Source organism: Saccharopolyspora phatthalungensis, from assembly GCF_014203395.1.
Taxonomy (GTDB): Bacteria; Actinomycetota; Actinomycetes; order Mycobacteriales; family Pseudonocardiaceae; genus Saccharopolyspora; species Saccharopolyspora phatthalungensis.
Genome location: NZ_JACHIW010000004.1, coordinates 115,344 through 172,816, shown reverse-complemented (window position 1 = coordinate 172,816; position 57,473 = coordinate 115,344). Strand labels below are relative to the sequence as shown.

Here is a 57,473-nt window from a genome sequence, read left to right as displayed (position 1 = left end):
CGAACTTCGCCCCCAGCGCCATTCCGAAGTAGGGCTCACCCGCATCACGAGCGCGACGCGCCTCCGCCCGTGCCTCGGTGCGCAGCTGCTCCGAGTCTGCCAACTCCGAACGACTCACATCGTCCTGGGCCCTGATTTCCTTGAGCCGCTCCGCGCCCCAGTCCCGGCCCCTGCCGAACTTCGCTCCCAACGACTGACCGGTGTGCGGCTTGCCCTCGTCGCGAGCGCGACGCGCCTCCGCCCGCGCCGCCTCCCGCAACGGTTCCGCAGGCCGAAGCCGCGCAGCCTCCTTCCCCGCTTCCGAAACCGGGGCAGGCCCCATGAGTCTTCGCGCCGCTCCCTCATCCACCGCGTCGTCGACCCGGCTCCGTTTGCGGCCACTGCTGACACTGATCGGGTCCGTTGCTTCAGCACCCCGATCGGTGTCCGCATTAGACACTGATGGGCCAGCCTCGGGTGGACTAACTTGATCGTCATCCGCCGCCACGTCGACATCCATCTTCGGGAGCAGATCAGGTACGACATGGGGCTCCAGCGTGTTTCGCACCCGCTCGACCAACGCACCAGCATCCTTCACCCGCTTCCGCAGCCCCGCCAACTCCGCACCATCGAACCCGCCCCGCCCCAACATCTCCAGCCACAACTCAACCCGGTCCCGCAACCCAGGCAGATAACCCACCGGCGCACCCACCAACAACCCCCGCAACGCATCCACCGACACCCCCAATTCGGCAACCAACTGCGACCGCTCGGCATCATTTACACCCACCGCCGACTCCCCCACCGACGTGCCAGGAACCAACCCCGCATCCCCCACACTCGACCCAGAACCCAACTGCTCGGCAACCACCGGATCAAGCCACCACGCTTCTGCACCATCCCCGGGACCCACAAAGCCCGGGTCAAACGACCACGAAAATGCGCCATCCGCTGATGCGACCAGCCCCGGGCCGGAGGACCACGACACCGTCTCATCCGCAGACTCGGCGGCCACACCACTAACCGCACCGCCGCCCGCGGCTCGCTGCGACACCGGAACCCCCGCCGGCGTACCAGCAACCAACCCCGCATCCCCCGCACCCCACCCAGTAGTCAACTGCTCGGCAACCACCGGATCAAGCCACCACTTCGCTCCAGAATCTCCGGACTCGGCCAATCCAGGAGCGACCGGTCCCGGCCCCCACTCATCCGCAGACGCAGCGGCCACCTCATCAACCGCACCACTGCCCCCGGAGTCCGCCGAAGCCCGCTCAACCTCGTCCTGGAGATCTGACTCCGTCCACCCCGCCACGCTCGTCGACTCAGTGAGCGAGCGCGACCGTTCGGCTACCGTCACATCCAGAGACGAGCCTCCCGCCGTCGCCACATCGCCCCCAAGGTCAGGCGATCCGGAGACCGAACCATCAACCGCATTCCTGATCTCCCGAAGTCGCGCGGCACCCCAGTCCCGGCCCCTGCCGAACTTCGCTCCCAACGCCTGACCGGTGTATGGCTTGCCCGCGTCACGAGCACGATGCGCCTCCACCCGCCCCGCTGCACGCTCCCGCTCGTCCAATTCCACTCGGCTGACGTCACTTTCCACGCCGATTTCTACAAGTCTCGCGCGAGCCCAGTCCTTGCTCCTGCCGAATTTCCCGGCCAGCTCCTCAACGGAGTACGGCTTACCCGCATCACGGGCGCGACGCGCTTCGGCACGCGCCGCCTCCCGCTCCCGATCGTCCGATACCGTTCGGCTCACACCATCGGAGTTGATCTCACCGAGTCGTCGGAAACCCCAGCCCTTGCTCTTGCCGAACTTCTCGCCCAACGTCCTACCCGAGTGGGGCTCACCGGCGTCACGCGCACGGCGCGCCTCCACCCGCGCCGCCTCCCGCACCCGCTCCTCCAACTCCAGCCGAGGCACACCACCTTCGCCCTTGATTTCCTCAATCCGCCACCAACCCCACCCCCTGCTCTTGCCGAACTTCTCGCCCAACGTCCTACCCGAGTGGGGCTCACCGGCGTCACGCGCACGGCGCGCCTCCACCCGCGCCGCCTCCCGCACCCGCTCCTCCGCCTTCGATGGGGGCGCCGCGTCCTGATCCCTGATTTCCCTCAGCCTCGCAAGCCCCCATTGCTTGCTCTTGGCAAACCTCTTTCCCAACGCCAAACCTGTGTAGTCCTCGCCCGCATCACGAGCGCGACGCGCCTCCTGGCGCGCCGCCTGCCGCAACGACTCCGCACCGAGGCCACTTCCCTGGCCATTCGGTTCCGCGCCTTCACCATCACCCAACATGTCCTCGGTAGACGACGCCGCCAACTCGGAAACCAACCACGACCGCCCAACATCCGCCGAGACCCCATCCGCTGACGCCCCAGCCATGTCGGCAAGAGCCCACGCCGAATCCCCCGCCTGCCAGCCAAAACCCAACGACTGCTCAGCGACCATTGGATCAAGCCGCCGCGACCGCATGAGATCCCCAGAGTCCACCGGGCTCGGGGCAGTAGCAACCGGCCACCAACCCACAACATTCGCAGGCCCAGCCGCCACACCAGCACCGCCCGCAGACTCATCAACCCTCCCCGAACCCGTCCCCGCATCCGGCCCCGCTCCAGCCTGAACCATCAACCCCGACCCCACCGAACCCAACCGCACCGCCAACTCCCGCGAAAACCGAACCCCCTCAGCACGCCCAAACCCACCAACCCTCGCCGCCACCAACGCCACCACATCATCCAACGACACCTCAGCACCCCCACGCGCCAGCATCACCACATCATGCGTACCCTGCACAACCCCCATCGCCACATCACGCGGCCCACCCACCGAATAAGCCCACTCAACCTCGACACGCAAATCCGACACCGACCACTCCGCCACACCCACCGACCCCCCAACCGGCAACGACCGCTCCGCCACATCCGCGTGCTCAACACCCAAACCACCAACCGGATTCTGGATCTCCCGAAGCCGCGCCGCACCCCATTGCCTGCTCCTGCCGAACTTCTTACCCAGCGTCTCGGCCTTGTAGGGCTCACCCACGTCACGGGCACGACGCGCCTCCGCACGCCCCGCCTCCCGCTGACGCTCGTCCAATACCGCTCGGCTAGCCCCGCTTTCCTCGCTGATTTCCGCAAGTCGCGCGCGTCCCCAGTCCTTGTTCTTTCCGAACTTGCTCGCCAGCGCCCTAGTGGTATATGGCTGACCGGCGTCACGAGCACGACGCGCCTCCGCTCGCGCTGCCTCACGGTCACGCTCGGCTGATCCCGCCCGGCTCACATCATTTTTGATCTCATCGAGTCGTCGGCCACCCCACCGCTTGTCCTTGCCGAACTTCTTCCCCAACGCCGTACCCGAGTAGGGCTTACCCTCGTCACGAGCATGCCGTGCCTCCACCCGCGCCGCCTCCCGCTCACGCTCCTCCAACGCCGTGCGGCTCAAACCACGACCTTCACCCCTGATTTCCTCAAGCCGCCACCAACCCCATCCCCTGTTCTTGCCGAACTTCTTCCCCAACGCCGCACCCGAGTAGGGCTTACCCTCGTCACGAGCACGCCGCGCCTCCACCCGCGCCGCCTCTCGCAGCTGCTCTTCGTCCTCCGACTCCGGCCGGCTCGCGGCTTCCTGCTCCCTGACTTCCTTGAGCCGCGCGCCCCCCCATGCCTTGCTCCGGCCAAACTTCTTCCCCAACTCCGCGCCGTTGTAAGCCAGGCCCACGTCACGAGCACGCCGCGCCTCCACCCGCGCCACCTCCCGCAACGACGCCCCGCTGTCAAGGCCCGCACCGTCCTGCACCGATTCCGAGTTCGGCCCCGATCGAGCCGCTTGTTCATCGATCTCCTCGTCGGCACGGCTGCGCTTTCGACCATTGCGCGCACCGGGCGAACCCGTTCCGGCCACCTCACGCGAAACGTCCTCAATAGACTCCAGCAGACGCCAGGCATCCGGGACCGCATGCTCGCTCCCCGCCGTGAGGCCGGCATCGGTGCCCGGAAGAACTCCAGGGGCGGCAAGGTGCCCCAGCTCGCTTCGCACCCGCTCGACCAACGCCCCAGCATCCTGCACCCGCTTCCGCAAGCCCGCCGGCCCAGCACCATCAAGCCCACCACGCCGCCTCAACATCGCCGACCAGCGCTCAACACTTTCCCCAAGCCCAGGCCGGTAACCCTCTGGCGCACCAATTAACAACCCCCGCAACGTATCCACGGCCTCCCCCAACTCGGTAACCAACCGCGACCGCTCAACATCACCCACCGACTCCGCAGCCGCCGACGTCCAAGCCACGTCGACAACACCCCACCCCACATCGCCGGAATCCCACCCAGAGCCCAACTCCTGCTCAGCAACGACCGGATCCAGCCACCACGGCCCCACCTCATTCCCAGACTCCCCAAGCCTCCAGACAGAAGCATCCGACCACCAACCCACAACATCCCCAGACTCATCAACACTCGCCGAACCCGCCCCCACATCCAGCCCCGCTCCAGCCTGAACCATCAACCCCGCCCCCACCGAACCCAACCGCACCGCCAACTCCCGCGAAAACCGAACCCCCTCAGCACGCCCAAACCCACCAACCCTCGCCGCCACCAACGCCACCACATCATCCAACGACACCTCAGCACCCCCACGCGCCAGCATCACCACATCATGCGTACCCTGCACAACACCCATCGCCACATCACGCGGCCCACCCACCGAATAAGCCCACTCAACCTCGACACGCAAATCCGACACCGACCACCCCGCCACATCCGCGGACTCGACACCCACAGTCGGCACATCACCCCGAGAAGCCGAAACCTCACCGGCGGAACCGCCAGCCTCATTCCTGATCTCTGAAAGGCGCGCCGCACCCCATTCCCGGCCCCTGCCGAACTTCTTCCCCAACGTCTCGGCCTTGTGGGGCTTACCCGCGTCCCGGGCACGACGCGCCTCCGCACGCCCCGCCTCCCGCTCACGCTCATCCAATATCGTTCGGCTAACTTCTCCTTCCTCGCTGATTTCCGCAAGTCGCACACGAGCCCAGTCCTTGCCTCTGCCGAACTTCTCGGCCAACTCTCTAGCGGTGTAGGGGCGACCGGCGTCGAGAGCGTGGCGCGCCTCCGTTCGCGCCGCCTCCCGGTCACGTTCTTCCCTTATCGTTCGGTTTACCCCGTCTCCCACGGCGATCTCATTGAGTCGCCGGCTACCCCACCCCTTGCTCCTGCCGAACTTCGCTCCCAACGCCGCGCCCGAGTAGGGCTTACCCCCGTCACTAGCACGCCGTGCCTCCACCCGCGCCGCCTCCCGCTCACGCTCCTCCAACTCCGAGACAGTCACCCCACCCTCATCTTTGAGTTCCTTCATCCGCCGCCAACCCCAGGCCGTGCTCTGCCCGAACTTCGCCGCCAACGCCCCGCCGGAGTAGGGCTGGCCAGCGTCACGGGCGCGACGCGCCTCCACCCGCGCAGCCTCCTGCAACTGCGCCTGGCTCTGCACCGCATGCCGGCCCTCGTCGCTGATTTCTCTAAGTCTCGCGCGCCCCCAGTCCTTACTCTTGCCGAACTTTTCCCCCAACGCCCGACTGGAGTAGGGCTGGCCCGCGTCCCGGGCGCGACGCGCCTCCTGCCGCGCCGCCTCGCGCAGCGACTCCCGGCTGCCCAGGCCCGCATCCTCCTTCCCCGCTTCCACTGCCGATTCCAGGAGCCTTCGCGCCGCTCGCTCATCCGCATCGGCGACGCGCCTTCGCTTGCGGTCACTGCCTTGGCCGATCGATTCGGTTCCGCCAAAACCACCCCCCAAACCACCCGCAGTGTCCTCAGTAGATGCCGACGGAGCCGCCCCGGACAGACTTACATTCTCGCCATCCGCAGTGAAGTCGACATCGATGCCAGGGAATAGAGGAGGCAAGGCGAGATCCGACGGCTCCACAGCTGTCGACTCACGAGCCGCGTGCGAGGTCTCAGCCGAAGCCACCTCAGGTGACGCTACGCGCTCCGTCGCTACAACAGCCTCAAGACCAGGCGCGAGAGCATCAGGTGCACTGCTGATCTCCAAAATTCGCGTCCGCCCCCAGTCCTTGCTCTTGCCGAACTTTCTCCCCAACGCCGGACCGGAGTAGGGCTGTCCCGCGTCCTGAGCACGACGCGCCTCCGCACGCGCCGCCGCACGCTGCTGTTCGACCAGGTCCGGTCGGGGCGCACCACTCTCGTTCCATATTTCCCCAATCCGCTGCCAACCCCATGTCCTGCTCTTTCCGAACTTCTTGCCCAAAGCATCACCCGTGTAGGGCTTTCCCTCGTCCCGAGCACGACGCGCCTCCGCACGCGCCGCCGCACGCTCTTCCTCCCGCTTTTGCTCAATCAGCTCCGACCGGCCCGCACCACCCTCATTTTCGATCTCTCTAAGCCGCGCCTGACCCCACTCCCTGCTCCTTCCGAACTTCTTTCCCAACGCCCTGGCCGAGTAGGGGGTCTCACCCTCGTCCCGGGCGCGACGCGCTTCCACCCGCCCCGCCTCACGCTGTCGCTCCTGCGCCTGCCAACTCGGCGGGGGGCTCTCGGTCGTGATTTCCGCAAGCCGGGTCTTACCCCACAGCACGCTCTTTCCGAACTTCTGCGCCAATGTCCGATGGGTGTATGGCTTGCCGTCCTCATTCGCACGACGCACCTCCTCCCGCGCTGCCTCCCGCACCTGCGCGTCCAATTCCGACGGGCGCGGAACACCCGGGGCCCTGATTTCAGCAAGCCGTGTCCGCCCCCACTCCCTGCTCTTCCCGAATTTCCGCCCCAACGCCGCACCCGAGTAGGGCTTGCCCTCGTCCCGAGCACGACGCGCCTCGGCCCGCCCCTCCTCGCGCACCAGGTCGTCCTGGTCCGCCTGATCCCCGCTGTGGAGCCCCAAGCCGTCGTCCTCATCCACACCCACCGACGCCTCACCCGCCGACGCCTCACCCGCCGACGCCTCGCCCGCCGACGCCTCGGCCCCGTCAGCAACACCCCACCCCACATCCTCGGCATCCCACCCGGAACCCAACGACTGCTCAGCCACCACCGGATCCAGCCACCACGAACCCCTTCCGTCCCCGAAATCCAGCTGGCCCCCGAAGTCCAGCTGGCTCGGGTCAAACACCCATGCCTCCGCCGCCTCAACGAGCTGCGGACCGAACGACCATCTCGCGTCCTCCCCAGGATCATCGGCCTCGCCACCGATCCCATCCGCGGGCTCCGCCGACACCTGGACCTCCGCCGGTGAATCCGGCCTCCCTCCGGCCTGAATGGTCAACCCCGACCCCACCGAACCCAACCTGACCGCCAACTCCCGCGAAAACCGCACCCCCTCGGCACGACCGAACTCACCAACCCGCGCCGCCACCAAAGCAATCACGTCATCCACCGACACACCCGCTGCACCACGCGCCAGCCCCACCACATCATGCGTGCCCTGGACGATCCGTTCCGCCACAGCACGCGGCCCAGTCACCGAATAAGCCCGCTCGACCTCGACACGCAAGTCGTCGGGTTGCCCCGGTATGCCCGCCTCGGAAACCACCGTGTCGGGTTTGCCGGTGGCAGCGTCGGCACCCACCGAAGCCGCCACGGCCGGCCCCGGCTCGGGTACCCGAACGGAGGCCGACGAAGTCCCCAGAACATCTAGCCGGTCGCCACCCTCCCTGGCTTGCCGCGCCGGAATCTGCTCCGGCCCGCCAACCGGACGCGGGCGAGATCCGTCCGGGGCAAACAACGTCCACTGCGGACCACGCCGAGCTTGCCCTGGCATCAGGGCAACAACGTCACGCCCCACACCGCGCGCCACCTCCGACGCCTGACCAGACGACACCACCACACCAGGACTCGAACCGGCTTCCGGCACCAGCACCACCGGACCCGGGCCCGCATCGCCCACGTAACCTCGCACGAACTCCACAAGCCCACCGCCGGAAGCCGTATCCGTCGGCACCGACACCCGCACCCCACCCCCAGGCAACCCAACGGGCCCCGCACCCAAGACCGGAGCATCCGATGGCACCGAGGACCCATGCGGCGCCGACGAATCCGGCTCACCGGTCGGATCAACACTAGAATCGATACCGGAATCCGCCTCCGACGACACATCAAAAACGGCCGGGACCCACTCGCCCCCTCGCAGCGTTATGCCGTCGCCGACATCCGTGTGACTACGGGAGTACTCACCACGCCGCACGGCGTCTACACCGGAGTCCCCCAGCACCATCCCACCTTCAGAACCCCGCACTTCACCCCGGTGCTCATCCGGCCGCATCCCGGCCACTCCGGGCGGTTCGGCAGCGGGTGCATGCGCGTCGCGCTGCGGCGAATCACCGACCGCCAGTCCACTGTCAGAGGCCAATGATCCGCCAGCGTATTCACCACTACTGTCCACAGCAGACGATAAAGCAGTCGAGTGACCATCACCGCCGTCCGGACTGTACGACGGCGGTGGCCCTTCCGCGCCAGAATCCCCTACCGAGAAACCATGACCGGGATTCGGTGCACCGCTGCCGACGCGATGCGCACCTTCGGCCGCACCGTAGGGCGGCGGCGGCGTCTCCGGCCTGTCCTGCTCCCGCAGCACACCCGGAACCGTGGCCTGCCACGACACCACCTCACTATCTCCCGGTATCCCGGACGCACCAGCCTTGGCCCCCTTACCCGCCGAAGCACCGGCATCCTCGCCCGTCGGCCCGCCACCGGACGCCTCTCCATTAGGCATAGCGATCCGGGGTTCCGGAACCGATGCGCCACGAACCAAGCCCCCCACCGACTGCACAGCCCATGCCCGAGGCACGCCATCCACATCCGCCCTGACCACTCCCCCGTCTTTACCATCCGGTACCTCGGAAACGCCACCCAGCAGCGCCTTTTCGGCGCCGGAGCCAACAGTCGGGGTACCCGATTTCTCCGGAAGACCCGGCCCGACCGCACCCGGACCGATGCCCCGTTTCGGTTCGCTGGCCGTGGTCCTAGGACCAGGCACGGGCACTCCTGAATCCACACTGGGAACTCCACCCGGGGAGCCTGGCTTCTCCGCCGTCCGCAAGCCGGACTCCACCTTCAACAAATCAGTCGTATCCGCATACACGACGGCAGAATCTTCAGCCTCGCCGACACTGTCTCGGGCTCGGCCCGCCGGAACCAGCTCCCCACGCAGCGCCAGACCCGCCAGGTTGCCGACACCCGAACCGATCGCCTCCGACACCCCAGCGGTAAACGAGAACGGATTCCACTGCGCACCCTGACCACTCATCGCCCCATACCCAGCCTCGCCCAGCATCTCCGTCAAGCCCTCTTCAAACGCCTCCCCCAACCCATGACCAAACCGCACCGCCCACATCGCCCGCACCGACATCCCCGTGAAATCCTCAATATCCTTCGACACCACATCAGCAAACCTCGCCACCGAAGCCACCGGATACCGCTCCGCATGCTCCTCCGCCGCATGCTTGGCCGCCGCCGCCAACACCTCAACATCGATCTTGTCACCCAAACCCCGCACCAACACCTTGGCGATCGCATTACCCACCACATTGCCCAACGCCGACAGCGGCACCGCCAACAACCCACTAAACGACCCCACCCCCACCGCCATCTCCGACATCGCCGCATCCCACTTCTCCCGCGTCCCCAACGCAAACTGCACACCCTGCGCCCCGGCATCCATCACCACCTGCAACCCCACCCCCACCACCTGGCTCATCGCCAAACGCATGAACAACTGACCCCACCACCGAGTCAGCAACAACCGCATCACCGCAAACCGCGCCGCCAACCACGCCATACTCGCCCCACCAGTAGGCCCCGCCATCGCCACCGCCCACGCCACCTCCGCCACCAACAGCAACAACCCACCCACGGTCACGAACTTCAAATACTGCACCTGCAACGCCAGATTCCGCACAAACCCCGCCAACTCCCGCAAACCCACACCACCCGACTCCAATACCGGTCCGAACGCCGCCAACCGCTGCGCGAACCGATCCGCCGCCTTCCCCGAAAACCCACCCCGCACCCGCCCCACCACCTCCCCCACCACCGGACCCAACGTCTCGACCGCCACCGCACCCGACTCCAACCGCTCCGCCACCGCGAACAACGCATCCTCATCCGCATCCGTCATGTCCTCACCGGTCAACACCTGAAAAAGCCGCCTCACCTCCTCCGGCACCAGCAAGGACATCCGAGATCACCCAATCAGCTCACACGAACCAGGTCAGGCCGCGACTCCGAGGCCGTTGCGCGGGGAGCGGTACGCGTCACTCAACCGTCCCCATCAAGCGGACCGGCATTAGACAACCGGACAGGAATTCGCGCCATCTCTGGGCACACAGATCGTCGCGGCCGGCATCGGCTCATCAGACCCGGCATTACGGCATCCGAGCGGCACCTGCCGCTCGGTCACCAGGGCCAGCCCCTCATCCCTGAGCACCGCACGCAACCAATTCGGTCTCGTGCAGCCAAACACGCGCGCACTCGGCAAGATCCCTCATGGCTCCCGTCGCCCGTGCCTATGCCACCAACCCCCCGAGTATGGCTTTCCCAACGCCGAACACTCAACGCTGCTTTCCCGAAAAGCGACACGATCTTGCCCGCGCGCACCCAATTATCCCGTCGCTGACCGGCCCACCAAATACCCGAAAAGCACCCTGCACCGCCCCAATCAATCCCCCTATCGGGCGGAACCCCCTCGTGGCCGGACACCCGCGTGGCCTGAATATCGCCGCTGGGCACGCCCCGGGGGCAACACCAGCGGATGCGCCGGGTCGCAACCGCCGACGCCCGGGCAGGCACCACGCCCTGGTCGCGTCGGCTACTCCGGCGCCGCGTGACCGGGCGATTTTTCCTGCGACCTCATCCGCACCGGGAAAGTCCCTTCGCCCAGGCGCCACGCATACCTGCCGGGCTGGGGTTCCAGCAGGTCCCACACGTCGGTGGGCAACACGAAACGCCGCCGCGCCCCGTTCTCCCACCGCGCGTTCGTCACCGAGCGCACCAACGACGCCAACTCCGGACGTGACGAGATGAACCGCAACGCCCCCGCCAAGGCCACGTCCGGATTCTCATGCCTGCCAAGGGCCGGCTCGATCGCGAAAAGATGCACGTCGCCGGGCCGGTTGAACAGCTCCCGCACCAACGTATGCACCAACTTCGCAGCCATGTCAACCGTGCCCGCCAGATCATCGGCCGGAATTTTCTGGTCGTGCCCCGGCTGCGGCCGCGCACCGCTAGGAACCCAGCTGGCGGAGCCCCCCATCGTCACACCGCGGAACAACGGAAACTCGCTGTATCCAATCCTGCTTAGCAGGCTCCGAAGCAGCTGCGGCCCGGTCCGCCAGGTGGTCGAGTACCGACGTGGCCTGGCAAACGGGTGATCAAGGTTGTTTTGCACGAAGTCCCGCATGACACCGGGCATCCGGTCGAACAATGCGTCGTGGGTTTCGGCGTAATTTTCCCGAATCTGCTCCCGATAGAAACGCCAGAACGGGTGATCCTTGACCAGTACCAGCGCCGAGTTGTTCACGAACATAGCGGGTTGCCGGCGGTCGTACCGCTCATTGGCTTGGATGGCGAACCCGTGCGGCGACTCAAGCACATGATGAAGCCCGGAAAGATCCTTGACCACTTCGTCACCATCGGCGTAGAAGCCACCGAAGCGCTCCAGGTGGACCCGGAGGATGTCACTCGCCGCGGCCCACCCAGGCCCCGACAGCTTGTACATCTCCATCGCGAAGAACGCCTGCAAGTCCAGCGGCGAATCCCGGTTGGCCACCTCCCACACATTCACCAGGGCGATATCGCGCTCACGCGCCCACTCGACCATCTCCCGCACACCGGCCAACGAATCGCGGCCCTCGGCCGGCGCATCGGTCTCCAGCGCTTGTTCGATCACCGCCCGCGGCACGTCGGTCCACAACACCGGCAACATGTTGTTGAACCTGGTTGCCGCCGCGCCGAAATTGGCCATGAACCGCCGTCGCGGACCGCCGTCGTCCCGTAACGGGCTACCCACCCAGATCGCATGCATGATCAACGGAATCCGCCGCTTGTCGGGAAGGGAGGCGCGCGCAACCCCCAGGCCTTCCCAGTGCGCCAGCTCCTCCTCCGGCCAATCAGACTCCAGCACCTCAACGTCACCGTTGTTGTCCAAGTTCGCCGGGTCGATCTCCTCCCGCGTCGGTGTCGCACCCGACAACATGTCCATCCGCTGCAGGAAACCGATCCCCTGCGCAACACTCAAATTCGAGTAATCCCTACCCCGCAACGCCGCCAACGGCTCCGGAATCACCCGCAACCCCAACACATCCGGCCCCAACAACTCTGTACCCGGCTCGGTACTCACCTCACCGGAGACCTGCGCCGCCAACCCTTTCAAACCATCGACCACGTCCGCCACCGACACCGGCCCGTCAGACGCCAACTCCGCCGGGGTCGAGGGGGCTTCCGAATGCCGCGCGGTCGATGCCGCCGCCTCTTCTCGCCCCGCCGGCTCGCTCTGACTTGCTCCGCCCCTAGGCCAAGAACGACGACGTTTCGCCCCGGTCTTGCCGGTGGAGGTGTCCGTCTGATGTTGCTCCACAACCGTTTCCGGTCGGCGCGCAGCAGCTGCGCGATCTTGGACACCGCCATCGCTCGGCCGGTCACCATCACCCGCATCCACCAACTCATGCAGCCGCTTCAGCAAGGCACGCCGCTCCTGCCCCATAGCGTCGTCGCTACCCAGATCGTCGGCCGCGTGCACCGTTTCAACCGCCGATGCCTCATCATCCGGGTGCGGGACAGACCGACCGTCAATCGGCGCCTGTCTACCAGCCCCACTCACATTCATGCTCGCGGTCATGTACTCGTGCAGTCGCTGCCGCAGCGCCTCGGCAGCCGCCCGATCCCCCGGAGCCCGCAACAATTGATGCGCCATCACCAACCGCACCGAATCCACCGCCCCACCACCCAACACCGCATCAGCAGCAGCAAACAACCCCGCCACCGCATCAGCACCCTGCCAACCCATCACCTCCCGCAACGCCGCATCAGCCTCCACCACCAGCGCATTCAACTCCCGCACCGCCGCATCACGCCGCGCCCGCCGCACCATCCCCACCGCATCCCCAGCAGCCCCCACCTCATTCCGCAACACCCCAACATCCACACCACCCAACACCCCCTCCCGCACAATGTCCGACCACCGCTCCACCCGCGCCCGCAACTCAGGCACATACGACACCGACCCATCAACCAAAAACGGCCGCAACAAACTCACCGACCCCGACAACTCAGCAACCAACCACGTCCGCTCAGCCGCACCTACCTCCTCCGGCGAACCCACCGTCGGCACGGCACCCCCTGAGCGTGATACCGCAGTGGTTAATTCACCGTCCTCCTCTCGCACCTCCCGAATCCGCTGCCAGCCCCACCCTTCGCTCTTTCCGAACTTCTCCCCCAACTCCTTGCCGTTGTAGGAAGTGCCGGCGTCACGAGCACGACGCGCCTCCGCACGCGCCGCCTCCCGTTCCTGCTCAATCGCACCCGACCGGGTCAAACCACCCTCTTCCCGAATCTCCGCAAGCCGCGCTAGACCCCAATCCGCCCCTCGGCCGAACTCCCTGGCCAACATCAGACCGGAGTAGGGCCGACCCGCGTCACGAGCACGCCGCGCCGCCGCGCGGGCGTTCTCGCGCTCCCGCTCCTCCAGATCCTGCCTGCTCACACCCCCCTCAGCCTTGATCTCATTAAGCCGCTCCCGACCCCACCTGGCGCTCTTCCCGAACTTCTCCCCCAACCCCTTGCCGTTGTAGGGCTCGCCCACGTCACGGGCGCGCCGCGCCTCGTCACGCGCCGCCGCCTTCAACTGTTCCGCTTCACGGTGCGTAGGTGCCGTCGTCCGACTCGGACCCGCAGCCCTGCGCGCCGCACCCTCATCGGCCGAATCGTGGGCGCGTCCTCGCTTGCGGGCGCTGCCGTCACCGATCGTTGCGCCAACTCCGTGATCAGTGTCCGCAACAGACGCCGACGGCCGTGACTCAACCAGGTCGCCGCCCGGTCCGAAGTCGGGACCCTGGAGCGACTCAGGCCCGGGACGAGACTGCATCTCACCGCGGACTTGCTCGACCAATGCCGCTGCATCGTGCGCCCGCTTCCGCAAATCGGCCAGCGTCATATCATCGAGACAACGCCCCGCCAGCATCGCCGACCACAGCCCAACCCGCTCCCGCAACGCGGGCGGATAACCTTCCGGCTCATCGGCCACAAGACCCCGCAACGCGGCGACCGACCCCGTCAACTCGGACACCAACCGCGACCGCTCCGCCACCTCCACACCCGACGACCCCACACCCGCCACATCACCTTCCACCGCCTCCGGGAAAGCCTGCACAACCCCCTGCCGACCAGCCTCCGTCCGCCCCGCCAGAACCTCCGACTCAGAAGCCGACCGCGACCCCGCGGCCACGTCCGCAGACCGAACACGCCCCACCCCGTCCCTGATCTCAAGAAGCCGCGCCGACCCCCACTTCACTCCCTTTCCGAACTTCGCCCCTAACGCCGCCGCGCTGTAAGGCTCGCCCGCATCACGTGCGCGACGCGCCTGCACCCGCGCCTGCGTCCGCAACTGCGAATCCCACAGGGTCGTACCATCCTCATCATTGATCTCGTCAAGCCGCTCCCGACCCCACCTCTCGCTCTTTCCGAACTTCCTCCCCAACGCCGCACCGCTGTAGGGTTCGCCCTCGTCGCGTGCACGACGCGCCTCCGTCCGCGCCGCCTCCTGCACGTGGTGTTTCTCCTGGCGCCGCGACGCCACCTTGGTTAAGCCACCCTCCTCGCGGATTTCCTCAAGCCGGTGCCGACCCCACCTGTCGGTCCTGCCGAATTTCCTCCCCAACTCCGCACCGCTGCAGGGTTCACCCGCGTCGCGTGCACGACGCGCCTCCGCCCGCGCCGCCTCCCGCACCTGCTCCCGCTGCGATAACGGCAGTTCGGTATCGGCATCGAAGGCCGTGGTCTCCAGAATCCGGCGGCGACCCCAATTCCGGTGCCTTCCGAACCTTTTCGCCAATGTGACGGCGGTGTAAGGCTCACCGGCGTCACGTGCACGACGCGCCTCCGCCCGCCCCGCCTCCCGCAGCCGCTCCGCATCATCATGCGTCTCCGCTCCGTCACTTGACCCCAGCGAACCCCCCAGCGAACCCCCCAGCGAGCCCTGTGCCGCAGTCACATCGACCAAATCATCGGCATGCCCCCGGTTGCCGTCACTGCCCTCGTCGATCGAAGTGGATCCGCCGACACCGCGACCGGTGTCCGCAACAGAGACCGACGGCCCCGCCGCGTCCGTGCCCGAGTGCGCCTGCCCACCCGGCCCGAAGTCGAGGCCGGCGAGCTGGAACCACCCAGACGCGGAACGAGACGCCAACTCACTTCGCACCCGCTCGACCAACGCCCCGGCATCGTTCACCCGCTTCCGCAGGCCCGTCAGGTCCGCAGCATCGAACCCGCCCCGCCCCAACGTGTTCGACCACAGCTCGGCCCGCTGAAGCAACCCAGGCCGGTAGCCCGGCGGCGCATCGCGCAAAAGCCCCCGTAACTCATCTACCGACACCGTCAACTCAGAAACCAACCGGGACCGCTCGGCCGCCTCCGAAAACCCCGCTGACGACGACCCCACACCCGTTACGTCAGCCTGCCAAAGCCCCCACGCCCACGCCTCGATCGCCAACGAATCAACCGCCGACGCTGCGGACATAGCGCCAATCGCACCGCCGTCCGCCGTCTCCGCCAAGATCGGGAAATCTTCCGGTGGACCGGCGTAGGTGGCCAATTCAGCCACTCGGGTATCAAGTTCGCGCGCCAGTTCCCCCGTCGCCTCCCGCGACTGCTCCGGCAATGCCGACCACGTCACGGCACCCTCGGTGCTGAGCTCGATAAGCCGCTGACGGCCCCAATCCTTGCCCTTCCCGTACTTTTTCGCCAGGTCCATGCTGGTGTAGGGCTCACCGGCGTCACGAGCACGACGCGCCTCCGCCCGCGCCGCCTCCCGCGTCTTCTCCTGCAATGCCACCCGCGTCACGCCACCATCTCCGCTGATTTCCTTAAGTCGCTGGCGACCCCACTCCCTGCCCATTCCGAACTTCTTTCCCAACCCCGCGTTGGTGTAGGGCTCACCGGCGTCCCGAGCACGACGCGCCTCCGCCCGCGCCGCCTCCCGCAATTGCGTCGCGCTATCAAGCCTTTCGGCCCGCTCACCATGCCCCACCGGGCTACTCGCAGCACCTTCATCAACCGAATCATCGGCGCGGCCACGGCCACTGCCTTCACCAACCGAATCCATCGAACCCGCAGCGACCCCAGCGTCCGCGGCAAGACCCCAAGGATCCCAGGAAGGCGCCAACGGATCCAACGACCACCACATCAGATCATCCGCCTGTCCAGCGGCCGTTCCACTGGTCCCGCCGCTGTTCGCAGGTCTAGCGAATACCGTGGGATCCTCCGGCGAATCTTGTCCCGCTCCGGCGTGGACAGTCAGCCCCGTTCCCTCGGTATCGAGCTTGGCGGCCAATTCCCGGGCAAACCGCAGCGCCTGATCACGCCCACGCTCGGCAACCCTCGCCTCGACCAAGGACACCACATCATCCAGCGACACGCCTGCCTCGCCCCGAGCCAGCGCAACCACGTCATGCGTGCCCTGCACGATCCGCACCGCCACATCACGCGGCCCACCCACTGCCTTGGCGCCTTCGATATCCCGACGCAGATCCGAGGCCGTCCACCCCGCCCCGCTCGTCGATGCAGAGGACGCGGGAACAGCAGCAGACGAATTCCCCAAAGCATCCAGCCGGTTTCGCCGCTCGCCGGCTTGGCTCGGCGCCTCAATTGGCCCGGGCCCATCCACGGGACGGGGCCGGGATCCGTCCGGTGCAAACAACATCCACCGTGGACCACGCCAACCACGCGCGGGCATCAACGCAACGACATCACGCCCCACGCCTCGCGCCACCTCCGAAGCCTGATGCGACGACAGCACACCAACCCCCCAGCCCTCGCCGGAGACCAACACCACCGGACCGGCGCCCCCATCCCCCACCCGTCCACGCACGAACTCCGCAACCCCACCACCGGACACCACATCCACCGGCACCGACACCCGCATCGCATCCGCAGGCAACACCGCCGGGCCCGCAGGCAACACCGCCGGGCCCGCAGGCAACACCGCATCACCCGAAGCCGGAACCACGGCGGTCGCAGACGAATTCGTTTCGGCCGCCACGGCATCCGAAGGCGCACCGGGCGCACCGCGACCGTCCACACCGGGCGATCCAACCCCCTCCGGAGCATGACCGAGAGCCGGGCTGTACGCCGGTGGCGACGCCCCGATGTGGGAGCCATCCGGCATCAGCCCGCCATGAAGGAGCGGTGAGCCATCCCGGTACCCACCCGTACTGTCCACAGCAGACGGATTCCCGCCCGAATGACCGTCAGCGGCAGCCGGGCCGTATGCCGGAGGTCGCACATCGACACCGGAGTCCCCCGGCGTTAACCCACCGCTGGGAGTCGGTGAAGCGCTGCCGACACGATCCGCACCGGGAGGCGGGCTGTAGGGCGGTGGCGGCGTGCCCGGCATGTCCTGACCCCGCGCCTTTTCGACGCCGGAGCCGGCAACCGGGAGAGTGGTCTTGATCGGAGTATTCGGCCCCACCGAACCTAGATCGAATGCCGGTGGTGGTTCACTAGCTAGAGCCCGTTGAACAGGTACCGACACCCCGGAGTCCACATCGGAAACGCTCTGCTTCTCGTCCAACTGCGACGCAGACTCCGCCTTCATGTCCTCGGAGGTGTCGGTGTCAGTTTCAACGTTGCCGGAATCCTCATTCTCGCGGGCGGCGTCTCGGGCTCGGCCCGCCGGAACCAGCTCCCCGCGCAGCGCCAGACCCGCCAGGTTGCCGACACCCGAACCGATCGCCTCCGACACCCCAGCGGTAAACGAGAACGGATTCCACTGCGCACCCTGACCACTGATCGCCCCATACCCCGCCTCGCCCAGCATCTCGGTCAGGCCCTCTTCAAACGCCTCCCCCAACCCATGACCAAACCGCACCGCCCACATCGCCCGCACCGACATCCCCGTGAAATCCTCAATATCCTTCGACACCACATCAGCAAACCTCGCCACCGAAGCCACCGGATACCGCTCCGCATGCTCCTCCGCCGCATGCTTGGCCGCCGCCGCCAACACCTCAACATCGATCTTGTCACCCAAACCCCGCACCAACACCTTGGCGATCGCATTACCCACCACATTGCCCAACGCCGACAGCGGCACCGCCAGCAACCCACTAAACGACCCCACCCCCACCGCCATCTCCGACATCGCCGCATCCCACTTCTCCCGCGTCCCCAACGCAAACTGCACACCCTGCGCCCCGGCATCCATCACCACCTGCAACCCCACCCCCACCACCTGGCTCATCGCCAAACGCATGAACAACTGACCCCACCACCGAGTCAGCAACAACCGCATCACCGCAAACCGCGCCGCCAACCACGCCATACTCGCCCCACCAGTAGGCCCCGCCATCGCCACCGCCCACGCCACCTCCGCCACCAACAGCAACAACCCACCCACGGTCACGAACTTCAAATACTGCACCTGCAACGCCAGATTCCGCACAAACCCCGCCAACTCCCGCAAACCCACACCACCCGACTCCAATACCGGTCCGAACGCCGCCAACCGCTGCGCGAACCGGTCCGCCGCCTTCCCCGAAAACCCACCCCGCACCCGCTCGACCACCTCCCCCACCACCGGACCCAACGTCTCGACCGCCACCGCACCCGACTCCAACCGCTCCGCCACCGCGAACAACGCATCCTCATCCGCATCCGTCATGTCCTCACCGGTCAACACCTGAAAAAGCCGCCTCACCCCCTCCGGCACCAGCAAGGACACACAAACCACCCACTCAGCTCACCGTAGAGCGATTCAGAAACGACCACCGCGCCGTAGTATGAGCCGACCATAAGGCTGCATTAAAGCGTTCACTCACAGGCGAAACGACTATGCGCGTTCGTCCATTAACAACCAAGAAAAAGGGCAATGTGCGCACTTCTCTAATTCCGGAACATGCGGGTTCATGTCAGACTGATGCGGTACTGTCCGGCGGCGTGGCCGCCCAACTCGTTCGGCGTCGGTTCGGCACAGAACACAGGCACACCGGTGGCGCGATCACAACTTCCGGATCGTCGAGTTCGAATCACGCGGCGCAGGAAACTCCGAAACGGCCCACCGCCAGTACATAATCCAGAAATCGTGCAGAACCACCAGAGAATGCGACCGTCCGCAATGCTATGGTGAATCAGGAGCGTTAGCGACACCAGATCCCCATCGCGGACGATGTGCAGCGGGGACAGGATTCGTCCGGGATCCAGATCCGGGCCTACCAATGGATTGTCGACATCGCCATCGCGAATGACAACATCCGGCAATGGACCCATCGGCTCGGCGATCACATACCCGCCGTCCGCGCGCTCCAAATGTGTCGCCAGCACCGGATACTTCTGCCGAAGCGCACCGAAGGCGCTGTTCAGACTACGGACATCCAACGTTCCGCGCACCCGGACGGAATAGCCGAAAAATACGCTTGGTGCCGTGAACTTCGCCATCAGCATGCCCCGGCGGGCACAGAACTCCCCCGGCGATCCACCGAAATTCCGCCGATCGGAGCAACCTGCGACCTATTCTTTTCCGAGCGAGCGCCACCGTGCGGGCTCACGCCTTTGATTCGGGAGCGGAATGCGGTCTCGTCGGCCTCGCCCGCAGCGGGAAGCCGGGAAGGTCGGCAGCTACGTCGGCCGGACCGGTCGCGAGGTCAATCGTCCCTTCTCATTCCGCAATGCGGTGCTCCGGGCACTATCAGGTGTCGAGGTTCGGCGCCGCAAGCCGGACGTGCCCTCAGCTCGTCCATCCCGTTTGTCGACGCGGCGAGGCAGCCGATGTCGTCGCGCAGTTTTACCGCTCAAGGCACCACCGTCGATCAACCGGCCGCCTTATGACTGAAGAATCGAAACATTGTGCAACTGCTATCGTCCGCGGCATGAACTTCGCAGCCGTGCGGGCGTTTGTCGCCGTCGCAGAGAAGGGACAGTTCAGCATCGCCGGCGACCAGCTCGGCGTCACCCAGCAGGCCGTGTCCAAACGGATCGCCGCACTGGAGTCGTTCCTGGGCGCCGCCTTGTTCGAACGCGTCGCTTCCGGCGCCGTGTTGACCGCGGACGGGCAGCGCTTCCTGCCCCGGGCCAAGGCGGTACTGCTGGCGGTCGACCAGGCCGTGGAATCGGTCCGGCGGGAGTCCCGACCGCTGCGGGTCGACGTGCTGAGCCGCCGTCTGGCGCCGGCCGAGATACTGCGCGACTTCTACCGCGCCAACAAGGCGATCGACATCGAGATCGTGACCACAACCGGCGGCGCGGACGAGGTGATCCGCGGGTTGCTCGACGGCGAGATCGACGCCGGGCTGCGCTACCTGCGCCAGCCCGTGAACCGGATCGACCCGCAACTCGCACAGGCGTTCGCATACTTCGAGCCGATGCAGATCGTGGTGAGCGATCAGCATCCCCTGGCGGGACGGACCTCGGTCCAACCGGGTGTTCTCCGGCCGTTCAAGGCATGGGTTCCCGGCATCGTCAGCGGCAGCGAGTGGGCCGAATTCTACGAGGACTTCGCCCACGCGTTCACGCTCGATATCGACTCGACCGGGCCGAACTTCGGCACCGAGTCACTGCTGGACAGCATCGCGGACTCGCGGTCGATGCTCACGTTCTTCGGCGACAGGACGCGCGCGGCGTGGCCGCAGCGGCTGGCGCGCATCCCCCTGGCCGGCCCGACGCCGGTCTACCCGTGGTCGGTCGTGTGGCACACCGGCAACCAGCACCCGGGGCTGCGCGAGTTCGTCACGCACCTTCGCCAGTCCTTCACGCCACCCGCTCGCGGCGAGGTGTGGCTGCCCAACCACATGGCCTCGCTGGCGCGGTGACCACCGCAGGAGTCGAGGTCTGACGCGGCCGCCTGGGCAACGGGCCGGAAGCCACGAGGCGCTTGGGCGCGGGCCAAGGCCACCGTGTTGCTGGGCGCGGCGATCGAGAAATACTCGGAGCTTATCCACCTCGGCCGGGTGTCGGTGCCCGAAGACGTGGCCGGGTTCGTGTCCTACCTCGCCTCCCGGGATTCCGACTACATGACCGGTCAGTCCGTGATGATCGACGGCGGCATCCAGTTCTCCTGACCACGGCGGCAGCCGCGGGAGTGAGCAACGCCATCGATCAGGAAGGCCCGAACAGGCGCACACTCGGGGTATGGACGGGCAGTGGACACCACGGGACCACGAGGAGCTGATCGCGGGGTGGCGATTGTGGCTAGCGGTCAGCTCGTCCGCCCGGCCTCCCGCCGACTGGAACGGCAGCCCTGCCGAAGCGGTGCGGGGACTGCGGGAATTGATGGCGACATGCGACGAGATCCTGTGCGACTACCTCGCCGCCGGCGGATCCGACTCTGCCGAGGTCGCCGCGCTCCTGCGGTCCATGTACCCGGCCGCGAGCTGGACGTGCGAGCTGTGGCACGACGACACCGCACCGCTCGACAGCGAGCGCGCCGCGCTGCTGCACAGCGACCTCGCCGGCTTCACCGACCACGTCCTGGGCGTGCAGACCCTGCTGGCCCAAGGCGGCGGCTGGGCATCCCTAACGCTCTAGATGGAGAGTGCTTCAAAAGTGGTTTGCGTATCGGTGCGGGTAGCGGCCCCTGCGCCAGCAGGTTCTTCCTGTCATCCCGGGCTTTGCACTCCAGCTTCACCTTGCCCGACTGAATGAGGTAAAGCCGGCCGCCCGGCTCACCCTCGGCGAAGACCATGTGTCCACATGGGAACTCCACCGGCCCCAGAGACTGGGCCAGAGCCTCTGCCGCAGCCGGCTCAACGCTGTGCCATAGCGATCATCGTCGCCATCCGCGCCGACGTCTCCAATCCCCAACGGTGCTAGCCCCAATGGGGCTTTACAGCGCGGTGACCGCCGCGCCTAAATATGATCGACCGCTGTAGTGGTGCACGGCACACCTCGACCGAACGGGCGTAACGCCGTGGCCCCGGACGAGCACCCGTCCGTCGTTGGAAGGTGAGCCATGAATGGTCCGGGACAACGCTGCCGGTGCTGTGGCACTGTGCTGCGTGTCGGCGTGAATGACGCGTTGTGCGAACCCTGTGCTCGCGCCTCCGGGTTCCGCAAGCCGATCCCGGAGGATTTTTACGAGGATGCGGACCTGCACAACGCGTTGAAAACCTATGACTTCGGCCCGGTATTCGCGGCCGTGCGGCAGCAAACCGGGCTCTCGCAACTGCAACTCGCCGACCTACTGGGCCTGTCTCAATCCCGGGTCTCTGCTGTCGAGCGGGGCGAGCGTCGGCTGACCCACGTCAGGACGGCCGCTCGGTTGGCCACGGTCTTGCGCATTCCGGCTTCCTTGCTCGGATTTCCCACCGGCCATACCGTAACGGGTGACATCACTGACAAGGAGGTGAGTTGGTTGGAACGCAGGGACTTTCTCTCCCTGGTCACAGCCGCCACGTTGGGATCCAGTCTGAATCCCGAACTCGCCCGGCTGGGTTCGTTGCTGCCCGGCCAGGTCGAGCCGGTAACCCGGCCCCGTATCGGCGCGGCCGACATCGACGCCATCGAGGCGGTCACCGAAGGGTTCCGCCGCTCAACCACAGCTCATGGCGGTGGGCTGTGCCGCGCGGCCGCCACTGCGCAACTGCACCAGGTACGCCGCTTGGAAGACGCCCTCTGCACGCCGGAGATCCGCACCCGGCTGCTGGTGGCCCTCGCCAACCTGGCCCGCATAGCCGGGTGGCATGCATACGATGTCGACGATCACGACGCCGCTCGCCGCCTGTGGACCTACGCCTTGGACACCGCCCGCCGCGCCGACGACCACCCCCACGCTCCCGGCCTGACAGTTCACGTGCTCTTGGATATGGCACACCAAGCAATGCACCTCGAACGCGCAGAGGAGGCACTGCGCGTGGTGCAGCTCGCGTCGGCGACCGCAGCCTACCGCAAACACCCGGTCAACACGATCACCCAGGGCTACACTTCCTCGGTCCTTGGCTGGTGCCGCGCAGCGCTCGGCGAGCCAGAGCCCACCCGCCGCGCCATCGGGCAAGCCCAAGAGACCTACGCCGCCGCCGATCCGGCCACCACACCGCCGTGGACAAAGTTCGTCACCGACGCCGAGATCACCGGCCAACAGGGCTACTCCCTGTACCTGCTGTCGCTGTCCCGCCCGGAGTTCGCACCCGAGGCCATCGAGAAACTGACCAGCTCAACCACCAGATACGGCGCGGAATACGAGCTTACCCGCGCGGTGACCCTGCCCCCGCTGGCCTCGGTGCAGTTCCAGGCCGGTGATATCGACGCCGCGGTGGCCACCGGCTACGACGCGGTGAACGCGATCACCGGACTGTCCTCCACCCGTGGCTACGCCCGGCTGCGCGTCCTGGACACCGTCGCCGCGCCACACCACGGCAAACCCGAAGTCGCCGAGCTGCGCCAACACATCCGCACCGCGCTCACCACAACGGCATGAGCCTGCCCACAACACCAGATACCCGCCTGCCCGGCCTGGACGCGCTGCACGCCACCTGCCGCCAGTAATCGCCAACGGCGCGGTCGCCACCTTCTGGCCCCACCGCGCCACTTCCTCGCTTCCTTCGCTGGCCGACCTTTCGGCGAAGACCATGTGTCCACATGGGAACTCCACCGGCCCCAGAGACTGGGCCAGAGCCTCTGCCGCAGCCGGCTCAACGCTGTGCCATAGCGATCATCGTCGCCATCCGCGCCGACGTCTCCAATCCCCAACGGTGCTAACCCCAATGGGGATTGACAACGCGGTGACCGCCGCGCCTAAATATGATCGACCGCTACGGTGGTGCACGGCACACCTCGATTGAACGGGCGTAACGCCGTGACCCCCGGACGAGCACCCGCCCGTCAATGGAAGGCAAGCCATGAATGGTCCGGGACAACGCTGCCGGTGCTGCGGCACTGTGCAGCGTGCCGGCGTGAATGATCCGTTGTGCGGACCCTGTGCTCGCGCCTCCGGGTTCCGCAAGCCGATCCCGGAGGATTTTTACGAGGACGCGGACCTGCGCGCCGCGTTGGAAAACTATGACTTCGGCCCGGTTTTCGCCGCCGTGCGGCAGCACACAGGTCTGACACAGCTCCAGCTCGCCGACCTGCTCGGCTTGTCCCAAGGCCGGATCTCCGCTGTTGAGCGGGGCGAGCGTCGGCTGATCAACGTCAGGACGGCCGCTCGGTTGGCCACGGTCCTGCGCATCCCGGCTTCCTTGCTCGGATTTCCCGCTAGCCATACCGTAACGGGTGACGTCATTGACAAGGAGGTGAGTTGGTTGGAACGCAGGGACTTTCTCTCCCTGGTCACGGCCGCCACGTTGGGATCCAGTCTGAATCCCGAACTCGCCCGGCTGGGTTCGTTGCTGCCCGGCCAGGTCGAGCCGGTAACCCGGTCCCGTATCGGCGCGGCCGACATCGACGCCATCGAGGCGGTCACCGAAGGGTTCCGCCGCTCAGCCACGGCTCATGGCGGTGGGCTATGCCGCGCCGCAGCCCTCACACAACTGCACCAGGTGCGCCGGCTGGAGGACGCGCCCTGCTCGCCGGAGATCCGGACCCGTCTGCTGGTGGCCATCGCCAACTTGGCCCGCATAGCCGGGTGGCATGCATACGATGTCGACGATCACGACGCCGCTCGCCGCCTGTGGACCTACGCCTTGGACACCGCCCGCCGCGCCGACGACCACCCCCACGCTCCCGGCCTGACAGTTCACGTGCTCCTGAACATGGCACACCAAGCGCTGCACCTCGAACGCGCAAGTGAGGCACTGCACCTCGTGCAACTCGCGTCGGCAACCGCCGCCAACCGCAAACACCCGGTCAGCACGGTCACCCAGGGCTACACTTCCGCGATTCTCGGCTGCTGCCGCGCCGCGCTCGGCGAGCCAGAGCCCACCCATCGCGCCTTGGGGCAAGCCCTAGAAACCTACGCCGCCGCCGATCCGGCAGCGACCCCGCCGTGGACTAAGTTCGTCACCGACGTCGCGATCGCCGGTCAACAGGGCTACTCCCTGTACCTGTTGTCGCTGTCCCGCCCGGAATTCGCGCCGCAAGCCATCGAGAAACTGACCAGCGCGGCAACCGGGTACGGCGCGGAATATGAGCGCACCCGCGCCTTGACCCTGCCCCCGCTGGCCTCGGTGCAGTTCCAGGCCGGTGACATCGACGCCGCGGTGGCCACCGGCTACGACGCGGTGAACGCGATTACCGGGCTGTCCTTCACCCGCGGCTACGCCCGGCTGCGCGTCCTGGACACCGTCGCCGCGCCACACCACGGCAAACCCGAGGTTGCCGAGTTGCGCGAACACATCCGCACCGCGCTCACCACAGCGGCATGAGCCTGCCCACAACACCAGATACCCGCCTGCCCGGCCTGGACGCGCTGCACGCCACCTGCCAGATCTTCGGAGCCGACCCCACCGACGCCCACCTGCTCCACCACCGCTCCAACGCCGTCTACCTCCTTCCACACGAGCAGATCGTCGCCAGGCTGGCCCCCGACACCCCGGTACGCCGCCGCCGCGCACAGACCACCATCACGGCCACCCGCTGGCTGGCGACCCAACCCGCACCCGTCGCGCTGCCACCGATGCCCGGCCAGCAGCCAGTAATCGCCAACGGCGCGGTCGCCACCTTCTGGCCCCACCGCGCCACAACCTCGCTTCCTTCGCTGACCGACCTGGCAGTGCTCATGCGGCGGCTACATGCGCTGCCTGCCCCGCCATTCCCCGTGCCCCACTATCAGCCACTGCAACGGCTCTCCGAATCGCTGGAGATCGACCAGCACCGTCAGCAGCCGGCGCTGGCGGCAGCCGACCATACTTGGCTGCTCGACCGGGCCACGACACTGCTCGACACGTTCACCGCCACCCAATTTCCATTAGGGGAAGGGCTCGTCCACGGCGACGCACACAACGAGAACATGGTTCACGACCACGGCGAATGGCTCCTGATCGACTGGGACAACACCTGCATCGGCCCCCGCGAACTGGACCTGCTCACCGCCGTCCCCAACCACTTCCACAAGCCTGAGGCGGACCGGACCCAATTCCTAACCGCTTACGGCTACAACATCCTCGACCAGCCTGGCTGGCCCGTGCTGCGCGACATCACCGAACTGCACTCCCTCGGCTCCTACATCCGCCTCGCCCCCAGCAAACCCGCCGCCGCCACCGAACTGCACCACCGCATCCGGTCCCTGCGCACCGGCGACAGGTCAGCCCGCTGGCACGCTATCCCCTAAACAGCGGCCGCGCCGCCAAGTCCGGCACCTTGGAGAACACGCATCAACGGTAATGGTGATTTCAGCGGCGGACCTGGCGGCCCGTGCCGCGCGCACCGTCGAGTCCCGCAGGTACGTGTCCGTGCCGAACCCGGTTTCGGTTCGCTTGGCGACCGGTCGGCACCCGAGGTCAGTGGCACAGACGTCCGACGCGAAGGCACGGATGGCTTCCAGCGTCGGGTCCTGCACGTAACACCGCATGATGGGGTCTTCATCCGCCAGTCGCCCATATGGCGGCCCTGAACCATAAACGCTGTCGATCTCGACAAGGTAGAACTCCTGCGCGTCCTCAGGTGTGAAGCGATCACGTCCGGGAAGTCCTCAATAGAGCAGAATCCGTACATGGTGGCGGCTGATTCGCTCGTTTTGCTTCGGATACGAAACGGGTTCTCCTGCGTGAGCGTTCTTACCGCCCCAGGGATTCCCTAGACACAGCAAGCATTGCGCTCAAACGAGCACCGGGATCCGTTAACACGGTGTACCCTACTTTCCCCGCGCTCCCGTGCTGTTGCCCGGCCAATTTCTCAACAACACGAGGCACTTTGAGCGTCACTGCCCGGCATCGTCGGTGAAACGCACCACCTTTAGGCGCGGACCAGGAAACTAGACATTCAAGACCTTCGAGGACACTCGCAACACCAGGCGCTGCTTGGCATGTTGCCGCCAAAGGACTCGGTGCGCTCGTGTTTCCGGGCGGGCTTCGTGCTGCGGCAAGCGATGTCGTGCGGGGAACGTCCATAGTGCGCTAGGACACCTGCTCGTGGTCGCAAGCACCTCTTCGGCGGAATCGTCTACGCCGAGAGTGACGGCGGTTTGGTCGGTCCGGACGCAATGCGCGCCAATGGCCATGATCGGGCGTGCCGTGGCCAAGGCTTTGACATTCCTCCGTTCGGGCTTGATCAAGGACACGCCGCTGGTTGGACCGGCTTGCCTGTGGCTACCCTGTTCTCGGTCCGATCAAGCGTCGTGACGGCGACGCCGCGCCTACGGGGTGCACACCTGTGACGAGCAACAGCGTGCTATGGGCCCGATTCAGCGGTAGAAAGGCGATGATCACCCCATCTCCCAACGGAAATCCGGTGTTCATGACCAACAGGACCAACCCGGCCTCGCCCAGCCGGACCAGAAAGTTACTCCCACTGACATGATCAGGCGCCATACCAGTAATGCACGGCGAGCGGAAAACGAGATCGCCTCCGTCGCCTCGGGTCGCGGCTTCCACCGTGCGCTTTTCGCGCGCTTCGCCGTTGGTTTCGTGGATGAGCACGCCGTTCGAGGACTATCCGGCCACGGCGCAGAAATCGCAGTCTGGTGAGCGGCAAGGCGACGCGCCGGTCGGGACGCGGCCCTTAATGGTTGCTTCAGACCGCAACGAATCAGCGCTCCCAAGCGTCAAAGCACTCGACACCACCGTTCCGGCCGCCCGGCCGGGGCCTATTTCAGGGGAAAGGAAAACTCCGTGCCGTTGTTCAGAGAGGCCACCCCACTCCGGCCCGAGCCGGAACGGACGCCGCTGATCTCACTGGATGACATGCCCGCGGCGACCGAACCGGCGGTGTTCCTCGGTCCTGAGTCCTTTGCGGAGATCCCGGGCTACGTGTTCCTGAACTGGGAGACCAACGTCGGCGTGCTCACGGTGGCCTACGACACAGCGGAGCAGGGACACGCGCGTCCGGAATGGGTCCGGGACTTCAAGCCCGATACCCGCTGCTTGCTTGAAGCGGCGCAAACGGGCTTCCACGCACCCGATGGCCCCGACGTGTACGACCTGTCGATCCGCGGCGATGACCGGGGCCGCCTGTGGCGCTATTACTCCCGCGCGATCGGGCAGCCCGCACCGTACTGGCCGCGGGATCTTGGGCACCGCGAGCTGATCGAGGCATGGCGGCCGGGAAACGCCACCGTCGTCGCGGTCCCGCGGCAACGCCCGGATCTGACTCCGCTGCTGGAACTGGCCGCGCTCTATCCAGCCGACTCCGCTGTGCACCGGGTGCTCACGTACTACTACCGCAAATCCGCCCGCAGCGCGGCGGGCGGCAGCCGGATCGCCCTGGAGTGTTTCGGGGACGAGATGGCGTTTCCCGAACTAACCGACAAGCTGACCATCGCCGCTCGGGCCGTCGACATTCCCGAGCCCGAGAAACTCGACGAGCAGGCGATCCGCGCGGTGTTCGCGGAGATCATGGAACGCAAAGACACCCTGGCCGAACGCGTCGTGGAGTGCATCCGCCGCTGGGGTGCGCAACGGTACTTCCCCTTCGCCACGGTCGAGCGCTACCGGGCCGAGGAGTGCGTGATGCTCGGCGAATGGCTCCACCAGCTGGATGAGGTTCCGGTCTATCTGCCGGACCCGAAGTTCGGCTATGCGCTGTCGATCGGCCGGCACCGCGGCGTGAGCCGTCGACTCGTCGACCGCGCCACCGGGGCACCGGTGATGGAGCTCGTCGACCATCACGGCGAGGTCGACGAGTACGTGACCTTACTGCCGCGCCGGTTGCCGGCGACCACACCGTTGGTCGAGCTGATCGTCGATTGCGGTGGGCAGAGCCTGTGGGTGCGCACCGAGGACGGCACCCTCTACCCCGCCCCGGGCGGCGAATACGGGGTCGCGTGGGGGTATCTGGGATCGATGATCGCGCCGCTGGTCGAACGGCTCCTGGACGACATCAACACCGCGCCGATCGACGAACCGGAGAAACCGGCTGACACCGAGCTGACCCGGTGGACGAAGAAGACAGTGCCCAGCGGAACCGTTTTCACCCGTCGACAGCTCGAAAAGGCGCGCCGTCGAAGCTGAATTCTCAGCGTCCGAGTTCCGCCGTGGTTTCCGGTTTTGCCGGAAATTGGGGAATCCCGGCGGGAAGTCGGCGCTGACCGTCGATGCCCGCTCACCTAGTGTCACGACAACACTGGAAGCGGCTCATTCATAGCTCATTTACGAGGTGGACTCTGGGTCGGCCGCCGAGTAATCTTCCCGTTGCCCGGCCATGCATGCAGGGCCGGGTCCAAGCAATCGCCCCGCATCCTTCCGGTTCGCCGGGTGGGTGCGGGGCGTTTTCGCGCGAAATCGCCAACCTGCGACCAAGCTCGGCATCCGCCGCCTTCCCCTAACTACGGAGAGTAATGGGCCGTGAGCCCGACGTTCGGGTGCTCGAAAGAAAGCGGCGTCAGACAAGATTTTTCCGGTCAACCTCTTGCCACGGTGAATGATTAACACGCAGTATTCTCCTCGCGCACACCAAGCGAAGAGTGGGCATGTGCGGCCGAGGTGACGTCGGGGTCAGCCGCCCCGCAACGGAAGGGACTCGCGTGTTCCGAGACGAGCAGAAGCAGGACGGGGCAGCAAACCGGACTGCCGGAATGCGGATCTCCCGCCCGCGAGCACGCACGGTGGGGGCTCTGCGACGCGCCTTCTCCCTCGAATCGTTCACGGCCGCGCGGCGATCGAGCGGCCACCCCCCAGGCAGGCCCCGAACCTAGCCGCGGTCAATCCGGGCTGGTCTGCGGGGCGGCGTGCTGGCGTTGGGGGACGATGGTGTAGCGCGGGTCGCGCGCCGATTCCCGTCCCGCTTCGAAGATCCCGTAGCGGGTCGCTGCGGTCGACGCGGTCAGGCACAGACCGCTACCGATCGTGAGCAACCGCGAGCGGCCCGCGAATATCGCCGTGATGCCTCCGAGGCAAGCCAGGGCTCGCGCCGCGCTGAGCACTTTGCCCGCCCTCCCCCGTCGGTAGACCTCGCCGATCACCGGCCCACTACGCTGTTCCATCTGCCAATGGGCGGCGAGTTCGAGCACGGATCCGGCCAACGCCATGCGCCGTGCCGGCCCCGCCTCGGCTCTCGGCGCGGCCAGCATTCCCACCGCTCCGGCGCTGGCCACCGCGCTGCCGGCGAACACGAACGGCAATTCCCGGTAGATCTCGTGCCAGCCGGGCACTGCGGTGTCGGCCAGCAGGACGGCCGTGTACGTGGTCATGGCGGGGGCGATGATGCCCGCTCCGACGGCGCTGAGCCGTCCGAGCGCGGGCAGGAGTCCGGTGAGATCGCTGGCCGCACCGGCCGCCGCCAACGCCGAGAACGGAGCGAGGATCCAGGACCCGACGCTCAGCGGCGACGTCGGCTTGAACACCCGGAGCATGTTCAGGAACCGGGTCGGCCGGCCGAGGTCGTGGACCAACGCGAGGACGCTGGACGCAGACCCCGCCGCGGCGGCAAGGCGGCCCGCCCTGGCCAGTGCGGGCCTGCCGGTCAGGTCCGCGAGGAGCGCCATGTTCGCGGAGGCACCCGCCATCCCGCCGAGATACAGGTACGCCGGGACGTCCGGCACCTTCCACACCGGTGCTTTGATCACGGGCTTGCCGTAGTAGGAGCGGAACTCGGCCTCTGGTACCGGCCTTGCCTCACGATCGTGCTGCACTGCTGCCTCCGGAAGATGCGATGGCCGGGGCGGACCCCGCACATGTCCGTCTTGGTTTCCATGATGTGCGCCTACGGGCCCAATGCCACGTTGATCACGGCATCGCCGGTGGTCAGCCTTCGCCCGACACGGGTTGCGCGCACACTCCCCGAGCAGGACCAATGCCGCCGGGCACAATGATGAGAGTCCACTCCTCAACGCCTCCGAAGCAGGCCCAGGAGGTGAGATGAGCCAGCCGGACGAGCCCAGCGACAGCCGCCTGACCCGCAATCTCAACGAGTTGCTACAGGAGTTGCGGGTCGCCCAGGCAGGAGTGCAAATCCTCTTCGCATTCCTGCTCTCCGTCGCCTTCACCGAGCGGTTCGAACGTGCGAGCGCCTTCGTGCACACCGTGCACCTGATCACTGTCCTGCTGACCACGGCTTCGGCGGCACTGCTGATCGCGCCGGCGGCATGGCATCGTGTGCTGTTCCGCCAGCGACGGCGGGCAAAGATCATCCGAGTCGGTAACGCCTGCGCGTTGAGTGGCTTGGCCCTGCTGGCCGCCGCCATGAGCAGCACGGTGCTGTTGATCTTCCAGGTAGTCCTGGAAACGCCGTGGAGCGCGGCCGCCGGCGCGCTCGCCGGCGCGCTCTTCGCGATCCTCTGGTTCCTGCTCCCCCTTCGAGCCAGAAGCCGCTAGTAGCGAGTGTTTCAAAGGTGACTACTCGGCGAGTACCGTGCACTTCTTCCGCATCCGCGCCCACAATCGTTGGCGGACAAGGGAATCCGGGTTCACCTTGCGCGCCAACGGGTCCGGTGTAGACATCGTTGATCCGCGCGACGTTCGATGCGGGCGACGTTCGGCGCGGCCGACGAAACATTGAGCGGTGCATTTCGTCCCGGCTGAATCAGCCCACGGCGATCTCGGACCACGGCAGCATCTCAAGCGGGCAACGGGTCATCAGGTACTCGATGTCGCGTCGGGCTTCGGCTTCGTCGTCGAAACCGGCGCGGGCGTGCCGCTCCCCGTGTACCAGGTAGGTCACGTGCCACTTGGCGCCCGCGCGTTCGAGAACGATCTCGTACACGGCGAGGGGATGCCAATCCGATACCCCGGCACACCACCGCGCGACAATCTCCATCAAGGTGTGCCCTATCTGCCGGGTTGAGCCGATAGTGTCTTTGCCTACATATCAGTGTCCCCGCACCGCCCATGCCCCAGCGAGGACTTTCAGCCCTTCTTGACTCGATCTACGAGTCCGCCACCCGCAGCCGCGGATCCTGGCCAGCTATCTCGCGGTCGCGGGGCCCGGCCGACTCCGCCGTGTGGCGGGGCAGCATCGTAGCCGCCGAAACTCGGGACATGCACCTGCTGCTGATCGCCGACACACACCTGCCGAAACGAGCCAAGACCCTACCGGCGGAGGTCTGGGACGCGGTGACGACCGCCGATGTCGTGATCCACGCCGGCGACTGGGTCGATGCCGCGCTGCTGGACGAACTCGAGGGGCGCAGCGCACGACTCGTCGGGGTCTACGGCAACAACGACGGCCCGGAGCTGCGGAACCGGCTTCCCGAAATCGCCCGGGTAGAGCTGGGCGGGGTCCGGCTCGCGGTGATCCACGAAACCGGCTCCGCCCGGGGCCGGGAGGCCAGGTGCGACCGGTGGTTCCCCGATACCGATGTGCTCGTGTTCGGCCACAGCCACATCCCGTGGGATACCACCACGGCCGGCGGTCTCCGACTGCTCAACCCTGGCTCCCCCACCGACCGCCGCCGCCAGCCGCATTGCACGTACCAGACCGCCGAAATCTCCGGTGGGCGACTCCTCGACGTTGTGCTGCACCGGCTACCGCGGCGAGACGCCGAAGGCGACGTCTGAGCCGTTTGGGACCCGTGGGACCGGTGGGACGGCGGTGCAAGCGAGGAGCCCCTCCGTACCGTCCCACGAGCCGGAATAAGGGTTGAGCCAATTCTGTCCCAGCATCCGAACGAATGCCGAGGTAATTTTGTCGTCACGTTGACAGAAAAATTCGATGCTGCCTTACTCGGGGCGTGTCCATGTCGGCGCTGCGTGCCCCCATCCGCCGCACCCATGAGGAGCGGGTGCTCAGCGTGCTGCGCGAACGGGGAGCGCTGAGCCGGGGCGAGATCGCCAAACTGGTCGGATTATCCCGCAGCACCCTCTCGGAGATTACCGGCACCCTGCTGCAGCGTGGCGCGATCGTGGTGGTCGACACCGATGCGGCAAACCGGGCCGGCAGCGGTCGACCCGCCGAGCGCCTAGCGCTGGACCCGGGATCCGGGCAGTTCATGGGTGTCGATTTCGGGCACCGACGGGTGCGTGTCGTGGTCGCGGACGCGGCGCACGAGATCGTCGCCTCCGGCGTGGAGCGCTACGACGACCGAGAAGGCTGGCCGACCAGGTTGGCCACCGCGTTTGCGCTGGTAGACCGCCTCGGGGCCGAGTCGGGAGTGCACTACCGGGCCTTACAGGGCATCGGCATCGGCGTCCCGGGGCCGTACCCGGCGTTCGCGATGTCGGCAAAGCAGGACGTCTTCCCGTTCCCGGTGCGGCACCCGGCCGACGGCGTTGACACGGCGTTCTCCGAGCGGTTCGGCGCTCCCGTCGTCGTGGACAACAACACCCGGTTCGCCGCGCTGGCCGAAGCGATCCACTCCAGCGGGCCGGTGGCCGACCTGCTTTACGTTCGGGTGTCCGACGGCGTCGGTGGCGGCCTGGTGGTCGGCGGCCGACTGGCCACCGGCTCGATCGGACTGGCCGGCGAGATCGGGCACGTCACCGCGGTACTGGACGGCCGACCGTGTCGCTGCGGAAAGCGCGGCTGCGTGGAGACGGTCGCCTCGGTGCCCGCGCTCTTGACGGCCTGCCGGGAGCGCGGTGTCCCCGTTGACTCACTGGACGACCTGCGCGCCGCGGTAGAGCGCGCCCACCCCGTTGTCGACCAGGTGCTGCGGTATGCCGCCACGATACTCGGCCGGGTGGTCGGCACCCTGGTGATGGCGTTGAACCCGGCCGAAGTGGTGGTCGGTGGGGAGATCGCCCAGTTCGCCCCGGTGATCGTCCAGCAACTCGCCGCGGGCGTCAAATACCAACTGTTCCCGGAAGTCCAGGTCGACCCGCAGATTCGGGCGGCCGAACTCGCCGACGACGACGGTGCGCGCGGCGCACTGGCCGCACTGTTCAACGATTACCCGGCCATCCCGGGCCGTTCAGACTTCGACGCGGCATCGCGGGGACCGTCCGGGAAGGAGCCACACCGTGACCGCGCTGAATGAACGAACCGCCGTGCAGACCAAGGCCGCCGGGCAGCCGCGCCGACGCGCGCTGCCCAGAGTGCTCAACGTCGCCTCGATCGTGCTCGGCATCGGGATCTGGTGGGCGCTGGTGGCGTTGGGCCTCAAGATCCCGTCTCCGCCCGAGGTCGTCGACACGGCGCGCGGGTTGTTCTCCGACGGCACCCTCGTCACGGACATCCTGGTCAGCCTCGCGCGGGTGCTCGCCGGATTCGCGCTCGGCACCGCACTGGCCATCCCGGTCGGATTCCTGATGGGCTGGTATCCCGTGCTGCGCGGCCTGATCGAGCCCTGGGTGCAGTTCTTCCGCACCATCCCGCCGCTGGCCATCATCCCGCTGGCGATCGTGCTGATGGGGATCGGCGAGGTCCCGAAGATCTTCGTGATCTTCCTCGCGGCCTTCCTCGCCTGCGTCATCGCCACCTTCCAGGGCGTGGTCAACGTGGACCGCACGCTGATCAACGCCGCCCGGGTACTCGGCGCCAACGATGCGGTGATCTTCCTCCGCGTGGTGGTACCGGCCGGAACACCGTTCATCCTGGTCGGCATGCGGGTCGGGCTCGGCTCCGCGTGGGCGACCCTGGTCGCCGCCGAACTGATCGCCGCCCAGCAGGGCCTGGGCTTTCGCATGCAGAACGCTCAGCTCTACTACGATCTGCCGACGATCTTCGTCAGCCTGATCGCCATCGGCATCCTCGGCCTGCTGATGGACCGGCTGCTCCTGCTCGCCGAACACAAGCTCACCGGATGGCAGGAGCGGCGATGAAGATCTCCGTACAGCACGTCAGCAAGACGTTCACCCTTAACCGCGAGCAAGTCCGTTCGCTGCACGACGTGTCGCTGGACATCGCCGACAACGAGTTCGTCACCGTCGTCGGACCGTCCGGGTGCGGCAAGACCACGCTGCTGAACATCCTCGCGGGGCTGGACGAGCCCACGGCCGGCCGGGCGCTGGTCGACGGCACCGAGATATCCGGCCCCAGCCCCGAACGCGGGGTGATCTTCCAGCAGTACGCGCTGTTCCCCTGGCTGACCGTGCGCCGCAACGTCGAATTCGGCCTCAAGATCGCCGGCGTGCCGCGCGCGGAACGGCGCGAGCGGGCCGAGTACTTCATCAATCTGGTAGGCCTGAGCCAATTCGCCGAGGCGTTGCCGAAGGTGCTCTCCGGTGGCATGCGCCAGCGGTGCGCGATCGCCCGCGCCTACGCGGTCAATCCGGCGATCCTGCTGATGGACGAGCCGTTCGGCGCACTGGACGCGCTCACCAGAGTGACGCTGCAGGAGCAACTGCTGGACGCCTGGAACAAGGAACAGCGGACGGTCCTGTTCATCACGCACGACGTGGACGAAGCGGTCTTCCTGGCCAACCGGGTGATCGTGATGGCCGCACGTCCGGGTCGGGTGTTCGACGTCGTGGACGTCGAACTGCCCTACCCGCGGACCGAGCAGGTCCGCCTCAGCCCCGAGTTCGCTGCACTGCGCAATCGGGTTTGGCACTCGGTGTACCACCAGGAAAACGGCCACGCGGCCACCTGAACCGGAGGACCATGCAATGATTACCCGAAAGCGCTTGCTGAGCCTTTTAATGGCCGTACTGGCGTCAACGCTCGTACTCGCCGGTTGTGGCTCCACCGGAGCCAGCCAGGACGAGGTGAAATTCGGCTACATCGCTGACTTCAACGGAACCAGCCTGCTCGCCATCGCCCAGGACCAGGGCCTGTGGGAAAAGCACGGGCTGAAGGCGACGACGAGCGTGTTCACCAACGGTCCGTTGCAGATCCAGGCGCTGGGCTCGGGTGACCTCGACTTCGGCTACATCGGCCCCGGCGCGATGTGGTTGCCCGCCTCCGGTCAGGCCAAGGTCGTCGCGCTGAACACGCTCGGCAACGCAGACCGGGTCATCGCTCAACCCGGCATCAAGTCGATGGCCGACCTTCGGGGCAAGACCGTCGGCGTGCCGCAGGGCACGTCCGGAGAAATGTTACTCGGCCTCGCCTTACGCAAGGCCGGAATGTCCAAACAGGACATCAAGGTGGTGCCGATGGACCCGTCCACCGTCGTGTCCGCCTTCTCCTCCAAGAGGATCGACGCCGCCGGCATTTGGTATCCGCTGATCTCGACGATCAAGAAGCAGCAGCCCGATCTGGTCGAGCTGGCAAAGAACTCCGATTTCGCCGAACAGGTCCAATTCCCGACCGCGTTCGTCGCCGCGAACAAGGTCGTGGCCGACCAACCGGACAAGACCAAGAAGGTGATTTCCGTGCTCCGAGACGCAATAGCGTACCGCTCCGCGAACCCGGACAAGACCATCGCGCTCACCGCGAAGATGCTGCACATCGACGAGCAGGCGGTGCGGGCCGACGCCGCCAACGTCAACCTGCTCACCGTGCCCGACCTGGACCGGATTACCAAGGACGGCACCGTCGACAAGTGGCTGACCGGGATGAACGACTACTTCGTGCAGGCAGGCACGCTCAAGCAGCCCGTTGACCCCAAGACCTACTACACCGGCGATCTGTTCACGGCGGCCGGCCAATGACCAACATCCTGTTCCTGATGACCGACCAGCATCGGACGGACACCCTCGGCGCGTACGGGAATCCGCACGCGGTGACACCGGTGCTCAACGAGCTGGCGAACACCGGGACCCGGTTCGATCGGTGGTATACGCCGACCGCGATCTGCACCCCGGCGCGGGCCAGCCTGCTGACCGGCCAGGCACCGTTCCGGCACAAGCTGCTGGCCAACCACGAACGCAACGTCGGCTATATCGAAGATCTCCCCGACGGGCAGTTCACCTTCTCCGAAGCATTGCGCGCCAAGGGCTACAACTGCGGGCTGATCGGCAAGTGGCACGTCGGGTCGGCCAAGACGGCGGGCGACTTCGGCTTCGACGGCCCCGACCTGCCCGGCTGGCACAACCCGGTCCACCACCCCGACTACCTGGCTTATCTGAAAGAAAACGACCTGCCGCCCTACGAGATCAGCGACCGGCTGCGCGGCACGCTGCCCAACGGCGGGCCGGGCAACCTGCTCGCCGCCCGGCTGCACCAGCCGGTGGAGGCGACCTTCGAGCACTACCTGGCCACCCGCACCATCGAGATGCTGGAGCGCTACGCCGAGGACGTGCGGACCCGGGACAAGCCGTTCTTCCTGGCCCTGCACTTCTTCGGCCCGCACCTGCCCTACATCGTCCCGGACGACTACTTCGATCTGATCGACCCGGCGGACGTGCCGCTACCGCGGTCGGTGGCCGAGACCTTCCAGGGCAAGCCGCCGGTGCAGCGGAACTACAGCGCGCACTGGACGTTCGACACCATGCCGATCGAGATCACGCGCAAGCTGATAGCCGTGTACTGGGGCTACGTCGCGCTGATCGATATGCAGATCGGCCGGGTGCTCGACGCCATGCGCCGGCTAGGGCTGGCCGACGACACGGCCGTCTTCTTCACCTCCGACCACGGTGAGTTCACCGGCTCGCACCGGTTGCACGACAAGGGACCGGCGATGTATGAGGACATCTACCGCACTCCGGGCGTGATCCGCGTGCCCGGGTGCCCCGAAGGTGTGGTCCGCAACGAGTTCGTGAGCCTGCTGGACTGCACCGCGACGATCCTCGACCTGGCCGGCATCGACCCCACGCCCGCCGTGGACTCGCGGAGCCTACTGCCCCTGGTATCCGGTGCTTCCCCCGTCGCACCGGAAACCGGGTGGGACGCGGTGTCCGGTGCTTCCCCCGTCGCACCGGACACCGGATGGGACGCCGACATCGTCTGCGAGTTCCACGGCCACCATTTCCCCTATCCGCAGCGGATGTTGCGCACCGACCGGTACAAGCTGGTGGTCAACCCGGACTCGGTGAACGAACTGTACGACTTCGACTCGGATCCCGACGAGCTGCTCAACATCTATTCGCATCCGGAGATGGCGGAGGTCCGGGACCAGATGATGCGTCGGCTGTACCAGGTGCTGCGCGACCGGGGCGACAACTTCTACCACTGGATGACATCCATGTACGACGTCGGCGACATCGCCTACGACCCGACCCTCAGCGGCCTGGACGAGGCCACCTACCAGCGGGCCAACAATGAGTGACCATCTGGCGAGCGAGAAACCGTCCCCCGGGCCCGCATGGTTTGGTGGCGGGCTCGGGGTGGACGCAGTGGCCGCCGAGGGCGAGCCACCAACGCACCGGGGACGTCCGCCGCCGGGCGGGATTTGACGCGGCCCACGGACATGGGGAGGTGCCCGAGCCGAACATGACTGTCCCAATCCAGCCGATTTCACCTAGTATTTGCTTCTCGCAACTGGGGGATTTCAGAACGGGGGGTACTGCCGTGCAGGGCGGGACCGCGGAAAAAATCCTGGTCGCCATCCATGCCCCAGACAGCCTGACCCATTCGGGATTGGCCAGCTGCCTGGACGGTGACCAACAACTTACCGAAACCGCAAAGGACGACGCAGACGTTGTCGTGGGCGCCTTCGACGCCGCCAACGTATCCACAATGGACACCCTGCGGTGCCTGCGACCCGGCACCGCCACACCCGTCCTCTTGATCGTGGACAAACGACAGTGGAACCTCAAGATCTCCGCAGCCATTGAGCACGGCGTCCGCGCCGTCATATGGCGCAACAACTTCTCCAGCTCGAACTTCATTCAAGCCATCCGCATCATCGGCGGTGGCGGCGGCTTCCTGCCGTTCTCGTTGCAGGGCGCGTTCATCGAACAAGTCCAGCGAACCCCGCCCAAGAAACTCGCGTACCAAGACGTCCCCCCGACCGGGTTCACCAATCGCGAAATCGACGTCCTCCGCCTGGTTTCCGAAGGCCACGACCTCGAACAGATCTCGCAGAAACTGCACTACTCCGAACGCACGGTCAAAAACACCCTCTACAAGTTCATGAAACGGCATGGCCTCCACAACCGTGCCCATGCCGTCGCCTTCGCCATCCGCAACGGCCTGATTTAGGGTGGTTGCAGAATGGGCTTGCTAGCGGTGGTTGGGGCCGTGGGGGGTTCCGTGTTGGCATGGTTCGTGGGTGCGTTTTCGGGGGAATGCTCGCCTTTCGAGCGGGTTTGGGGCTGTGGGAGGTTCCGGGTTGACATGGTCCCGGGCGCCTTGGCATGATTCGCACGCCTTTTGAGGGGGTTGGGGCTGGGGGAGGTTCCGTGTTGGATCGGCCATCCCCGCGATCGGTGGAGTGTGGGGGCTGTGTTCCGGAGGTCAAGCCCGGCCTGGCGGCCGCCTCTTCGAGGTTTCAGGCTTGACATCCGGCCCACAGCCCCGGTTTGGCTTTGTATCGCGGGGATGGCCCCGGAGTGGGCTGACGCAACCGGCGGGTCGCGTTGCGGGGTGGCGGATTCGGCCGTGGCTGGGACTGGTGCCCGGTCGGCTTGGGGTTGTTCCGTAAGGCTTTTTGATCGGTCGTGCTGGCGGGCGCCTTCGGCGTGTCGTGGATGAGTTTTTGTTGTGGGGTGGGGGTTTTCAGGGTTTTGGTGGGGGTTTTCACCTGATCAAGCGATGCCGAAATGGGTGCGAATGGGTGTTCGAATCTGGGAGAATGAGGGTATGGCACCGTTGACGGACACCCGGGATGCGAGCGTGGAGATGATGTCTTCACGCTCGTCTGTGGTGTCGTGCTCGGATGCCGAGCTCATCGCCCGGATCCAGCGCTGTGAGCAGGCCATGCGGGTGGTGATGATGGAGCAGTTGCAGATCATCGCCGAGGCCGACCGCCGGGGGCTGCACGCCGAACGCGGCGCGAGGTCGATGCAGGTGTGGTTGCGGGAACTGCTCAACATCGACCACCGGGACGCCACAACCCGGGTGACGGTCGCCCGTAACGTCGAGGACCGGGCCTCGCTGTATGGCGAGACGATGCCCGCCGAGCTTCCCCAGACCGCTGCCGCCTTGTCGCAAGGCGCGATCAGTGTCGAGCATGCGCGGGTGATCGTGGCGGGCATTCACCGGCTGCCCGAGTACGCCCGCTGTCACCGGGTGAGTGAGGTCGAGGCGACCCTGGCCGGATACGCCCGCCAGATGCCGCCGCGTGAGCTGGAGACAATCGCCGAACGAATCAGGTACCTACTCGATCAGGACGGCGCCTACCAGGACGAAGCCGACCAGCACGAGGCTCGGGAGCTGCATTACGGGACCTCTCGGGACGGGATGACGGTCATCAAGGCCCGGCTCGACCGCGAGACCGGCGCGAAATTCGTTGCCCTCATCGAGCCGCTGGCCGCGCCCTGCCCGGAAACCGACGGGCAGAAAGACCCTCGCAGCGCCGGGCAGCGCAATGCCGACGGCTTCGCCGCGTTGCTCGATCTGGCCACCGACTCCGACGGGGTACCGCGTGCCGGTGGGCAACGGCCGCACCTGACGATCACCATCGACTTCGAAGACCTCAAACGCGGGCTGGGCTTCCCCGATGAGCACGGCATGCCCGGCACCCTGAACACCGGGCGTGCCATCACCGCCGAGAACGCGCGGCGCATCGCCTGCGACAGCGAAGTACTGCCCATGGTTCTCAACGGAGACGGCCTGCCCCTGGACCTCGGCCGGGCCAGGCGAACCGCACCCGCACACCTGCGCGCCGCGCTACTCCAACGCGACGGCAGCTGTTCCTTCCCCGCCTGCGACCGGCCACCGGGAACCCCCGACGCCCACCACCTCGTGAGCTGGATCGACGGCGGCCCCACCGAACTGGCCAACATGACAATGCTATGCGGCCACCACCACCGCACCGTGCACAACCACCGATGGGAAATCCAGATGCACGACGGCAGACCCGTCTTCATCCCACCACCCACCGTGGACATCAACCGAAGACCACGACCAGGCGGCAAGGCACTGCCCGCCCAGCACCGCCAACACCTCCGGGACCTCATCCCCACCCAACGGGACCCGGCGGGCGAAACGCGCCGCTCGCGTCCCGCAGCGGCGGTCAGCTGACCGGCGCCGTGGAATTCGCGGCTACACCCGCCGCTGGGAGAATCCCGTTACTCGGCGATCCGGTCCCATGCGTTCGCCGGGTCGAAATCTCGCTTGATCGTGGCGCGGTCGATCTTTCCGTTCCCGAGACGCGGCAGCGGGTCGCGCGTCGCGATGATGTAGCGCGGTAATTTCCTGCGGATGAGGCGCTGGCTTGCCACCTCGATCACGTCCGACAGGTCCACTCTCCGCTGAATCACCACCAGGGCCGCCACTTCTTCGGTCCGGATGGGATCCGGCACGCCCATGACGAACGCCTCCGTCACATCAGGATGGTCCACCAGGGCGTTGATGACTTCTTCCGGGCTGATGTTCTCGCCGGACCGCTTGATCATGTCCTGCAGGCGCCCACCGAAATACAGGCCGCCATCGGCATCGACGAACCCATAGTCCCCGGAGCGCACCCAACCGTCGACCAGGGTCGTCCCAGTGGCCTCGGGATTCTTGAAATATTCCAGCATCACGTTGCGGTGCCGCAGTCTGATCTCCCCGACTTCACCGGCCGGCAAACGCTGGGACATTTCATCGAAAATTCCAACCTCGACTCCGGACATGGGCTTTCCCACGTAGCCCTCGGGTTGGTGGCCCGGCGCGCTCCCGGTGGCCATCGCGCCCGTCTCCGTCATGCCCCAGACGGTGGCCAGATTGACGTTGAACCGCCGGTAGAAGTTCTCCAGCCAAGCGTGCGTGATGACCAGCCGCAGGCTCGACTCGCCGGCGCTCGGGCCGTCTTCCTGGGTTTCCATCAAGAGGTTGAGATGCGCGGGGAACAAGATCGAGTAGGTCGCCCCAGTTTCCGCCACCTGCCGCCAGAAGCTCGTCGGACTGAACCTGTCCACCAGGGTGAGAGAGCCACCGGTGACAACCGCCATCGCCGGGCCGACGAGCGCGCCAATGGCGTGCGCCATGGTGAGCGGCAGAAAGTAGTTGTCCGAGGCGGTGATTCCGAAGCATTCCGCGAAGCCGGCTCCCGAGCTGCCGAAAGCGCCCGCATTGAGGACCACCCCCTTCGGCCGACCGGTACTGCCCGAGGTGTAGAGAATCAGGGCCGGGGATTGCTCCTCGTGCCCGTCGATGTGCTCGAACGGTTTCGGCTCCGCGCCGGCAAGCTCGGAGAGCTTCGACACCGGGACGGCGACCGGAACGGAAGGCTCGTGCACGACGACGTGTTCAAGGCCGGGGCACTGGTCGATGTGCGGCAGCACGGTCGAAGCCAGCGGATCGTCGGCGACCAGTAAGGGCGCTTCGCTGTGATTGATCGGGTAGCGCAGCTCGTCGAAGGTCAAGTCCATTTGCAACGGCACGACCACGGCGCCTAGCTGCATGAGCGCGAAATGCACGAAGAAGGCTTCGGGGCTATTCGACATCCCCACCAGAACCTTGGTGCCGAGCCCGACGCCGAGGCTCTCGAAACTGGCGGCGAAACGAGCCTTTTCGGCGTCGAACTCGGCATACGTCCAGCTGCGCCCCGCCGCGTGCAGAAAGGTTCGGTGCGGCGTCTCCTGGACACGGGCCTGCCAGAGCTCTCGACCGGTGAGTGGGGTTGGCTCGCCGATACTGACAGAAGTCATTGCGCAACTCCCTTGCCACGGAGCGAGTGTTTCAAAAGTGGTTTGCGTAGCGGTGCCGGTAGCGGGATCCCCGACTTATGTATGCCCGATCACGTGGGCACGTGACCCACTCACTATGGATGGCGCCCCGGCGGGGCCGGGCCTCGATCCGCCCGGCCCACGTCGCGGGACACGGCACTTCAGTCCAGGTCTAAGAACTCTCGAATCGCTGCCGCTACCGGATCCGCATTCTCCATGTGCAGGTGGTGGCCGCCTGCGAAGGTGACCTGCGTCAAATCCGGCACGCTGTCGATCCGTCGTGGATAGAACTCCTCCCTAAGCGCGGTGCGCGCGGCCTTGACCAGTAGCGTCGGAGCCTTGATGTTCCGCAAGAACTCCAGGATTTCTTCCTCGCTCAGCGCGAGTACTGTGGGGTACTTCAGGCGCACATCGTGCCGCCAGGAATACCCGCCCGGAACTTCCTTCAGATCCCGCTCGATGAGCGTCTCCGCCGTCTCCGCCAGGATGTCGGCCAGCTGGATGCGGGCCTTAACCGCTTGGAAACGGGTTCGGTAAACCGGATGTTCCTTGCCCTTGAGGTACGTGCTGAGGTAGCGGGCCACGTCCCCGCGGGTCTGCTCGGCGCTGGCCGGCAGGGGGCCGATCGCGTCGATCAGCACCAGCCGGGCGATTTTCTCGGGATGGATTCCCGCGATCAGCGAGGCGAGCGTGCCGCCCAGCGAATGCCCGATCAGATGGAACTGCTCCCAGCCCTGAGACTCCGCTAACTCCAACACGTTGGCCGCGTACTCCAGCGGGTTGTAGATGGCCGAGTTGAGGTGATCCGAAAGGCCATGCCCCGGAAGGTCGATGGCAATCAGGTTCGCATCCGCCATCCGCACGGACAACGGGCCGAAACTGGCGGAGTTGTCCAGTACGCCATGCAGACAAAGGATCGGGAGCCCGGCGCGCGCCGTCCGCTGGCCGCGCAGCGTCAGATTCGCGCGCCGGAGCTCGTAAGCAACTTCCTCCACGGTCCGGTTACTCCCCTGCCGTCCCGGAGCCGACCCCGGATACTGCCATCGCCTCGTCCACCCCACTCATCTGGTCCAGGAGTTGGTCGGTGAGTTGCGCGATGCTCGGTCCCTTCATCAACTCCATGATCGTGACCTTCACACCCAGTTCCCGTTCCAGCCAGGAGCTGATCTCGACCGCGAGCAGCGAATCGAGGTAGTCCATCAGCGGCATTCCGGTGTCCAGCGCGTCCAGCGGAATACCGAGGACGGTGGCGACGCGAACCTTGAGCCGATCGGTGAGAATCTCCACCCGCTCCGCCGCTTCGTGCGAGCGCAGCTGCTGACGCAGCGATGTCGCGGCCGAATCGCCGCCCTCGTCCGAGCCGCCGAGCCGGTCGTTGAACAGGGTCTCGTAACGAGGGCTGGTTTCCTGCTCCAGGCCGTGGTGGCGGAAGAACTTGGGCCAGTCCATCGGCAGGACGCCCGCTTGCGGCAGCGCCCCGGTCGATAGCGTTGTCATCGCCTCGAACGCTTGCTTCGCGGTGAAGCCTCGCATCCCGGTCGCCGCTACGAAGCGCTGCACGTCTTCGTGGCTTGCGACATACCCCGCGTCCGATACCGCGCCCCAGTTCACCGAGAGCGCCGGCAGGCCGTCCGCGCGCCGGACGGCGGCGAGGTGGTCAAGGAAGGCGTTGGCCGCACCGTAGTTCGCCTGCCCGACGTTGCCGATGAACGAAGTCGCCGACGAGAACAGCACGAACGCGTCAAGCGGCAGGTCCCGAGTCAGTTCGTGCAGGTTCCACGCGCCCAGCACCTTGACCCGCAGCGCATTCGCGAAGCGCTTCTCGTCGAGATCGGAGAGCAGGGCATCGTCGAGCACCATGGCGCAGTGCAGGACGCCCCGCAACGGCGGGAACGAATCCCCGATCTTGTTGAGCAGGCCTTCCACCTGGGTACGCGAGGTCACGTCGACGGACTCGACGAGCACCTCGGCACCTTGCGCGCGGAGGTCGTCGACCCGGGCCAGCACCTTCTCATCGTGCGTGGTGGAGCGTCCGACCAGCGCCAGATGCCGCACACCAGCCTGCACCAGCGACTCGGCCATCGCAAGACCAACGCCGCCCAAGCCACCGGTGATCAGCCAGGTGCCCTCCGGTGCGACGCGCGCACTCTCGGGTACCGCGACGGGGAAGTCGCGCTGATCCATCGCCACGACGAGCTTGCCGATGTGCTTGGCCGCCGCCATCTGCCGGAACGCGCTCTGGATCTGCGACGGGTGGTAGACCCGGTACGGCAGCGGCCGCAATTTTCCTTCGGCGAAGAACTCCAGCAACTGCTCCAGTTCGGCCCGAACCAGCTTCGGCCGGTCCACCAACGTCTGGCGGAGGTCGAAGCTGAAGTACGCCAGGTTCCGCAGGAACGGCCGCAGCCCGAGCTTGCTGTCGTTCATGAAGTCGGCCTTGCCGATCTCCACGAAACGCCCGTAAGGCGCCAGACAGGCGATGCTCCGGGCGGAGCTGTCGCCGCCCGAGGAGCTCAGCACCACGTCGACCCCGGCGCCGTCGGTGGCCGCCATCACCTCCTCGGCGAAGCCCGGCGACCGGGAGTCCATCACGTGCTGCACGCCCAGCGACCGCAGCAACGCCCGCTTTTCCGGGCTTCCCGCCGTGGCCAGGACCTCGGCACCGGTCATCCGGGCGACCTGGAGTGCCGCCAGGCCGGTACCACCGGCAGCGGAATGGATCAGCACCCGCTCCCCGGCCTCCAGCCGTGCCAGCTTGTGCAACCCGTACCACGCGGTGAGGAAGACGATCGGCACCGACGCGGCTTCTTCGAAGGTCAATTGTTCGGGCTTGCCGGCCACGCAGTTGGCATCGAGGGTGATGAACGAGCCCAGTGTCCCCTGCGCGCTGCTGACCGCGACGACCGCATCCCCGACGGCGACATCGGTGACGCCGTCCCCGACGCGCCTGACGATCCCGGCGCATTCGGCCCCGAACCGGAGCTCGTGCGCGGATTCCAATGGCGGAACCTGACCGAGGGCGGTCATCACGTCGAGGAAGTTCAGACCGGAGGCCACGACCTCGACCTCGACCTGACCGGCGGCGGGTTCGATCCGCCGCGCCGCGACGTAGTTCAGCTCATCCAATGGTCCGGGCGTGGCCATCTTGAGCGCGAAGCCGGTCTCGGCGGGCAGGTCCCGCGCGACGACCGGCGGGTGCACCGCGTCGGCATTCACCCGCGCGACGCGGCGGGTGAAGCTCAGCCCGTCGCGCACCGCGATCTCACGCTCAAAGTCCTGGCGGCACAGCTGCGCCCAGACTGCGTCGGCTTCCCCGGGAGTGGGATCGGCATCCAAGTCGATCATCGTCCACTGGGTTTGCGGCATTTCCAGGCCGGCCACCAGACCCAGTCCCCATGCGGGTGCGCCCTCGATGCGGACCGTGTCGTTGTGGAGAGGGTGCGCGCCACGCGTAAGCACGTACAGGCGCGGCCACTCGTCGGGGGCCTTCCGCACGAGTGCCTGGACGACGCTGGCGACGCCGACACAGCCTTCCTCAATGGCGCGTTCGAGTTCTGTTCCGTCGGCGTCGTCGGCCGCCGGCTTCCAGAGGTAGATGATCCCTTCGGGCTCGATCGACTCGAACAACCGGTCGTGGTCCGCCGCCTGTCCCGAGCGCACTGTCACCCCGGCACCGGACTGGCCGTCCGGGTGTACGAGAACCGCGCGCCCGCCCCGCTTCTCGATGCGCGAAGCGATGTCCGCGCCAAGCCCGGACGAGTCGGCGAAGATGACCCAGTCCCCGAACCACCTCGGTTGGTCGGGGGCCGAGGCCGGTTCTTCCTCGGGGAGCAGGACGCTCTCCGGGGCGCGACCGAGGACGACGGACTGGCCACCGGCGCCCTCGCGCTCCGGGTCGACCAACGCCACGACATCGTCGTAGTCGATCGAGCGCAGCAGGTTCTCCCACTCCGCCGGCTTCAGCAGCGGGCCCTCCGCACGCAGGTTCAGGTCCCGGAAGCTCCACCAGCCCTGGGTGAGCCCGAAGGTCAAGTCCAGCCAACGGTTGCCGGGCTCGGCTTCGATCAGGGCCAGCACGCCGCCGGGCGCGAGCGTCGACTGGAGGTACGACAGGGTCTTCTTGAGGTCGGCCGTGGCGTGCACGACGTCCGCCGCCAGCACGAGGTCGTACGAGCCTTCCTCGATGCCCTGGTCCAGGGGGTCATTCTCGATGTCCAGCGTGCGGTACTCGACGAAATCGTAATCCTGGAACAGCTCGCTGGCGCTCTGCGTGAACGCCGGCGATACGTCCGTGAAGGTGTACTCGCACCGGTCGGCGGGAAGCACCGGAAGCACGGTCGCCGTCAGCCCGCCGGTACCACCGCCCACCTCCAGCACCCGCAGGGTGCGTCGTGGGTCGGCCGTGCGGACCAGCCGCTCGATCGCTTCCTTGGCCAGCAGGTTGTAGAACCGGCTCACCGGGGAGGTCTCGTAGATCGGGCCTACGCCCTCGGCGGCCCCGGCGGGGAAGAGCAAGGTCAGCGGGTCGGCATCGCCGGTGAGCACCTCGTGGAGGTGTTCGCCGGTCCGGCGAACCAGCAACAACTCCCAGACCCGCGACGGGTGCCGGGACAACGCCTCGGACCACTGGCCCTCGGGGTCGGTGTCCAGTGTGGACACGACCTGGAACACGCCGTCCTGCTCGCTCAGCACGCCGTCTTCGACCAGGAACCGGAGGAACCGGGTGAAGGCACGGCTGAACGATGGCAACAGTGCGGCAAAGTCCTCGACCTTGAAGGATTCGCCGATGGTCAGCTCGCGGCCGAACTTGCGCAGCGCGCCCACCACGTACGCGGCGCACAGACCGTGCACGTCCGCCTGGTAGCCCGCCGTTTCCGCCGGCCGAGCAACACGCTGCGACAGCTCGCGAGACACGGGTTCCAGCTCGGACAACAGAGTCTCGTGGTTCAGCGTGAACGCGGTCGGCAACGGGCCGTGTGCCGCAACGGTGTGGCGGTCGGGCTGCCACATCGTGCGGTAGAAGTGGGAATCGATGCGATCGGCCGCGTCCGCTTCGGGCCGCGGTACGACCTTGCCGTGCAGTCCGGCGTACTCGGCGACCACCCGTCCCTGTTCGTCCAGGACGTAGATCTCGATGCGCAGCCCGCTCGCATCAAGCTTGCGCACCAACGTGTAGCACCACAACGGCAGGCTCAGCTCGTCGTGGATCCGCACGTTGTCGATGCCCGTCGGCAGGTACGAGAAGGGCAGGAGTTCGCCCGGCCGGTCCTGGGACGGGTGCAGGATGGCGGACTGGAAGCAGGCGTCGAGCACCGCGGGATGCAACAGGTAGCCATCCAGCGACTTCTTGAGCACCCTCGGCGCCTGGATGCGCGCCAGGGCCTCGCCGTCGCCCATGTGCAACTTGCTGATTCCGCAGAAGGCGGGGCCGTAGGAGTACCCCTTTTCACGGAACACGCCGTAGACGTCCAAGGGCTTGTGGACGGTCGCGCACCGCTCGCGGATGGCGTCCACATCGAAGACGCGAACCACGCTGTCCTGGGGTGTGCGGTAGAACCGGCCGCGCGAGGCGCGCCGCCAGCCGTCCTTGCGAACCGGCCGGTGGTGGAATTCGAACGTGCCCTGGACGGGGTCGAGTTCGAGCCGAGTCACCTGCTGCTCGTCGGCGTCGAGCACGCAGGCGCGCTCGAATTCGAGGTACTCCAGCGCACAATTCTCGCCGGTCAGTTCCCGGGCCGCCGCCAACGCGGCCTCCACGTAGGACGCACCGGGGACGATCACCGAACCCAGCACGTCGTGTTCCTTGACCCAGGTGAGGCGGTGGTCGTCCCACCTGATCTCCCAGGTCGGCCGAACGGCATCCACCCGCTTGAGCATCGGGTGCGCCTGCCCACCGGCCCGGTACTGGCGCGAGGTCTCGCTCTCGTTCCAGTAGGTTTCCCGGATCCAGGGATTCTTCGGCAGGTCGAGCACGGGCGCGCTGGTGGGGTAACGGCGTTCCCACGCCACATCGCGCCGGACGGCCAGGGTCCCGAACGCCTCCAGGAAGCACTCCCAGTCGTCCTTCTTGCGCGCCAGCGACGAAACCACCTGCGCGTCGGTGCCCTCGGCGGCCAGGATTTCCTTGAGGGAGTTGGCCAGCACGGGGTGCGGGCTCAGTTCGACGAAACCGTCGAACCCGTCGGCCAGCATCGCGCGGATGGCCGGCGCGAACAGCACCGGCTGGCGGAAGTTGTTCCACCAGTACGAAGTCGCCAGCTCGTGGCCCTCGATCCGGGCACCGGTGACCGTGGAGTACATCGGAACAGCGGTGTCACCGCCCGTGACGCCGTCCAGGTCGCGAAGCAGCTCTTCGCGCAGGGGCTCCATGTCCGGGCTGTGGCACGCGCAGTTCACCCGGAGCACCCGCGCGAACACGCCTTGCCCGCGGAGCTTGACTTCCAGCTCCTCGATCAGGTCCCGGCGGCCGGAGAGGGTGGAGGCGACCGGGCCGTTTTCCGCGGACACCCACAACTGGTCCGGGTGTTCGGCGCACAGCTTCTGCGCGTCGTCCTTGTTGAGGGCGACGAACATCATGGCCCCGGTGGGGTCCGCCTTCTCCTGGATCGCGGCCCGCCGGCAGATCACCTTCAGGGCGGCATCGAGGTCGAGCGCGCCGGACACGTGCGCCGCGGCGATCTCGCCCATGCTGTGCCCTGCGACGCCGTCGGGAACGATGCCCCACGACTTCCATAGCTCGGCCAGCGCGACCTGGACGCTGAACATCGTGGGCTGTAGGCAGTACGTGTCGTTGACCTTGGAAGACGACTCGTCGGGGGCGAGCAGCTCGTCGTAGATCGACCAGTCGATGTACTTGCGCGCGACCTGGTCGCATTCCATGATCTTCGCGCGGAAGACCTCGCTGGTGTTCAGCAGGGTCCGGCCCATCGCGAACCACTGCGGGCCCTGGCCGTTGAACAGGAACGCCAGCTTGCCGGTCCCGCCCGGCTTGGTGCCGCCGCTGATCGCACCCGGAGTGAGCTCGCCGGTGGCGAAGCCGCGGAGTTTCGTCGCCGCATCCGCGGCGTCCGAGGCGATGACCGCGAGACGATGAGCGTGGTGGCTGCGCCGCAGCGCGAGGTTGGCGCCCAGCTGCTCCAGGTCGACGGGCTCGGCCTCCAGCCAGGAGGCGTAGTTCTCCGCCAGCTGGGTAAGTGCCTGAGCACTCCCCGCGCTGAGCGCAAGCACCGCGGGGCGCGGCTCGGCCTGTTCGTCCACCGTGAGTTGTGCGGACGGGGGCTCTTCCAGCACCACGTTCGCGTTCGTGCCACCGAAACCGAAGGAGTTGACGCTCGCGATGGCCCGGTCGAAATACTCCGGCCAGGCGCGCGTGCTCGTCGGCACCTCCATGCCCCAGCGGTCAAAGTCGATCTCGGGGTTGGGCGCCTGGAAGTGCAGGTTTCCGGGGATCTGCCGCTTGTAGACGCTCAGCACGGCCTTGATCAAGCCCGCGATACCCGCACCGGCTTCGAGGTGACCGATGTTGGTCTTGATCGACCCGACGAAGGCAACCCGGTCGGACTCGCGCTTGTCGCTGAGCACCCGGCCCAGCGCGTTGGCCTCGATGGGGTCGCCCACCGGCGTCCCCGTACCGTGCGCCTCCACGTAACCGATGTCCTGCGCCGCGACCCTGGCGCGGGACAAGGCCGCACGGAAGTTGGCTTCCTGCGAGGCGCCGCTGGGCACCGTGATCCCTTGTGTCCGGCCGTCCTGGTTCACCGCCGAACCCCGGATCACGGCGTAGATGCGATCGCGATCCAGCAATGCCTTGCTCAGCGGCTTCAACAAAACGACGCCGGCACCCTCGCCACGCACGTAGCCGTTGGCCGCCGCGTCGAAAGCCTTCGAGCGGCCGTCTGGCGACAGCATGGACGCCTGGCTCAAGGCAATGGCGAACTGCGGTGTCAGCATCAGGTTGACACCGCCGGCCAGCGCCAGGTCGCTCTCGCCGTTCTGCAGGCTCTGGCAGGCCAGGTGGACGGCCGCCAGCGACGACGAGCAGGCGGTATCGATCGTCATGCTCGGCCCGCGCAGGTCGAACGTGTAGGACAACCTGTTGGAGATGATGCTCATGAAGGTGCCGGTGGCCGAGTGCGGGCCCAGGCCCTCGATCTGGGAGGGCTCCCCTTGGAGCGCACCGTAATCCTGGCTGCAGCCGCCCATGAAGACACCGGTCCGGCTGCCCGCTAGCCCGTGCGGCGAGACGCCGCCGTCCTCGAACGCCTCCCAGCACACCTCCAGGAGGAGACGCTGCTGGGGGTCCATCTGCTCAGCGATGCGGCCCGAGATGCCGAAGAACGCGGCGTCGAAGGTATCGACCTCGTCGAGGAAGCCGCCCTCCCGCGCATTCATTCGTCCCGGCTGCTGGGAACTTGCCGCGTAGTATCGTTCGACGTCCCACCGATCCTGGGGAATCGGCCCGATGGCGTCGACCTGCCCCTCCAGCAACTTCCAAAGCGACTCGCCATCCGTCACACCGCCAGGCAGCCGGCATCCGATCCCGATGACGGCGACGGGCTCCCCTGCGTAATCGTCCGGTTTCGTCATTGTTCGTTCTCCAGATCCACGAGTAATTTGAGGAGCCCGAGCACCTGAGAGGTCGCGTAAACGTCCTGCAAGGCCCGGAAGTCGCGGTAGCTGTCGGTTTCGGGATATGGATACGGCCCCCCATACCAGGAGCCATCTGGCCGGAGCCTGGTCAGCAGCCAGGCGATGCCCTTGCTCACGGCCCGCTCATCGGCGTCCATGCCGGCATGGACGAGCGTTTCGAGCGCGAGCGTCGTGTGCAGCTCGGGCGAGGAGAAGTCAGAGAAACCCTGGACCTGGGTGTACCAGCTGCCGTCCTCGCGCTGCTGACTCAGCACGAAGTCACGGGTGGCGGCGACCGCCGTGTAGTGCCCAAAGTTCGCCAAGGCCGCGGTAACCGGCCGCGTGAGGTAGTAGTAGGTGTTGTAATAAAACCAGTTGATGCCGAAATGCCCGTCGTCGTGCTGCGTGCTGACGAGGAAATTCAGCGCTTCGTCCACGTAGAGCGGTTCGATGTCCAGTCCGAGCAGCGCGCCCAATGCGAACCCGGTCACCGACGGAACGGTCTGAAACGCCTTCGGGACATGCGGATGCACCTCCGACCACGGGCCGGAGGGAAGCTGCTGACTGCGCAACACCATGGCCTTCTTCTTCGCCTCGTCGACGAGGCCAAGGTGGGTGAGGCTGGAGATGTACTCGCTGGTCGTCTCGGTGCAGTACTCGGACGGTGCGGTTTCGAGCGTGCCCCAGCTGATCAGCCCGTTCGGCTTCTCGCAGGACCGCAAGTACTTGAGTACCGCGTCGACGGTGCCGCGGTCGTCGTAGTCGACCTGATCTCGCCACAACGCGATCGCCTTGAGCGCGTTGATCGTGTCCCAATATTTTAGGAGTGTCGCGGTGGGAAACTCCGTGATGGAAGGGTCTGGTATTGATCCATCCGCGAACTGACCCCGTTGAAAGTACGCGAGCGCCTCACTTACCACACCATCGATCGTCATGCCCTGCTGGTCAAAGATACGTTTAAGCATGCGCGCCCAGATCCAAGTAGCAAAAAGCTGACAAACACCAGAAACACGCCCCGCGTGCCCGGAGGAAAGCCCTCCGGGCCGGGCACGGCACGTTCCCGCGAACCTACTTCGCCAGTTCCTGAGGTTGGGACTCGCGCCGCGCCACCTGCTCCGGGACGGCCGCGGCAACGGACGTAACGAATCCGCCGGCGCGCATCAATGCCTGCTCCGCCTCGGCATGAATTTGCCGCACGATTTCGCCCGCCGACAGGATGGATTTGATGCGTCCGATCCCCTGGCCCCCGACCATCATGCCGGTCTCCAGGTCGCCCTCCATCGCACCGCGACGCATTGCCGCACCCTCGATGCGAATTCGCTCCAGATACGGCGCATTGGTGTCCACCAACCGCTGAACCTCCGCGGTGAAGCCGTTCTCGATGAACCGGCCGGGACCGAAGAAGGCCGGGACCACCTCGGTTTGCGTCTCCGACGCTTCGACGATGAACTTCTTGTTGCCGTCGTTGTACTCGCACTCCTCAGCGGCGAGGAAGCGCGAACCGATGTACCCCATCTGAGCGCCGAGCGTGAGCGCTCCGGCGAGTGCCGCACCGTCGACCACGCCGCCGGCGCACAGCACGGGGATGTCCACCGCCGCCGCGATGGAGGGAACCAGCACGAAGGTGTGGACCGGGTGGTGGCCGACGTGGCCCGCGGCCTCGAATCCCGTCGCGATCACGCCGTCCATGCCCTCGGCCTGGGCCGAGAGCGCGTGCCGCACGTTCGAGACCGCGTGGAAGTGGAGCATCCCGGATTCCCGGAAGCTGTCGTTCATTCCGTACATCCGGGGGTGGCCACCGGAGGTGGTGAGCACTCGCAACTGCGCCTTGACCTTGGGGTCGCGCTCGCGCTCCTCCAGGATCGCCTTGAGCACTTCCGGAGCGTCCGGCTGCTCTTGTGCGATCCGCACGTTGATGGCCAACGGCTTGTCGGTGAGCGAAACGGCCAGCCGGATCCCCTCACGCACCTGTCTCACTACGTCTTGCACGAGCTCGGCAAGGCGTTCCCCGCTGACCCCGGGTTCCTCCAGGACGATCGCCGGATGCGCCAAGGTGCCCAGCGCACCCGCATTCGAGATCGCCGCGGCGAGACGAGCAAGCGTGATGGGGCCGATGCCGCCCATTCCGGACTGCATGAACGGCAGCTCGATCCCGATTCGTTCACTCAAAGGAGTGCTCAGTGCCATGCGGTGCTCCGTAACTATCTGTAGCCAAAGGGGGGCGGGCGTTGACCCCGGAGTTCTTCCGGTTCGGCTCCCATCCCGCTGATCGGGATGGTCTGTCGCTGCCAACGGCAGCTGATCTGCACCCGGTTCACGTCGCGCAGGTCGAAAACGCGAAGGTCACTTCTCCTGCCAGGCCCCGAGCTCGTTCACAGCGGACTTGCCCTCCGCCTCACTGATTCCGCGGACAACGACGCTGGCCCCGCAACGGCTGCGGCCCGCGCCGATGTGGGTGGAGCTACCCCTGATGACGAGCGCTATGCCGTGAAAGTCATACTGCACGTCGGACTCCAACCCACGTCGGGCGAACACCAGCGTGATGTCCCTTACGCCAAGTCATCATGGTGTGAAATCAGCCAGTTGCGCGATAGGTCTGCCCGTTCGTACCAAGAAATTAGAGCTATTCGGGCAGCCGGTGATCCGCCGAGGGGCGCTGCCGCTGCTGCCGCGAACGGGCTAGGAGATAGCGAATCCGGGGCGTGCTAACCGTTTTCGGCTGCCGCGCGGCGCGGTGTGGGGCCTGCCCGATCGGCGTGCGCTCGCCGAAGTGGCGAGCGGAGACCGGGATCAGCTGAAATCGACCGAGACTGAAATCGACCGAGACTGGGCGGTGGCCCGGTTGCGACCACCGGACCGACTCGACGGAAAATACCCGCGGAGGCTCGACAATCCGCATGTGCGAGCACACGACAGCGGCGGCAGTCTACAACAGTGATCGTGAATTTTGCGAGAAAGTTTGGTTCCTGGCCGCCAACGGGGCCTCGCCGATGCTCAAGCAGGACAGGTTCACGGGATTGCGAGCTGTCGGCGGGCCGCCCAGATCATTGGGCCGTGGGCCGGGCGTTGTCGGGGACATCCTCCGGTGGCCGCCTTCTGGTAATCCTGGCATCGGCGACCACCACAACTACGCGCTGATCAGCGCGGGATCTTGAGCTGACCGGTCGGCGGCTGTCAGTAACCGCGCCCAGTCCGGTAAGCGACCGCTCACAGCTCGTGCTGCATCAGCCGGCTCAGCGCCTCGTCGACATCCATGAACAGGTGCTCGTCACCGGGCGCGACGACCTCGTAGCTGTCGTTCAAGAACTCCGACAGCAGATCGGCGTCGGCTTCGAAGGTGGCCTGTCCGGCCGGCGAGGTCAACGTGATCAGAACCAGCGCGGTCTCGCCCGCTTGGGGGCTGATCCGCACGTCGCCTTCCCCGCTGTCGATTAACAGGCCGTCGGCCAGGAGATCGCGGCCGAACACCCAGTCGACCGTGTTGGGCTTACCGGTGTTGAAGCTCATCGACACCTCGTAGGGGTTACGGCTGTCGTACCGCAGCTCCACGCCCACCGGCGCGTTCACGCTGGCCGGGGCCACCAGGTGGAAGAAGGTGGCGGTCTGGATCGTCTTGTGGTCGCTGGCCATCATTTTGTGCACTCCTTGGCGTTGACTCCCTAGCTGATTCGAGCTTGACTCAAGTCAGTCAAGATCTTCTTCACGACGTCTTCAGACGTCTGGAGAGCCTCAAGTTCACGCCAAGATCGATAGCGCCGGGCAAGCTCGCGATCAAGCGCGCTGAGCTGCGCTTTCGCCCTGTCCGGCGGTCTCTACGAACGTCGGGGACGACAGGACTGCAACCTGCGTCACACCGCGTGCTACGGACTGTACTGGGAAAAGTACGCAGACCGGAACCCCCATCCGGCCACGACTGCGTCCTCGTGCAGAACCCATGCCCCACCGACTTCCGGCCCGACTCCGACTTCGCACTGTCTCAAGTGACTGCCGACGTCGACAGTGGACTCTCCCGCTATTGCCGAGAGCGCGGGACTACGCAGACAAGAACTGCGGTGGAAGCAACTCCGGAGCGCTCGCGGTCCTCTCCGGCCGATCGGTTGTGGGCGGCTCGACCAACATCGTCTCCACCTCTTCGACCGGTTCCTGATCGATCCGCATTGCCTGCTCCGCGGCGACCTTTTTGTTCAGGTACTCGCGAGTGCGCTGCGCCGCGCCGCGGATCTGCTCGGTCAGGTCCTTGTTGGACCGGCGAGCCTGCTGCTTCGCCCGCACGGCCGGTGCCTTCTTCTCGCCGGGGGCGGGCACGGTGCGCGCATGCTCGATGTGGCGCTCCAAAACGGACCGGAGTTGCTTAGCGTGACGATCACTGAGATCGATCTCGTATGTCACCCCGTCCAGCGCGAAGGTGATGGTCTGCTGGGCTGGCGTCCCGTCGATGTCATCGACGAACTCAACCACGGTCTGCTCGGCCAATGCGCCACCTAAACTACAAGTGAGTGAACTCGTAGCGGGAAACACGCTACGTCGGCATGACTGCCTGCGTGTTCGAGTTTAGAACATCGCCTATCGCACCGCCAGGCAGCGTGACGCGCCCGCGCGCTTGAGTCGATCAGAAGATGACCACGCCGAAGAAACGCGTTATGCGGGATTACTCTCGATGACCGTTGCCGTACAACATGTTTCGCCCGGATCTACACCAGAATTCCGGGTTATCGAAGGGAACGGCGGGCCGAGAAAATCACCGTTCGGCCCGCCGGCGACCTCGAATGCGCACCGTCCTATGGCACCGTCGAGTTCGGCTTCGGGCGGCGTCGGCGGCTCAATCGCGTGTCCGACCACGAGTGCGACCGCCTTTTGCCCAAGACGGTCTGCCCACGGTATCGCCGCACCGGTGCGGGCCCTGACGTTGGTCTATCGGTCCCCGCGGGCGAGGCGTTACCAAGGGGACGGGGCAGCCGCGACGCGCTCTACAGGTCGGTAGATGCACAGGTCGGATCGGTAGTGTGCTAAACCGCAGCAGGATTGCTTGACATATCCCGCCTGGCGGTGTTTATCGTATGCGTTGGCCGGATCAGCGAAGATCTCGTCGTTGCGCTTGGACGCCTGACCACGCTGGCTTCGCACCGGCTGAACCCGCTCGATCAGCGGCATCAGCCCGTACGAGCCGGCCCGCCGACCAGTACGGCAGTCCCGGCGCGGCGATGGCGGCGCTTGGCGAGCTGCGACCCAGGACCGACTCCCTTTGGGCGAGAGCCGTTGCTCCTGGACGATCGACCGTCCACCGCTGCCAGCCGGGCGTGACCTGCCCGCAGGACGCGCCGGCTGGGCCCATTCCGTGGGACGAGACAGAACCGTTATTGCGGATCGCGACGGCGAGCACTATTGTTTAAAGTTTTTCAACCTCTTCGCCCTAGACTTTTGGGCAGTGTCGCGTGGACCTTAAGGCATTCGTCAGCGCTGGGATCTTTTGGAGGCTCTTGCGCTGCGCATACTGTCGGCCGCAGAGAGACAGATCGAGAACAGTCGCGATCGGCAGCATTTCGAAGTATTCGAGCGAGCACGACCGCATTGGCATTTATCGTGCGCAAAATCGGGGTCAAATGAGCTGGGGACAGACCGTCACGCGAGCGGCGCGGAGACTAACGCGCCCAGTGTGAACGAACTGTTAACGAGCGTTGAAAACTCACCAATACCATCCGAAGAGTTTGGGGAACGTGATGTCCAAGGCCGTGGCGACTGCCGATCTTGACACGGACCGGAACTGGACCGAAAGCGAGTTCATCTCCGCCGCGATGGAATGGCACTTCAGCCCCGCAACGGGATCTCCGTTCTGGTTGGAACGGGCGGGCTCGCTGGAGTTCGACCCGCGCCGCGACGTGCGCACCCACGCGGACCTCAGGCTGTTCCCCAACGTTGTCAACGAACTCCGGGAGATCCCGCTCGAAGACCTGATCCCGCGCGGCTACCACGGCCAAGCCGATGTCATCGGTTCCTACGACAGCGGAGGAACGACGGGGGCGCCCAAGCGCGTCGCCCTGCTGGCCGATTGGTTCGAGCGTTCGCTGGCATGGAAATCCGGTCGGATGGACGAGTTAGGTTTTCCCACTGGCGCAAATTGGTTAA

31 protein-coding genes (1 of these 31 only partly in view) are annotated in these 57,473 nt (G+C 66.4%); 17 read left to right on the top strand and 14 right to left on the bottom strand.

The window, feature by feature from the left end; genetic code table 11:
- From BJ970_RS36755 to BJ970_RS36745, 3 genes are all read right to left on the bottom strand, one after another.
- On the bottom strand, nt 1-10,156 hold a 10,156-nt coding region (locus tag BJ970_RS36755), incomplete at its 3' end, for a WXG100-like domain-containing protein (RefSeq protein ID WP_446689114.1).
- 630 nt (nt 10,157-10,786) lie between these two features.
- Nucleotides 10,787-18,910 (bottom strand): WXG100-like domain-containing protein, encoded by an 8,124-nt coding sequence (locus BJ970_RS36750; protein WP_184733204.1) that lies wholly within the window; start codon nt 18,908-18,910, stop codon nt 10,787-10,789.
- Between the two features lie 182 nt (nt 18,911-19,092).
- A complete protein-coding gene (locus BJ970_RS36745; protein WP_184733202.1) occupies nt 19,093-19,629 on the bottom strand; it encodes a hypothetical protein in 537 nt (178 codons plus the stop codon).
- Between the two features lie 425 nt (nt 19,630-20,054).
- Here BJ970_RS36745 and BJ970_RS36740 point away from each other — a divergent pair, with 425 nt between their 5' ends.
- From BJ970_RS36740 to BJ970_RS36730, 3 genes are all read left to right on the top strand, one after another.
- Nucleotides 20,055-20,993: a LysR family transcriptional regulator gene (locus BJ970_RS36740; protein WP_184733200.1), complete on the top strand. Its 939-nt coding sequence runs from the start codon at nt 20,055-20,057 to the stop codon at nt 20,991-20,993.
- Nucleotides 20,994-21,077: 84 nt separating this feature from the next.
- Entirely contained in the window at nt 21,078-21,242 is a 165-nt protein-coding gene (locus BJ970_RS36735) for an SDR family oxidoreductase (RefSeq protein ID WP_312864656.1), read from the top strand.
- Between the two features lie 70 nt (nt 21,243-21,312).
- Nucleotides 21,313-21,708 (top strand): hypothetical protein, encoded by a 396-nt coding sequence (locus BJ970_RS36730; RefSeq protein WP_184733198.1) that lies wholly within the window; start codon nt 21,313-21,315, stop codon nt 21,706-21,708.
- On the opposite strand, the gene BJ970_RS39335 is transcribed toward BJ970_RS36730, so the two are convergent.
- On the bottom strand, nt 21,638-21,886 hold the full coding sequence (locus BJ970_RS39335) for a cyclic nucleotide-binding domain-containing protein (RefSeq protein WP_312864655.1): 249 nt from the start codon (nt 21,884-21,886) through the stop codon (nt 21,638-21,640). The genes BJ970_RS36730 and BJ970_RS39335 overlap by 71 nt on opposite strands.
- A gap of 300 nt (nt 21,887-22,186) precedes the next feature.
- Between BJ970_RS39335 and BJ970_RS36720 the strand changes: the two genes are divergently transcribed.
- From BJ970_RS36720 to BJ970_RS36705, 4 genes are all read left to right on the top strand, one after another.
- Complete coding sequence (locus BJ970_RS36720) at nt 22,187-23,596, top strand: helix-turn-helix domain-containing protein (RefSeq protein WP_221468618.1); 1,410 nt, start codon at nt 22,187-22,189, stop codon at nt 23,594-23,596.
- A 475-nt stretch (nt 23,597-24,071) separates the two neighbouring features.
- Nucleotides 24,072-25,481 (top strand): helix-turn-helix domain-containing protein, encoded by a 1,410-nt coding sequence (locus BJ970_RS36715; RefSeq protein WP_221468617.1) that lies wholly within the window; start codon nt 24,072-24,074, stop codon nt 25,479-25,481.
- Complete coding sequence (locus tag BJ970_RS36710; protein WP_184733193.1) at nt 25,478-26,386, top strand: phosphotransferase family protein; 909 nt, start codon at nt 25,478-25,480, stop codon at nt 26,384-26,386. Before BJ970_RS36715 ends, BJ970_RS36710 begins: the two co-directional genes overlap by 4 nt.
- A 1,498-nt stretch (nt 26,387-27,884) precedes the next feature.
- Nucleotides 27,885-29,222, top strand: coding sequence for a hypothetical protein (locus BJ970_RS36705; protein WP_184733191.1), 1,338 nt, complete (start codon nt 27,885-27,887; stop codon nt 29,220-29,222).
- 689 nt (nt 29,223-29,911) lie between these two features.
- On the opposite strand, the gene nrfD is transcribed toward BJ970_RS36705, so the two are convergent.
- Nucleotides 29,912-30,841, bottom strand: coding sequence for an NrfD/PsrC family molybdoenzyme membrane anchor subunit (gene nrfD / locus BJ970_RS36700; RefSeq protein ID WP_184733189.1), 930 nt, complete (start codon nt 30,839-30,841; stop codon nt 29,912-29,914).
- Between the two features lie 226 nt (nt 30,842-31,067).
- Between nrfD and BJ970_RS36695 the strand changes: the two genes are divergently transcribed.
- Nucleotides 31,068-31,523: a DUF6328 family protein gene (locus tag BJ970_RS36695; RefSeq protein ID WP_184733187.1), complete on the top strand. Its 456-nt coding sequence runs from the start codon at nt 31,068-31,070 to the stop codon at nt 31,521-31,523.
- Between the two features lie 208 nt (nt 31,524-31,731).
- Here the strand turns inward: BJ970_RS36695 and BJ970_RS36690 are convergent, their stop codons facing one another.
- Nucleotides 31,732-31,911 carry a hypothetical protein gene (locus BJ970_RS36690; protein ID WP_184733185.1) on the bottom strand — a complete coding sequence of 60 codons (180 nt, stop codon included), beginning with the start codon at nt 31,909-31,911 and terminating at the stop codon, nt 31,732-31,734.
- Nucleotides 31,912-32,186: 275 nt separating this feature from the next.
- Here BJ970_RS36690 and BJ970_RS36685 point away from each other — a divergent pair, with 275 nt between their 5' ends.
- The 8 genes from BJ970_RS36685 (at nt 32,187) to BJ970_RS36650 (ending at nt 41,094) form a co-directional block, all read left to right on the top strand.
- Nucleotides 32,187-32,705, top strand: a complete 519-nt coding sequence (locus BJ970_RS36685; RefSeq protein WP_184733183.1) for a metallophosphoesterase family protein — start codon at nt 32,187-32,189, stop codon at nt 32,703-32,705.
- 179 nt (nt 32,706-32,884) lie between these two features.
- A complete protein-coding gene (locus tag BJ970_RS36680; RefSeq protein WP_184733180.1) occupies nt 32,885-34,123 on the top strand; it encodes an ROK family transcriptional regulator in 1,239 nt (412 codons plus the stop codon).
- Nucleotides 34,107-34,907 (top strand): ABC transporter permease, encoded by an 801-nt coding sequence (locus BJ970_RS36675; protein ID WP_184733178.1) that lies wholly within the window; start codon nt 34,107-34,109, stop codon nt 34,905-34,907. The genes BJ970_RS36680 and BJ970_RS36675 overlap by 17 nt, the downstream gene beginning before the upstream one ends.
- Nucleotides 34,904-35,677, top strand: a complete 774-nt coding sequence (locus tag BJ970_RS36670) for an ABC transporter ATP-binding protein (protein WP_246472291.1) — start codon at nt 34,904-34,906, stop codon at nt 35,675-35,677. The genes BJ970_RS36675 and BJ970_RS36670 overlap by 4 nt, the downstream gene beginning before the upstream one ends.
- A gap of 16 nt (nt 35,678-35,693) precedes the next feature.
- On the top strand, nt 35,694-36,680 hold the full coding sequence (locus BJ970_RS36665) for an aliphatic sulfonate ABC transporter substrate-binding protein (RefSeq protein ID WP_184733174.1): 987 nt from the start codon (nt 35,694-35,696) through the stop codon (nt 36,678-36,680).
- Nucleotides 36,681-36,697: 17 nt separating this feature from the next.
- Nucleotides 36,698-38,236 carry a sulfatase family protein gene (locus BJ970_RS36660; RefSeq protein WP_246472290.1) on the top strand — a complete coding sequence of 513 codons (1,539 nt, stop codon included), beginning with the start codon at nt 36,698-36,700 and terminating at the stop codon, nt 38,234-38,236.
- Nucleotides 38,237-38,385: 149 nt separating this feature from the next.
- Entirely contained in the window at nt 38,386-39,111 is a 726-nt protein-coding gene (locus BJ970_RS36655) for a helix-turn-helix transcriptional regulator (protein WP_312864654.1), read from the top strand.
- 600 nt (nt 39,112-39,711) lie between these two features.
- Nucleotides 39,712-41,094, top strand: coding sequence for an HNH endonuclease signature motif containing protein (locus BJ970_RS36650; protein ID WP_184733170.1), 1,383 nt, complete (start codon nt 39,712-39,714; stop codon nt 41,092-41,094).
- Between the two features lie 47 nt (nt 41,095-41,141).
- Here BJ970_RS36650 and BJ970_RS36645 read toward each other — a convergent pair whose 3' ends face one another.
- The 8 genes from BJ970_RS36645 to BJ970_RS36610 all read right to left on the bottom strand — a co-directional run bounded on the left by BJ970_RS36645 (nt 41,142) and on the right by BJ970_RS36610 (nt 55,823).
- Nucleotides 41,142-42,704 carry a class I adenylate-forming enzyme family protein gene (locus BJ970_RS36645; protein ID WP_184733168.1) on the bottom strand — a complete coding sequence of 521 codons (1,563 nt, stop codon included), beginning with the start codon at nt 42,702-42,704 and terminating at the stop codon, nt 41,142-41,144.
- Nucleotides 42,705-42,883: 179 nt separating this feature from the next.
- Complete coding sequence (locus tag BJ970_RS36640) at nt 42,884-43,717, bottom strand: alpha/beta fold hydrolase (RefSeq protein ID WP_184733166.1); 834 nt, start codon at nt 43,715-43,717, stop codon at nt 42,884-42,886.
- 7 nt (nt 43,718-43,724) lie between these two features.
- Nucleotides 43,725-51,308 carry a type I polyketide synthase gene (locus tag BJ970_RS36635; protein WP_184733163.1) on the bottom strand — a complete coding sequence of 2,528 codons (7,584 nt, stop codon included), beginning with the start codon at nt 51,306-51,308 and terminating at the stop codon, nt 43,725-43,727.
- A complete protein-coding gene (locus BJ970_RS36630) occupies nt 51,305-52,315 on the bottom strand; it encodes a prenyltransferase/squalene oxidase repeat-containing protein (protein ID WP_184733161.1) in 1,011 nt (336 codons plus the stop codon). The genes BJ970_RS36635 and BJ970_RS36630 overlap by 4 nt, the downstream gene beginning before the upstream one ends.
- A 103-nt stretch (nt 52,316-52,418) precedes the next feature.
- On the bottom strand, nt 52,419-53,537 hold the full coding sequence (locus tag BJ970_RS36625) for an NAD(P)H-dependent flavin oxidoreductase (protein WP_184733159.1): 1,119 nt from the start codon (nt 53,535-53,537) through the stop codon (nt 52,419-52,421).
- 156 nt (nt 53,538-53,693) lie between these two features.
- A complete protein-coding gene (locus tag BJ970_RS36620) occupies nt 53,694-53,855 on the bottom strand; it encodes a hypothetical protein (RefSeq protein ID WP_184733157.1) in 162 nt (53 codons plus the stop codon).
- 702 nt (nt 53,856-54,557) lie between these two features.
- A complete protein-coding gene (locus tag BJ970_RS36615) occupies nt 54,558-54,983 on the bottom strand; it encodes an SsgA family sporulation/cell division regulator (protein WP_184733155.1) in 426 nt (141 codons plus the stop codon).
- Between the two features lie 399 nt (nt 54,984-55,382).
- Entirely contained in the window at nt 55,383-55,823 is a 441-nt protein-coding gene (locus BJ970_RS36610; RefSeq protein ID WP_184733153.1) for a histone-like nucleoid-structuring protein Lsr2, read from the bottom strand.
- 1,244 nt (nt 55,824-57,067) lie between these two features.
- On the opposite strand from BJ970_RS36610, the gene BJ970_RS36605 reads away from it, so the two are divergent.
- Nucleotides 57,068-57,473, top strand: the 5' end (the start) of a protein-coding gene (locus tag BJ970_RS36605) for an acyl-CoA synthetase family protein (protein ID WP_184733151.1). The gene runs 695 nt beyond the window's last position; the window shows 406 of its 1,101 coding nt (coding positions 1-406); it begins with the start codon at nt 57,068-57,070; its stop codon lies off the right edge, out of view.

Coding starts and splice junctions, on each gene's coding strand:
- BJ970_RS36680 (WP_184733180.1), top strand. CDS start 32,885: ATGTCGGCGCTGCGTGCCCCCATCCGCCGCACCCATGAGGAGCGGGTG.
- BJ970_RS36670 (WP_246472291.1), top strand. CDS start 34,904: ATGAAGATCTCCGTACAGCACGTCAGCAAGACGTTCACCCTTAACCGC.
- BJ970_RS36630 (WP_184733161.1), bottom strand. CDS start 52,315: ATGCTTAAACGTATCTTTGACCAGCAGGGCATGACGATCGATGGTGTG.
- BJ970_RS36660 (WP_246472290.1), top strand. CDS start 36,698: ATGACCGACCAGCATCGGACGGACACCCTCGGCGCGTACGGGAATCCG.
- BJ970_RS36615 (WP_184733155.1), bottom strand. CDS start 54,983: ATGATGGCCAGCGACCACAAGACGATCCAGACCGCCACCTTCTTCCAC.
- BJ970_RS36695 (WP_184733187.1), top strand. CDS start 31,068: ATGAGCCAGCCGGACGAGCCCAGCGACAGCCGCCTGACCCGCAATCTC.
- BJ970_RS36665 (WP_184733174.1), top strand. CDS start 35,694: ATGATTACCCGAAAGCGCTTGCTGAGCCTTTTAATGGCCGTACTGGCG.
- BJ970_RS36685 (WP_184733183.1), top strand. CDS start 32,187: ATGCACCTGCTGCTGATCGCCGACACACACCTGCCGAAACGAGCCAAG.
- BJ970_RS36730 (WP_184733198.1), top strand. CDS start 21,313: ATGGACGGGCAGTGGACACCACGGGACCACGAGGAGCTGATCGCGGGG.
- BJ970_RS36740 (WP_184733200.1), top strand. CDS start 20,055: ATGAACTTCGCAGCCGTGCGGGCGTTTGTCGCCGTCGCAGAGAAGGGA.
- BJ970_RS36745 (WP_184733202.1), bottom strand. CDS start 19,629: ATGCTGATGGCGAAGTTCACGGCACCAAGCGTATTTTTCGGCTATTCC.
- BJ970_RS36645 (WP_184733168.1), bottom strand. CDS start 42,704: ATGACTTCTGTCAGTATCGGCGAGCCAACCCCACTCACCGGTCGAGAG.
- BJ970_RS36625 (WP_184733159.1), bottom strand. CDS start 53,537: ATGGCACTGAGCACTCCTTTGAGTGAACGAATCGGGATCGAGCTGCCG.
- BJ970_RS36635 (WP_184733163.1), bottom strand. CDS start 51,308: ATGACGAAACCGGACGATTACGCAGGGGAGCCCGTCGCCGTCATCGGG.
- BJ970_RS36650 (WP_184733170.1), top strand. CDS start 39,712: ATGGCACCGTTGACGGACACCCGGGATGCGAGCGTGGAGATGATGTCT.
- BJ970_RS36710 (WP_184733193.1), top strand. CDS start 25,478: ATGAGCCTGCCCACAACACCAGATACCCGCCTGCCCGGCCTGGACGCG.